Below are 56,473 nucleotides of genomic sequence, written 5' to 3' on the forward strand. Positions count from 1 at the left end.
TACACGGTCCAGAGCACCGACAACAATGCAGCCTCGGACACCCAGACCGTGACGGTGACCGTGAATGGCACCAACGATGCGCCGGATATTCATCTTGTGGGAACGGGGACGCCGGACACTGCATCGGCGACCCTGACGGAAACCAACGCCGGCCTCTCGACCACGGGCACGCTGACGGTGACCGATGCCGATCTCTCCGACACGGTGAGTTCTTCGGTCACGACTGTCGTGGCTTCGGGAACGACGGCTGGCCTTGGTCTGACCAACACCCAGCTCCTAGCCATGCTGGCTGTTACACCGACGTCGGGTCTGGCAGCCAATCCGACGGACACCCACAACCTCGGCTGGACCTTCAATTCCGGCACGCAGGCCTTCGACTACCTTGCCGTCGGCCAGTCGCTGACGCTCACCTACACGGTCCAGAGCACCGACAACAATGCAGCCTCGGACACCCAGACCGTGACGGTGACCGTGAATGGCACCAACGACGTCAGCCCGACTCTGATTTCCTCGGTGGTGGATGGCAAACAGGGGAGCAACGCAGAGCCAAGTACCGTAACCATTACGTTCAGCACGGCAGTGAACGAAAATTTCGCCAATCTGTCGGACGTGATGCATGTCTCCGGCCTGCCGAATGTAAGTGTGATCAGCGGGTCGGGAAGCTTCAATGCAACCCACACCCAATACACCTTCCAGGTCGACAAAGGCGCGGGAAGCAGCAACGGATCCTCCTACACTCTTACGATCGACAGTGGAGCATTCTTGGATGCAGGTGGGCAAACCAATGCCGCGAAAATTACAACCGGTCTCAAGCCCGCCGGCACCTCCGGCGAGCCAATCAACCTTGCTCTCACCGACCCATCACATGAGGGCGCGCTCATCACCGTCACGGTGAAGGATGTGCCTTCGGGCTGGACCATCGACGGCGCGATCCACAACGCCGACGGAAGCTGGACGATCCAGACCAACGACCTGCACGGGCTGACCGTTACCACGCCGGCCAGTTTCACCGGGGCAGCCGTGCTCGATGTCGAGATGACCTGGATCAATGCCGACGGCACCACGGGCACAGCGTCGATCGCCGACAATGTCGAGGCCTACGCACCGGGTTCGCCGATCTTTGCCTGGTCCGGCGACGACGTGCTGACCGGCTCGCACGGCAACGATCTCTTCGTCTTCTCGCAACCGATCGGCGCCGACACGGTGCACAATTTCGATGCCGCGGCCGACCAGATCGATCTCATCGGCTATACCGGATTGGCGGACTTCGCCGACCTCCAGACGCATATCGCCGACGATGCCAACGGCAATGCGGTGATCGCACTCGGCGACGGACAGTCGATCACGCTGGACGGCGTGCATTCGGGCGCACTCACAGCCAGCAATTTCGTGTTCGACCAGACGCCGGTGGTCAACAATTCAGGCACCATGACGATCGGCGACGGCGCGTTGCTGCCGCTCAGCGGCATTCTCAACAACAGCGGCCTCATCTCGCTCGACTCGACCGGCGGCGATACGCTGCTGCAGGTCATCCAGCACGGCGTGACCTTGCAGGGGGGCGGGCAGATCCTGCTGTCCGACAGCGCCGCCAACATGATTTCCGGCACAGGGCCGGACGTCACTCTGGTCAACGTCGACAACACGATCTCGGGCTCCGGCCAGCTGGGCGGCGGCATGCTCAGCCTCGACAACCAGGGCACCATTATCGCCACCGGCTCGCACGCGCTGGTCATCGATACCGGTGGCAGCGTCGTCACCAACTCCGGAACGCTCGAGGCAACGGGTTCTGGCGGCTTGACGGTCGCCGGCGGCCTGGCGAATTCAGGCATGCTCTGGGCCAATGGCGGCGACATCGTGATCCACGGCCAGGTTACCGGCGACGGCGATGCCACCATCGGCAATTTGTCGAAGCTGGAATTCGGCGGCGCCTCGTCGACGGACGTCACCTTCGGACACGACGCTGCCGGCACGCTGCAACTCGACGATTCCTTCGACTACAGCGGACGGATCGGCGGCATCACCAATGACGACAGGCTGGACCTCGGCGATATCCTGTTCGGCGTGGGGACTACGGCCGTCTATCAGGCAAACCAGGATGGCAGCGGCGGAACGCTGACCGTTTCGGACGGCACCCACGGCGCCGCGCTGCATCTGGTCGGCAATTATGATGCGAACGCCTTCAAGCTTGCCGATGACGGCCAGGGTCATACCGTCGTTTCGTACAATCCGGCGGAATTCACGCTGACCGGCATCGGCAATGGAGCGATTTCAAGCGACTTCGTGGTGTGAGCGAAAAGGGCCGCCGGCTATGGCGGCTCCCTGACCTGACGTGTATCGAGTGGGGTTCTGGAAGTGGATAGCAAGTCTCGAATTGTGAAGGATGCGCTTCGGGCATGCCGCCGCTATTTCCTGGTTGCGGCGGCATTCAGCCTGGCGATCAACCTGCTCTACCTCGCTTCCCCCCTCTACATGCTGCAGATCTATGACCGGGTTGTCACCAGCGGCAGCGAAACCACGCTGGTGATGCTGACCCTGGTGTTGCTGGCAGCCTTCCTTTCGCTGGCGGGTCTCGACCTGGTCCGCGCCTGGATCCTGACGCGTGCCAGCGCCCGGCTCGACCGTCTGCTTTCGGCAAAGATCCTCGCCGCGTCCGTCGAGGCCCCATCGCCCGGTTCCTCGCCGAGCCAGCCGATCCGCGACTTCGATACGTTCAGGCAGGTCATCACCGGCAGTGGCATCCACGCTTTGTTCGATCTGCCATGGTCGCCCATCTACATCGGCATCATCTTCCTGCTGCATCCGTGGCTCGGCTTCTTCGCACTGGGCTGCTCGCTGCTCCTGATCGGCATGGCCGTGCTCAACGAGTATCTCGTGCGCTCGCCGCTGAAGCAGGCCAACGAGCTGGCGACGAACAACTATAACTTCACCGAGATGAGCCTCAGGAACTCCGAAGTCGTTCGCGCCATGGGGATGATCGACGGTCTCATCCGCCGCTGGGGGCGCGACCGCAACCTCGCGCTGCGGCGCCAGGCGGAGGCAAGCGACCGTGCCGCCTTGATGTCGGGCCTCATCCGGTTCCTGCGGCTCACCATGCAATCGCTGATCCTCGGCCTCGGCGCCTATCTGGTCATCGAACGGCAGATTACCGGCGGCACCATGTTCGCGGCGAGCCTCCTGCTGGGCAGGGGGTTGCAGCCTGTCGAGCAGATCGTCGGCCTCTGGCGCAGCCTGATCCTGGCGCGGGCAGCGTTGGCAAGGGTCGAGAGGCTGGTCGACGGGGGCGCGCGCAACGAAAGAGCGTTCAACCTGCCGAAGCCCAGCGGCATGATTTCCGTCGAGCAGGTAAGCTTTGCAATTCAAAGCCAGCAGAAAGTGCTTCTGCGCGACGTGTCGTTTCGGTTGGAAGCAGGCGAGGCGCTCGGAATCGTTGGCCCCTCCGGCGCCGGCAAGTCGACCCTGGCGCGCCACCTTGCCGGCGTCATGCAACCCAGTCGCGGCACAGTCAGGCTGGATGGCGCCGACCTGTCGCAATGGGGGCACGACGCATTAGGTGATCACATCGGCTACCTGCCGCAAGATATCGAACTCTTCTCCGATACCGTCGCCGCCAACATTGGGCGCTTCAAGACCAATGTCGACCACGAGGTGATCGAGGCCGCGCGGCTCGCCGGCGTACACGAGATGATTATCCGCCTGCCGCAGGGCTACGAGACGCAGATCGGGGAGGGCGGCGCCGTGCTGTCGGGAGGATATCGGCAACGGATTGCTCTTGCCCGGGCGGTGTTTGGAACGCCGAAACTGATCATTCTCGACGAGCCGAGTTCCAATCTCGACGCCGATGGCGATCGCGCGCTGAGCGACTGCGCGATCGAGCTCAAGCGCCGCGGCAGCACTGTTATCATCGTCTCGCACCGGCCCTCGACCTTGGCGAATGTCGACAAGATCCTGCTGTTGCGCGATGGCGCCGTCGAGGCGTTCGGCATGAGAAACGAGATCGTGGCGCTGCTCAACCAGCGCGCGGCTCCAATGGCGGTGGCGACCCAATGAGCTGTGGTCGGAGAGATCGATGAGCGACAGTGCCCTCACTTACCATAGCCTGCCTGGCGGGTCGGGCATCCTGGCTCCGGATTCCATCCGGGTGCCGGCCTATATTGGCCTGCTGATCATAATGGCCTTTTTCGGCATTTTCGGCGGCTGGGCGGCCTTTGCCCCTCTGAACGGTGCCGTGCTCGCCGATGCCATCGTCAAGGTGGAAGGCAATCGCAAGAGCGTCCAGCACTTCGACGGCGGTACGGTGAAGGAGATCCGCGTTAAGGATGGCGACGTCGTCAGGAGGGGCGACATAATGCTGAAGCTGGACGACACCAGGATTCGGTCCGAGTTCAATCTCTATGCCCAGCAATATGCACTGTTGCGCGCCACCGATGCCAGGATCCGCGCCGAATTGGACGGCAGCCAGGCGGTTGCCTTTCCCAAGGACATCCTCAAGGAGCACCAGGACTACCTCAAGGACGCAATGGCAAACCAGATCGCCGACCTGGAAAGCCAACGCGCCTCGATGGCCGGCGCAAGGCAGATCCTCGAGCGGCGCATTGCCGAGCTCGAGGAGCAGATACGGGGCAAGCAGTCTCGGGTCGAATCCTACCGGGCCCAGCTCAAATCGACGATCGGCGAGAAGGCCAGCCTGTCGAAGCTGCTCAAGGCCGGTTTGACGACCCGCCCACGCATCCTGGAGCTGGAAAGGTCGGCTTCGGATTTGCAGGGCTTGATCGACGATAATCTCGGCGCCATCGGCGGCACCCTACAGAGCAAAGCCGAACTCGAGAGCCAGATCGCACAATTGACGAATGAGCGCCGGACCAAGTTGTCGGCCATGCTGATCGATACGCAATCGAACCTGTCCGATCTCATACCCAAGATGTTCGCCGCCCAGGCCGCCATGGACCGGGCCGAAGTGCGTGCGCCCTATGATGGCCAAGTGATGGATCTCAGCGTTTTCTCGATCGGTGCGATCGTGGCGCCGGGCCAGACCATCCTTGACATCGTGCCGACCGAGAATTCACTGATCGTCCAGGCACAGGTTCGCGTCGAGGATATATCGAACCTGCGTCCCGACATGGCCGCCGAAGTTCGTTTCACATCATACAAGCAGCGTTCGATACCCATAATTCATGGACGCGTCGCCCGCATTTCGGCGGATCGCATTACCGACACCAAGACAGGCTTTCCCTATTACCTCGCGGACGTAGCGGTCGATCCCGTGGAATTGGCCGCAGCCCCACAGATTGCGCTTTATCCGGGCATGCCGGCGTCAGTCATGATCGTTACCGAGCAACGCACGGCGCTCGACTACATTCTAGGCCCGCTGGTTGTGTCGTTCCACTCAGCGTTTCGCCAGAAATGACGGATCAGTCCATCACCGCACGCGGCGAGAACTCCCGTTAAACAAGTCGCGAAGAATGCGTGTCTCCGCGTTACGGCGCGCCTGCCATCTTGTGAAAAATCGAGGAGACAGTCGGATATAAGTGCGGCGTAGTGCGCGCTGAATTCGTTCAGCCGCTTGCCAAGCTCACTATCGAAGGCCCTATGCTGTCTCGAGTGATTGTCGACCGTCGCAAGGGTGACAGGCAGCTTAAACCGTCGCGGGCCAGCGCTGCCCGGATTCAAATAAAGCACGCCATCCACTGTCTCCATCCCCGGCACATGCGAGTGACCGGACACGATCAAGTCGATGCCGTGGGCAACCGGGTCGATCTGCAGCGTCTTGAGATCATGAAGCACGTAGATTGCTCGCCCGGCAAGACGTACGAGCTCGGTTTCCGCGTATGGCAGCGCCCAGCCACTGGTGTCCACGTTTCCTCTGATCGCGGTAACCGGCGCGATACAGCGAAGCGCCGTAATGATCTCAGGGCGACCGATGTCTCCTCCATGAATGATGTGGTCGACCCCGGCCAGGCAACGCGCCGCCTCCGGCCTCAGCAAGCCGTGCGTGTCCGAGATGACGCCAATTCTGAATGTCATGGCCCTGCCCTAAACGGTGAGGGTGGTGAAATCCGTTGCGATAAGGCTGTTCGCAAACGCCTGAACGGCTTCCGCGAGAATTTCTTCGTCGTAATAGCGGCCGGAGATGTGCGTAAGAACGAGCTGCTTTACATCGCTGGTCGCTGCCAGCGATGCTGCCTCCGCGGCTGTCAGATGTCCGTAGTCGCGCGCCATCGCTGCATCTCGTTGCAGGAATGTGGCTTCGATGACAAGCAGGTCGGCGCCGCTCACCTTGTCGACCAATCCATCAGTGGTTTCGGTGTCGCCTACAATGACCAGCTTCTTGCCAGCCTCGGGTGGTCCGAGGACTGCTTCGGGAGCAATCGTTCGGCCGTCGGGGAGAGAAATTGAGCGGCCTTCGGCCAAATCCTTCCGGATCGGACCGTCTGGCACACCGAGAGCTGCCAAGCGGTCCGAACGGAGGTGACGACGCGCCGGCGTCTCGAAGACGAAGCCATAGCTGTCGGTGTCGCGATGGCGAACTTGAAAGCAATCGACGGTGAACTCATCCACCTCGAACACGCGTCCGGGGGCAAGCGGCACGAGTTGCAGCGGGATCGGCGCGCGTCCCTTACCCCAAAGGCCAGCGAGCATGCGGGCGACGACGCCAAGAGTGTCTGCGCTGCCATGAATGGTCACATGGTTCTTGCTCTGCCGGAGCCGAAGCGTCGAGAACAAGCCTGGAATCCCGAGCACGTGGTCGAAATGCGCGTGCGTGAGGAGCAGGCGATCAAGTCGCCTGAATCCGGCGCCGCTGCGCAGAAGCTGACGCTGGGTGCCTTCCCCGCAATCGACCAGCACCCGTTGACTGCCGGCTTCAACGAGCAGCGCCGGGTGATTGCGCCCGGCCGAGGGCACGCTGGCCGAGGTCCCGAGGAAGATAAGCCTGAAGGTCATGCGAGCAGTCTACCTCGCGGGCAACGAGACCTCAAAGCGGGCGAAGGAGCGGTCCTAGATAGACTTCGCGTAACCGGCTTGGAGCGACAAAAGAGTGAGCGTGAGCGCATTCGGCATCGCGTGTCGCGTATCGCGCCAGATTATAGGCAGTGAGATAGCTCACAATCTTCTCCGATCCCTCTTCAAGAGGGCTGCGTTACACCAGCACCTTTGCTCAAGAGAACGGACAGCCAAAGCCCTTCCGTGTGGAAACGGCAACGCTTTCACGCTTGCGGGAGCCGAGCCCACTTGAGGCGGATCACTCACTGTCAGGGCCTCAGGAACCGATAGGCGAAGCGATCGGTCTTGCCCTTGATCGAAGGATCGAACACCTTGCTCGAGTGCGGATCGTCCTTGTTCGCCAGCGTGGTGCTTTCCGCGTCCAGGACGAAACCGGCCGCCTCCACCTCCTCGCGAACGGATGCAGGCTCGATCCGATGCAGCGACTGTGCCTCGCTCGTGCCGGCCCCGACGGCGGCGGCGTGGTCCACGATAACGTAGGAACCACCGGGCTTCAGCCGCTCATAGACGGCTCGATTGAAGTCGGCTGCCGTCGCGCTCCTGGCCTGAATCAAAGCGGTGTGGAGATCGTGGTAGAACAGATGCAGCCATATAACATCCGCTGGCTGCGTGACCTCCGGCATCGCCACAAGGTCCGCCGAGACGGCTTCGATGTTCTCTCGGCCCGGCTCCTTCGCGAGCGTCCGCATGCGGCCGACCGGATCGTCCTTGAAGTGGGCGACTTCGGCCGGCACGAAGCTGTAGACACGTCCTTGGGGTCCCACGATGTCTGAGAAGACGCGGGTCCAGTCGCCGTTGCCCGGGTAGACGTCGATGACGGTGAAGCCCGCATCTGCGCGTGCGAACCGGATCAACTCGGATAGCTTGGATTGGTCGTACATCGAGATCTCCTTTCGATTGAGCATTCGACGAGCGCCAGCGTGCGAGGGGGCGATCCACGGCTGATCCGCCGTCTACCCCATTCGATGGCCGCAGACGGCAAGCGCTACGCCGATCCGGACGCGTCCATCTGCGAGGCGCGTGCCAGTGCTTGTGTGTCGACGTATTCCCGGATGTTGGTCAATCTGCCGTCCCGGACCGTGATGGCGAAGATCCAGTCGTCCTCGAACGTCTTGTTCGTGGCTTTGATCCTTCCCCTCCCGGAGCCGACGACCAAAACCCGGCCGATCGCGGCGAAGAAGTCCCTCACGGTCTGGATGGTCTTCTCGACAGTCATGGGAATTTCCTATTTCGCACGGACCGGATCACGCTCGGTCCGGTCCGTGCATCGTGACCCTGCCGGTGGGCACGTCGTGTTCATCGGTCGAACTTGACCAGGTCCTTGAAGATCAGATGACCCCAGCTATTTCCGCGCGCCTGGACCAGCAGCCCACCTTCCGAAAGCCCGCCAAGTTTGATCGGCGAGAAGTCGAGATTTTCCGCGAGCGTACCAATCTCCGCTGCGGCAGCGTCATCGTCGCTCGCCAGGAACACGACTCTCCTGCCGCCATGCACTGCTGGATCTTGGTCAAGGGTGGCAGCGCCCAAATGGTTGAAGCCCTTGACCAGTCGTCCACCGGGGAAAGCCTGCGCGATGAACTTGGAAGAAGGCTGTCCTCCCAGCGTCTCAGGGGGCACGCCGTAGGCATTGGTCACATCGACGATTGTCTTCCCCTTCCAGGTGGACAGCGCCTTCGCGACATCGGGATGCGACTCGAAACGGACTGCCAAAAAGATGATGTCCGCCTTGACCGCGTCCGCCAGCTTTTTGGGGATGATCGTAGGCCCGATCGCGGCCGCGTCCGCGGCAAAGCTTTCCGGGTCGCGCGTGGTTGCGACGGATACCTCGATGCCCTTGCGAGCAAATGCCTTGGCGAGGGCTCGGCCGATATTGCCGAAGCCGATAATTGTGTAGCTCATGATGTTTCTCCGATCTTGTGTGATGCCGAGGTCAGACCTGGGCCATGCCTCCATCAACGGCGAAATCTACGCCGGTAATGTAAGAGCTTTCGTCAGAAGCAAGGAAAGTGACGGCAGCCGCGATTTCCTCTGGCTTGCCCCTGCGACCCATTGGGATCTGTGAAGCAAATTGGGCGGCCGCTTGCTCGGCTTGCTCGGGGGTAAGGCCTGTCGTTGTCTCCAACGCCGGGGTCTCGGTTGGTCCGGGACTCATTGAATTCACGCGAATTTTGCGATCTTTCAGCTCCAGTGTCCAAGCGCGAGCGAAGTTTCGCACCGCCGCCTTACTCGCAGCGTAGGCGCTGAACCCTGGCAGCCCCAACACGTTGGAGACCGAAGAGGTCAGAATGATCGAACCGCCGTCACTGAATAGTGGAAGCGCCTTCTGTACCGTGAAAAACAACCCCTTCACATTCACATCGAAGGTCTGGTCAAAATGGGCCTCAGTCGCTGCCGCGAGCGGTGCGATTGTCCCTGCGCCTGCGTTCGCGAAGAGAATGTCGATGTGGCCGTGTTTCTCTTTCACGACGGCATAGACCCGGTCCAGATCCTCCAAGCGCGACACGTCGCCTGCGACCGTCGTAACGTTTCTCTCGATGAAGGCCGCGGCCTCCTTCAGCTCTTTCTCTCGTCGCCCGGTGATCACGACGTGCGCGCCTTCTTCAACGAAGCGCTTGGCTGTCGCCAAGCCGATCCCGCTGCTTCCGCCGGTGATGACGGCGACCTTATTTTCTAACTTTTTCATGATCTTCTATCCTTCGTTGTGTGAGCCAGGCGCGGGAACGCGCCGGCGTCAGAGTTGCGCCAGGCCGCCATCAACGGCGACCTCGCTGGCGGTCATGAAGCTGCTGTCCGACGACGCGAGAAAGGCAGCCACCGCCCCAATTTCCGCCGGATCGGCCATGCGCTGGAGCGGAGTCATCGAGGCGAAGACCTTCTGTCCTTCCTCGCCCAGCGCTTCCTTTGCGAGGTCGGTCGCGGTCGCCCCGGGCGACAGCACGTTTACGCGGATGCCGGTGCCCTTCAGGTCCTCCGCCCAGGTCCGCGCGAGGTTGCGCACTGCCGCCTTGCTCGCGCTGTAGGCAGTGAACCCCGGTGCGCCCGTGGTGCCGGCGCTCGATCCGGTAACGATGATCGAACCGCCCGGGCCCATCAGCGGCAGCGCCTTCTGGACCGTGAAGATCGTACCTTTCACGTTGGTGCCGAAGGTTTCGTCAATGTGCTCGGCGGTGATCTGGCCGAGCGGAAGCGGGCCTCCAGCCCCGGCATTGGCGAAGACGATGTCGAGGCTTCCGCGTTCGGCCTTCACCGCAGCGTAGAGCCGGTCGAGGTCGGCCTCATCCGAGACCGAGCCTTTCACCGCGCGGGCATTGGGCCCGAGGTCCGCCACAGCGGCGTCGAGCGCTTGCTGCCGGCGGCCGAAGATGAAGACGAAGGCGCCTTCCTCGATGAAGCGCTTTGCAGCGGCGCGGCCGATGCCGGTAGCGCCGCCGGTGATCACGGCGGTCTTTCCATTCAGTCTGTTCATGTCGTGCGTCCTTCGTTTCGCCATCTCGGGTCTTTGGCTGTACGGTGGGTCAACCCGAGAGCCTGAACATGGGATCGCCGAAGTCGGGCGGTGAGTGCGGGTTCGCGCACATCGGTGGTGCGAAAACGATCCACCCTGACGATTGAACGCCGCAACAGTCGCGCGCATTACAGCTCGGCGTGCTAGAACGGGCTTCGGAAGGCGCAGCTGGCGGCGCGGGAATGCACCATGATTGACTGGGATGACGTTCGCTACTTTCTTGCCGCCGCGCGCGGCGGCTCGGTGCGGGCTGCCGCCGAGCGCCTCGGCGTGTATCACTCGACCGTGCTGCGACGCATCGCTCAACTTGAGGAACGCCTCGGGACGCGGATGTTCGAAAAGCTGCCTTCGGGCTACCGCCTGACGGCTGCGGGCGAGGAGGTCCTCGAGCTCGCGAACCAGATGGAAGCGTCGTCGCACCAGCTGGAGACGCGTGTCTTCGGTCGCGACCAGAGCGCGCGCGGGCTTTTGCGGGTGACAGTTCCACCGTTCCTCGCCACACACCTGCTCATGCCGGATCTCGCCGACTTCGCGCGTATGCATCCGGACATCGAGATGGAAATCTTGACCACTGGCGAGGTGGCGAATCTGACTAACCGAGAGGCCGACGTCGCGATCCGCATTATCGCCGACCGCAAGACCCTGCCGCTCAATCTTCACGGCCTGAAGGGACCGGAGGTGTTCAGCGGCGTCTACATGTCTCGCGATCGACTACCCGCGTTGCGTGCGGGCACGCCTGATCCCCTCCGGTGGATCGCAATAGACAATCATGGAATTCCGGACTGGGCGCGCGAGGGAGAAGTTCACATCACGGGAGCTCCGTTCAGGACTCCGGATGCCGAGACGCAGATCATCGCGGCGCAGCAAGGGATCGGGATGACGAAACTGCCGTGCTTTGTCGGAGATGCCGACCCCCTGCTCGTGAGGGTGCCGGGCACCAACCCGCCCATGCATGGGACACTCTGGATTCTCACGCAGGGGGAGGCACGCAAGACGAAGCGCGTTCGGCTTTTCACGGAGTTCGTATCCCGCAGGCTCGCCGCGTACGCTCCGCTTATCGCGGGACTGTCCGTAACGCGTGACTAACGCCCGTCTGGGACTTGGCGGTTCGCCTGCCCTCCATGAAACATTTCGGGATCTCGATCGTCCATCAAAATTTTGGGTTGGTTGCCCGCCAGGCTTGGTACTCTTCGGTCGCACTTGGGTGCAGCGGATAATAGCGTTGCAACGACCCGCCCTCCATGAGCTTCATGCGTGAGAACTCCTCCCAGTCGTGATGTTTCTGGGATTCTTCGATCACCTTCGCGGCCATCGCAACGGGTAGCACCACCACCCCATCATCGTCGGCGACGATGATGTCGCCGGGGATCACGGTGACACCGCCGCAGGCAATCGGAACGTTGACGGCATTGGGATAAATGCTGGTTTGCACATGGTAGTTGGGCGTCCAGCCGCGCAGCCATAGGGCCAGATCGAGCTTTTCGACATTGGGCCGGTCGCGCATGCAGCCGTCGATGACGATGCCCGCGCCGCCTCTGCCCTTGAAATACGTCGACATCATATCGCCGAAGACGCCCGAACTCATGTCGCCGCGCGCATCGACCACGACCACATCCCCTTCCTGTGCGTGGTACAGCACATGCCGGTGCAGCTGTGTTTCCGGATCGGCATATTCTCCCTCGTTGAAAAGATCGGGCCGCTGCGGCAGGAACTGCAGCGTCAGCGCCGGCCCGACGATCGATCTCCCGTGGTTCTGCGCCACCGGGCCGACCATATGCGGATTGCGGAAGCCCATATGGCCAAGCGTGCCGGCAACCGTCGCGGCGCCGATCTCCTTTAGCGCGTCGATCAGATCCTTCGGCGGCCGCGTGATGTCGGAAGTATGCGTCATTGTGGACTCCGATTGAAAGGGAACTACCAGTTCGTGACAGAACCATCGCGGCGCTTGAGGTGGGGCGCTTCCCAGAAACGGAAGCTCTGCGCCTGGACGGCCTCTTCGTTGACCTCGACGCCGAGCCCCGGCAGATCGCCCACCGGGTAGTCGGGGCCGTCGAGCCGTGGTTGCACCGGGAAAAATTCGGAATTGTCGAAGCCGAGCCTTGCTTCGGGAGCCCTGGTCTCGAGCCATGCGAAGTTGGGGACCGCGGCGGCCAGATGCACGGTCGCGGCCGTGCACACTGGACCAAGCGGATTGTGCGGCATCAGGTCCACATAGTGCGCCTCGCTCCAGCCGGCGATTTTCATTGCCTCGGTGAACCCGCCGACATTGCAGATATCGAGCCGGTTGAACTGGTGGATGCCGCGCTCGATATAGGGCAGGAACTGCCACTTGCTGGCAAATTCCTCGCCAATGGCGAAGGGGATGTCGGTCATCGTGCGCAGGGATTCGTAGGCTTCCGGCGTCTCGTCGCGTATCGGCTCCTCAAGAAAATCGAGCACGCCGCGGTCGAGCTTGTTGCAGAAGCTCGCCGCCTCCGCCACCGACAGCCGATGATGATAGTCGATGCCGAGGACGACATCGTTACCCAGCGCCCGGCGCGCCTTGTTCAGCATGGTCGCGGTAGCGCCGATCGACTCGCGTGGCTCGAAAACATCCCTGCTGTTTTGCCCGACGGGAAAGAAGCGGATCGCCTGCCAGCCTTGTGCGCGCAGTTCGCGGGCCCGCTCGATGGCAACATCGCCCTCGGCCTCGTCTCCGGTCGAGGCGAAGGTGGGGATCCGGTCGCGCTGCTTGCCGCCCAGCAATTCGTAGACCGGCACCCCCAGCGCCTTGCCCTTGATATCGTGAAGGGCGATATCGATGGCCGAAATAGCTGCCTGCAGAACCCGACCGCCTTCGAAATACTGGCTGCGATAAACCTCCTGCCAGATCCGCCCGATCTGCATGGGATCGCGGCCGATGAGAAACTCGCGATAGTGCTCGACCGCGCCGGCCACGGCCTTCTCGCGGCCGCTCAGGCCGCTCTCGCCCCAGCCGAAGATGCCCTGGTCGGTCTCGACCTTGACCAGCATCTGATTGCGCGTTCCCACCCATGCCGGATAGGGTTTGATCGCCGTGATCTTAAGTTTCGTAGTCATCCACGCCCGCGTCCCACACGCATCCGCCCTGTCTCAGTCGACCTCGAGAGCCATCTCGGTCTCACCGTCGAACAGATGCATCCGCTCCTGGTCGAACTCGAGCCAGATCCGCTCGTCGGGCGCGACGGCAATGTTGGGCGGCACGCTGACGTTGACGATGGCACCGGACAGGAAGGCCTGCACGAAGGTGACGTCTCCGGTTGGTTCCACCGTGTAGACCTTGGCCGGGATGCCGCCTTGCACCGCGCTCTTGTGCAGCTTGATCGTCGAGTGGCGTGCGCCGAGCACGATTTTCCTGGTCGTTGCCCCCGTGACCTTCTGGACGTTGCGCGGCGAGAGCCCGAGGCTCCAGCCCTCCGCGCTGGTCAGCACGGTGTTGCCGTTCGCCGTCAATGTCTCCAGCGGAATGAGGCTCATTGCCGGGCTGCCGATGAAGCTGGCGACGAACATGTTCACCGGATGGGCAAAGACCTGCGCCGGTGAATCGTATTGCTGCAGGAAGCCGCCGTTCATCACCGCCATCTTGTCGGCCATGGTGACGGCTTCGAGCTGGTCGTGCGTCACATAGATGATCGTCGCCTTGAGGTCCTGGTGGAAGCGCTTGATCTCCGACCGCATCTGTACGCGCAGTTTCGCGTCGAGGTTGGAGAGCGGCTCGTCCATGAGAAACACCGCGGGATCGCGCACGAGAGCACGGCCCAGCGCCACACGCTGCTGCTGCCCGCCCGAAAGTTCGCGCGGCTTGCGCTCGAGCAGGTGCGTCATGTCGAGCACGCGCGCCGCTTCCTTAACCTTCTTGTCGATCTCGTCCCTGGGCAGTTTGCGCATCTGTAGCGGGAACGCGAGGTTCATGTAGACCGACTTTTGCGGATAGAGCGCGTAGTTCTGGAACACCATTGCGATGTCCCGGTCCTTGGGGTCGAGATCGTTGACCACCTGGTCGCCAATGAGGATGTCGCCCGATGTGATCGGGGTCAGCCCGGCAACGAGATTGAGCGTGGTCGTCTTTCCGCAGCCTGAAGGGCCGACAAGCGCAACGAACTCGCCGTCGTTGACCGTCAGTGAAACGTCGTTGACGGCCTTGAAGCCGCCGTAGGTCTTGACGAGATCTTTGAGGACCACGTGGGCCATCGGCAACTCCCTAATGCTTGACTGCGCCTTCTGTCAGGGCGCGTACGAAGTATCGCTGCAGGACGAGGAACAGCACCACGACAGGCACGCTCATCATGAAGCTCGCCGCCATCAGTCCCGGAAAGTCCGTCGTGTTTTCCGAGAAGAAGCGCTGGATGCCGACAGGCAGGGTCAACTGTTCATTTTTGGAGAGGAACGTGTAGGCGTAGATGTACTCGTTCCACGCGCCGATGAAGGAATAGATCGCGGTGGCGATGATCCCCGGCGTCGAGAGCGGCATCACGATCATGATGAAGGCCTGGAACCGTGTTGCCCCATCGATACGCGCCGCCTGCTCGAGCTGCACCGGGATGTTGTCGTAAAAACCCTTGAGCAGCCAGATCGCCAGGGGCAGGCCGAAGGTGAGATAGGTCAGGATCAGCGAGCCATGCGTGTTCACCAGCCCGATCGCACGCATCAGGATGAAGAGCGGCACGAGAAAGATCACCGCTGGGAACATGTTGCGCAGCAGCACGGCGAAGAACAGGAAGTTCCGGCCGGGGAAGGTGAAGCGCGAAAACGCGTAGGCCGCGGGGACGGCAACAATCACCGAAAGGATTGTCGTGACGGTCGACACGAACAGGCTGTTCCAGAAGAAGCGCAGGAAGTCCTGGCCGACGCTGTTCTGCGGATCGAGCAGCTTCTTGTAGCTGGCAAGCGTAGGCTCGTTTGGCCACCATTGCGGCGGGAATTGCGTCGCCGCGAAGCCGGACTTGATCGAGGTGATCAGCATCCAGATCATCGGCACCGCGGTGTAAATCAGCATGAACAAGAGGAAGATGCGCCCGGCCCAGCGCCATCCGTCGACGCGCATGCGGCGATGGGGCCGGCCTCGGGAGGCTGTCTCTGCAAGCGTGCTCATGTGCTCCCCTCTTTCCGCTCATTGCCGCTTAGCGCCCGGACGTAGAAATAGCCCAGCGTCATCAGGATGAGGAACAGGAGCACCGAATAAGCCGATGCCACGCCCCAGCGCTGGCGGCCGAAGGCGAGCTCATAGATGTGGGTTATCCAGATATGCGATGCGTTCGACGGCCCGCCTGCGGTCATGATCCAGGGGATGATGAAGGAATTGAAGTTGGCCACCGCGAGCAGCAGGATCGTCACCACCGAGACGTTGCGCAAGTGCGGGAAAGTAACGTGCCAGAAGCGCTGCCATGCATTGGCCCCGTCGACCTTGGCGGCCCGCAACAATTGCTCGGGGACTGTCTGCAGGCCGGCCATCATCATGATCATGGCAAACGGAAACTCGCGCCAGATATTGACGACGATCAGGGAGGGCAGCACCGTGCTGACGTTGTCGATGAAATTGGGTGGCCGGTCAGTCAATCCGAGGCCGACCAGCACCGCGCCGATGATGCCGAAATCCGAATGGTAGATCCACTTCCAGATATAGGAGGCGGCAACGGCGCTGATCACCCAGGGAATGATCAGGATGGCGCGCAGGACGCCGCGGCCGACAAAGTCTCGGTGCAGCGCCAGCGCCGTGGCAAACCCCAGGACAAAGGAGATGAAAGTGGATCCGAATGTCCAGATCAGGGTGTTCCAGGTTACTTTCCAGAACACATCGCTGGTGAGGATGGTGGTGTAATTGTCGAAGCCGATGAAGGTCTTGTCGCGGAGCTGCAGACCGGGCGGCGTCTTATAGAACGACAGCTCGATCGTGTAGTAGATCGGATAGGCGATGACGACGAGCATCACGGCGATCGCCGGGAGCACGTATGCGTAGTCGGCGCGATGGGCCCAGATGTTCCGCAATGCGCCTGACCCGCCGGGTTGCGATTTTCGGCGAGCCTCGGCCTTGCCGGTCACGATCGTCACTGTGGCGTGCCCTTGTTTTTCGAAAAGAACCGGCTGCGCTCTTGGCGCAGCCGGTTCGCAGGTCAGGTTGGGACTAGAGCCCGCCCATTAGGTCTTTCACCTTCTTGGCCGCATCGTCCGCTGCCTGGTCGACGGTCATCGCGCCGGTCAGCGCATTCTGCAGCATGTCCGGGACGATGATGTTCATGATCTCGGGGGATTCCGGCAGCGCCGGGAAGGGGATGCCATAGGGCAGCATCGAAGTCGTGACATCGAGGAACTTGATATGGTCCAGACGTTCCTTCATCCATTTGGTCTTGAAGCCGTTAAGATTGCCCGGGTTCGAGCCGGCATAGGCCATCTTCAGCGACCATTCGGGGCTCGCCCACATGCAGATCATCGCTTTCGCGGCCGGCTCGTCCACCTTGCCACCCTCTACATACTCGGGCTTCAGGATGTGAATGTTCGAGCCGCCGAACACGACGGCGCGCTTGCCGTCAGGACCGGTCGGGATCAGGCCGTAGCGCATATTGTCGATGACGGTCTGCGCCTTGTCCTTGTCGGTCCCGGTCGCCTTGGCCTGCAGGTCGAGCATGACGTTGTAGTCGGACGGGTGGGAAACCATCATGCCCAACTGGCCGGCGACGAACAGAGGCTGGTTGTCGGCCTGCTGGTTGGTAAGTGCCGAAACCGGAACCGACTTGTCGCGGACATACATGTCGTATGAGGCTTGCAGCGCCGCCTTGCTCTGCGGGCTGTCGAGCTCCACCTCCTTGTAAGTCGGGTTCGCGGTGGCTTCGTCGAAGACGCCGCCGCCATAGGCCCACAGCTGTGGCATGAAGCGATAGGGCGTATTGCCGGCATTCTTGCGAGCCACGAGGCCGTAACCGGCAATGCCGAGCTTGTCGTGGATCTGCTTGGAATATTTGACGACGTCGTCCCAGGTTGCGGGAGCCTTGTCCGGATCGAGACCCGCACGCTTGAAGATGTCGGCATTCCAGATGAACGCCATCGTCTCGTTGTTCGTTGGAACGCCGTATGTGACCCCTTCCCAGGTCACGGCCTTCATGGCGCCGGGCCAGAAATCCTCGGTCGAATAGCCCACATCCTCCGGCTTGAGCGGCTGCAGATAGCCTTTCGAGGCAAATTCGGTACCGCCCAGGATTTGCAGGCGCACCGCCATCGGCGCGGCATTGCCCAGGAGCGCGGTGCGGAACTTGTCGAGAAGGTCGTTATAGGTGAGGGCCTGTTCCTCGAGCTTGATGTTTGGATAGGTCTTGCGGAAAGTCTCGAAGAAATCCTTGTAGTACTGGCGCAGCAGGTCGGGATCGCCCTCGAACACGCCCTGATACCAGAAAGTCAGTCGCCCCTTGTAATCCAGCGGCGTGACCTTGGCGCAATCGCCGGCCGTGTCGAAATCCTGTGTTCCCGCGATGGAGCGCACATATTCGGGCGACCATTTGCTGAGGTCGACCGGTGGCGCACCCAACGCCGATGTGGACATAAGTGATGCCGTCAAAATACCGACGACAGTGCCGCGCAGGACCGCACTGCCGAGCATGATCCTCGTCATAGGTATCCTCCCTGGTTCTCCGCCCTGCGATCGCGAGGATGGTTATTGCAGTACGGTGTATCCTCTCGACCACTTGGTACGTTTTCAGAACATGGATTGCCTGTCAACGCACGAGATCGTACATTGTTTATGGGAACCGTGCGTGATATCGGACAGACTGTGTATTAATTTGGGGAGCCGGCCCTTGGCCGAAACAGACGATTTCAAAGCAAAGCCACCCCCGGTGATCGACGCCACCGGAGCCTCCAGCGAGGGTGCCTCGCTTTACGAACTGATCAGGGAAGACATCATCGAGGGACGGCTCGCCGCCAACGAACGGCTTGTTGTGACCGATCTCGCCCGCCGCCACGGCACGTCGACCAATCCCGTGCGCGAGGCCCTGCAACTGTTGCGGGGCGAGGGGTTCGTCATCTTTTCTCCCAACCGCGGGGCGCGTGTAAGGCCCATCGATCAGGATTTCGTCCGCGATATCTACGAGATCGGAGTTCTGATCGAGCCAGCCCTGACGCGATGGTTTGTAGGTATGGCCACCGGCGAGGACATCGCCGAACTCGAACGCATCCAAGGCCTGATCGAAGAGAACAATTTCGCCGACACGTTCAGGCACAGTGAACTGGATACCGCATTTCACACGGTGATGTACCAGCGGCACTATAACCGCCATGCCGCCGAGCTCTGGTGGAAGCATCGCGAAGTGCTGCGAGCGGTGAGCCGGCGTTTCAATTTCACGCTCGCGCGGCGTGCCGCGATCATTCGTGAGCATCGCGAACTCATTGCGCTCATCAAGACCGGGGAGGCCGACAAGGCAGCCGAACTCATCTCCCGCCACGTCGAGGGTTCCGGCCGGCATGTTCTCGAACAGATGCGTGCACGCAACGCCGCTCGGGCCGGATAGGACGAGGGGTCAGGTCTGGAACAGCGTGGTTGACCACTAGTGAAAAGGCAGTTGAAATGAAAATCACGAGCGTTCGGCCGTGGCTGATCAAGTCTGGTGCTTCCTATTGGGGGGAATTCCTGTTCGTCGAGGTAACGACAGACGAGGGAGTGAGCGGCTGGGGAGAGATCACCACCACCACGAAGCTCGCCAACCGCGCCCTCTGCACGATCCTTCGACAGATCGGAGCCGCCGTGACAGGCGAAGATCCGGCGCGTATCGAATGCCTCTGGCACAAGATCTTCCGCGGCTTCACCTATATGGGTAGCCGTGGCGCCGCGGTCGAATGCGTGAGCGCGATCGACATAGCCCTCTGGGACATCAGGGGCAAAGTCCTCGGCAAGCCGATCTACGAGCTGTTGGGCGGGCCGGTCCGCGATGAGATCGCGCTCTACACCCATCCCAACCAGGCCAAATTCACCAGCAAGGACGCTGTGGTGCGCGAAATCCTGGACATCGTCGAGTCCGGACATACTGCTCTAAAGTTCGACCCCTTCCCCCACCAGGGTCGCGATGCCGACGGTGTGTCGCGCGAACAGCGGGACGGCTATCTCGACGGCGGCATGACCCGCAAGGACGAGCGCGAGGCTGCCGAACTCACGGCTCTGATCCGAGAAACGGCAGGCCCCGACATCGACATCCTCATCGATGCGCACGGCCGCTTCGATGTTCCGACCGCCATTCGCCTCTGTCGCAGCCTCGAGGAAGCCGGCCAGATCGACTGGTTCGAGGAGCCATGCCCGCCCGAGAGCCTTAACGCCCTCAAGCAGGTTCGCGAGAAGGTCAGTGCCGCTATCTCTTGGGGCGAGCGTGGCCACACAAAGTGGGATTTCGTGCCGGTTCTCGAGAACAAGCTCGCCGACTACATCATGCCTGACGTCACCTGGACCGGCGGAATTACCGAACTCAAGAAGATTTCCGCCCTGTGCGAAGCCTACTACATCCCAGTCTCGCCGCATGACGCCGCGGGACCGATCAACGTGGTTGCGGGAGCGCAGGTGATGATGACCGTTCCGAACTTCTACAAGCTCGAAACGTCGGAGTGGAATTTGGGCAAGTACGATCATCTTATCGACGAGCCGCTCGATGTTTCGAACGGTAGCCTCAAGCTCTCGTTGAGGCCGGGTCTCGGCATCGAGATGAACCGCGATTACCTGCAAGCCCATGAGATCGAACTGGGCTAGCAACGCAATCGGCAGCATGCGGGCGACAACCCGCAAATCAGAACGGGGATAAGTCATGCCAAAGACGGATGGAGCCGACGAGGCCCTCAACCGGGTCAACACCAACTCGAAGCCGTCCGAGCTTCGCATCACCGACATGCGGGTGGCCGAGATCGTCGGTGCACCGTTCACCTCGGCGCTGCTCAAGATCTATACCAATCAAGGCATCGTCGGGCTTGGCGAGGTGCGCGACGGCGCCAGCGCCACCTACGCACTGATGCTGAAGAGCCGGCTGCTTGGCGAGAACCCCTGCGACATCGATCGCCTGTTTCGCGGCATCAAGCAATTCGGCGGGCACGGTCGGCAGGGCGGCGGCGTCTCGGCGGTCGAGATCGCGCTCTGGGATCTCGCCGGCAAGGCCTATGGCGTTCCCATCTACCAGATGCTCGGCGGCAAGTTCCGCGATCAGGTGCGCGTCTATTGCGATACCGATGCCGAGAAACCAAGCGGCACCGAAACCGGAAAGCGCCTCAAGCAGCGCATGGACCGTGGTTTCACCTTCCTCAAGATGGACCTGGGCTTGATGCAGATCGCCCATGTCCCGGGCGCCGTATCCGCGCCCGCCGGCGCGCTCGAAGGGTTTCATGCCAATCCGCGCGGCCGTGGCGGCACGCTTGAGGAGCGCAAGGCCCGCAATCTTGCCTACGACGCGCAGAACGTGCAGCACCCGTTCACCGGCCTGCATTTCACCGAGAAGGGGATCGACCTGCTCGAGCAGTACATCCACGAGGTTCGCGAGGTGATCGGATACGAGATCCCGCTCGCCATCGACCATGTCGGCCACATCTCGCTGCAGGACGGCATACGCCTGTCGCGTCGCATCGAGAAATACGCCCCGGCCTGGCTGGAGGATGTGATCCCCTGGCAACACACCGAGCAGTACCGACAATTGCAGGGGGCCACCACGGTGCCGATGTGCACCGGCGAAGACATCTACCTCAAGGAAGGCTTCGAGCCGCTGCTCAAGAGCGGCGGCCTCTCCGTCATCCACCCGGACCTGCTCACCAGTGGGGGTATTCTCGAGACCAAGAAGATCGGCGACATGGCGCAGGATCACGGTGTCGCCATGGCCATCCATATGGCCGAAAGCCCGATCGCCGCGATGGCCGCCGCGCATGTCGCGACCGCTACCGAAAATTTCATGGCGCTCGAATACCACTCTGCCGATGTCGACTGGTGGGACGATATCGTCACAGGCCTTCCCAAGCCGCTCGTCAAGGACGGCTTCATCACCGTGCCCGACAAGCCGGGGTTGGGCATAGACGATGTGGTCGACGAGGTGATCAGCCAGCACCTGCAGCCCGGTGTCACCGGGATATGGCAATCCACCGAGCATTGGGACAATGAATATAGCTGGGACCGGACCTGGAGTTAGCCCAGACTCCTGCCCTCACTCTCCTTGGCTCACAGGGCCGACGACTGACCATTCGTGTCGACCTCTCCCAAGGGAGAGGCGAAGAAGGAAACGGACGAAACCATGATCTACGAACTGCGCATCTATGACTGCCTGCCGGGCAGGCTGCCGGCTTTGCTCAAGCGCTTTTCCGACCAAACGCTGGCCATCTGGGAGAGGCATGGCATCCGCCAAGCCGGGTTTTTCACCACGGCAATCGGCGAAAACAGCAACCGCCTCACCTATTTCCTAGCCTGGGAATCACTGGCCGAGCGTGAGGCGAAATGGACGGCTTTCGTCACCGATCCGGCATGGCACAGGGCCCGGGACGAGTCCGAGCGCGACGGGCAGATCGTTGCCAATATCAGCAGCCAGCTGCTCACGCCGACAGCTTTCTCGTCCGTGAGATAGGACCGCACGATGAAGATCACCGACCTTCGCTGTGCCGTTATCGGCAAGCACCCCATCGTTCGCGTCGTGACCGACGAGGGCCTCTATGGACTGGGAGAAGTCGAGTTCACCAAGACCTACCTCAAGCCCTTTGTGCTGCATTTCCGCGAGGCGCTGATCGGCGAGGATCCGACCGATGTCGAGCGGGTCATGTTGAAGATCCGCCAACGCGGTTCTTTCAAGCCCTACGGCGCGGCGGTCAGCGCTATCGAACATGCGCTTTGGGACATTGCCGGCAAGGCCTATAAGCTGCTCGGCGGCAAGGTGCGCGACAAGGTACGCGTCTATAACGGCTCGATCCGCCAGAAGCGCACAGGCGACCGGCCGGAGGACTATGCCGCAGACGTCAAATGGATGATGGAGCAGCCGCAGAACTTCTTCATGGTTAAGCAAGGAATCTCGTTCCATTCCAACATGAAGGACACCATCGAGGACTTCCATTACGGCGTGACGCAGAAGAAGGCCGGCTATCACGGCGCCATGGATCAGGGCGTGATCAGCGAACGCGGTTTCAACCACATGCTCGACTGCGTGATCGCGATGAAGGAAGTGCTGGGCGACAAGGTCAGCCTGGCACTCGACTGCGGCCCGGGCTGGATGCTGCCCGATGCGATCAAGTTTGCCCGCGCGGTCGAGAGGTACAATTTGATGTGGCTGGAGGACATGCTGACCGGCGACTATGTGCCGTGGGTCAATCCGCAGGCCTACCGGGAACTGACCACCTCCACCTCGACGCCGATCCATACCGGCGAGCAGATTTACCTCAGGCACAATTTCAAGGAGCTGATCGAGACACAGGCGGTGCGCGTCATCGGCCCCGATCCTGCCGACATCGGCGGCATTGCCGAGCTCAAATGGGTCGCCGAGCACGCCTATATGCACTCGATCCTGATGGCGCCGCATGGCACGGCGAATGGCCTGCTGGGCCTCGGCGCGCTGATCAACGTCTGCGCCACCTTGCCCGCCAATTACGTGGCGTTCGAATACCCCAGTGCCTCGGACCCCTGGTGGAACGACATCGTCATCGGCCTGCCCAAGCAGATCGTGAGGGACAGCATGGTGGATCTGCTGGAAGCACCGGGGCTAGGCCTCGATATCGACGCCGAAAGCGCCAGGAAGTATTTGCTGGCGGAGGATGCCGGATTCTTCGATTGACCGGCGACGGTGGCCCTCGATCTCACCGACCGAGGGCCCGCTTCAAAGACACGTGGATGCACATCCCATCACAACAGAAGCCGGCGCATTGTTGACGCGCGCCGACCTTGCTTAATTATGGCGAATCTCGGTCCCGAGCACCTTCAGGCATTCGCGGATGAAGGCAGCGAGGGCTGTCCATCCCTTGGCCGACACCATGGTTCCGTCGACATACGCCTCCGTCGGCGAGAGGTCGATGTAGGTGCCGCCGGCCAGCGTCACTTCCGGTTCGCAAGCGGCGAGCGCGCCGACCTTCTTGCCGCGCACGACACCGTCCACGGCAATCAGAATCTGGACCCCATGGCAGATCGTGAAGATCGGCTTCTGGGTATCGTGGAAGTGGCGCACCATGGCTTGCACCCGTTTGTCGGTGCGGATGTATTCCGGGCCGCGGCCGCCGGCGCAATATACGGCATGGTATTGATCGAGCTGCTTTTCCGCCTCGGCAAACGTCTTGTTGATCACCTGAAAATGGCCGAGCTTTTCGGTGTAGGTCTGGTCGCCCTCGAAGTCGTGCAGGGAGGTCTTGATGAGGTCTCCTGCCTTCTTGTCCGGGCAGACCACGTGGACCGTGTGACCGACGGCTTCCATTGCTTGCTGGTAGACGAAGATCTCGTACTCCTCGGTGAACTCGCCGGTGAGCATCAATATTTTCTTGCCTGACATGATCATGTCCTCTGTCGTGTGAAAGGGGCGGGGCGAGTCATGCTGCGCCCCGCATTGATTGCGTTCTTCAGAACGGAGAGTCGGGGAAGAAGTATTCCTTGGCGTTGTCCTTGGTGATCAGCGGCGCGTCCAGCTTGACGGCGCCGCGAACCGGGGCCTGGCCAGCCAAATTGGCCATGGTCATGTAGATGGCCGTCTTGATCATGGACGGCGGGTAGGGAGTCTCGACGGGGGTCATGGTGTCGCCGTCGATGACCTTCTTGACGATGTCCTTCATGCCATTGCCGCCAAGCGCCAGCTTGATATCGGTGCGGCCCGACTGCTTGACCGCCTCGAGCACCCCCAGCAGCATGTCGTCGTCGTTCGCCCACACCGCGTCGATATGCGGATATTTGGCGAGGTAGTCCTGCATCAGCTTGAAGGCTTCGTCGCTGTTCCAATGAGCGTACTGAATGTCGAGAACCTTGAGGCCGGTCCCGGCGATGGCGTCCTGGAAGCCCTTGATGCGCTCGTCGTCGATCACCGTTGGGATGCCGCGCAGGACAACCAGGTCGCCCCTGCCGCCAAGCTTGTCGATCATGTATTTCGCGGTGTTGCGCCCGACGGCGATGTTGTCGCCGGCGACGTAGAGGCCCTGGATGGTCGGGTCGGTCAGGCCGCGGTCGACGACGGTGATGAAGGTGCCCTTCTCCTTGATGGCCTTGACCGGTTCGGTCAATTCTTCCGAGGAGTAAGGCAGGATCACCAGCGCACTGATCTTGCGTGAGGCGGAGAGGTCCTCGATCGCCGACACCTGATCGGCCGCTGACGGCGACGTCTTTACGATGACCTCGACACCGGGGAAAGCCGCGTTGATTTCCTTGGCCGCCGTCTGCGCGTGATAGACGACGCCGGCGGTCCAGCCGTGGTCGGCGGCCGGTATCGAAACGGCGATGACTTTCTTGTCCTCGGCCATGGCATGGCCCGTCAGCAGCAGCGAGCCGACCGCGGCCGCAGCCATCCATTTTTTACTGAACATTTTCTTCTCCCAGATTGGACCTGCAAAGACGCACCCGTGTGGTCCGGACACGGGGCTATTTCGAATTCGAGAACCTCTGAATGAGCATCGCGATGATGATGATGACGCCCTGAACCGCGGCAACCAGGTACTCGGAGACGAAGTCCGACAGCACCATGAGATTGGCGATCAGCTCCAGAATGACGGCGCCGGCGACGGTTCCCCAGACATGACCCTTGCCGCCACGCAGCGCCGTGCCGCCGATCACCACGGCGGTGATCACCTGCAGTTCCCAGAGCTGCCCGGTGGTCGGCGTTGCGGCACCTAGTCGCGGTACGTAGCAGATCGCGGCGATGGCTACGCAGACGCCTTGGACGATGTAAGCAATGGTGCGCGTCTTGATGACGGAGATGCCGGAATAGCGCGCGACGTCCTCGTTTGCGCCCACCGCCGCACATTTGCGCCCATACTTCATCTTGTAGAGGACGAACGATGCGACCGCGGCGACGGCGACGGATATCAGGATCGGGATCGGGACACCGCCGACGGTGCCGAAATAGACCGGCCGATACGCTTCGCGCAGCGACCGGTCTATCGGTATCGTGCCGCCGTCGGTCAGATAGGTGATCAACGCGCGGAAAATGCCCATTGTGCCGAGCGTCGCAATGAACGGTTCGATCCGGCCTATGGTGACGATCAGGCCGTTGGCGAGGCCACACATAAGACCGACCAGGGTCGCCACGAGCATTCCAGCCGGTATCGCCCACAGGCCGGCGTGCGGCGCCACCGCGTTCATGAACATGATGGTGATGCCGGTGACGAAGGCGGCCATCGAGCCGACGGAAAGATCGAGCCCTCCCGACGAGATAACGAACGTCGCGCCGACAGCGATGATGGCGATGAAGGCGCTGCGGGTGATGACGTTGGCAAGGTTGGTCGCGGAGAGGAAGTCTGGATTGATGAGGAAGCCGACCACCAGCAGGGAGGCCAATGCCAGGAAGGGACCCACGTCGGTCCAGGTGATGTTCAAATCACCGACGCGATGTGTGGATGGGGATCCGGTCATGACAGCCATTCTGTTCCTCCCTCGGCCTTCGGCCTCGGTTTCGGGCCGCTTGTCGCCAGCAGCGCCACATTGCTTTCGGTCATCTCGGCGCCTTGGACCTCGCCCGTCAGGCGGCCTTCCCGCATGACGAGGATGCGGTCGCAGATGCCGATCAGCTCCTGCATTTCCGACGAGATGACAATGCAGGCCTTGCCGCTGCCGACGATGGCGTGGATGAAGGCGTAGATCTGAGCCTTGTTGGCGATATCGATGCCACGGGTCGGTTCATCGATGACGACCAAAGAGGGGTTGGTGAGCAGCACCTTGGCGAGCAGCAGCTTCTGCTGATTGCCGCCGGAAAGCTGTCCCGCCTTCACGCCAGGGCTCTTGAGCCGGATATCGTAGCTCCGGACGGCCTCTGTCAGCGCGGCCGACTCGCGGCGTCTGCTCAGAGCCAATGCGGGATGGAACCGTTCAAGTGCGGAAAGCGTGAGGTTGGGCGCCAGCCGTTCCTCGAGGAGCAGGCCCTTGCTCTTTCGGTCCTCTGTCAGGTAGCCGATGCCTGCGTCGATCGCTTCGCGTTGCGAGCGGATCCGGACGGGTCGTCCCTCGAGTTCGATCACGGCGTGGGCCGGACGCAGGCCCACCAGCCCTTCGAACAATTCCGTGCGGCCCGCGCCGATCATGCCGGCAAAGCCAAGAATTTCGCCCCTGTGAACGGTGAAAGAGACGTCTTCGGCGTAGCCCGGGACGGTGGCGCTTTTCACGCTCAGCATCGGCTCAGCGGACGGTGCACTCTTCTGCGGGTAGAGCGTTGCAAGCTCGCGGCCGACCATCAGGCGTGCCATGTCCATCTGCGTCAGCGCCGTGCCCGGATAGGTGCCGATCATCCTGCCGTCGCGCAGCACGGTCACCTTGTCGGCAAGCTGCTGCACCTCATCCAGCCGATGGCTGATATAGAGGACGGCCGTGCCATGACCTTTTAGCTGCCGGACGATTTCGAGGAGCCGATCCACTTCCTCGCCGGTCAGCACGGCGGTCGGTTCGTCGAAGATCACGACCTTGTAGTCGTCGAGCAGCGCGCGGGCGATCTGGACCAGCTGGCGGTCGGCCAGCGAGATGTCGCGCACCAGCGCGGTCGGCGAGACCGCGCAGCCGATCCGTGCCAGCTTCTCGGCTGCCAGGCGCCGCATGGCGCGGTCGTCCATCACATGGCGGCGCGAAAGCTCGCGGCCGAGAAATAGGTTGTCCGTCACCGTAAGCGCTTCGGCGAGCAGGATCTCCTGGTGGACGAGGGCGATGCCGGCTTTCTGGGCCTGGTCCGGCTTGGCGAACGTCACCGCCCGACCGGCCATGGACAAGGTGCCGCGGGTTGGCTCGGCATAGCCGGACAGCAGCCGCATCAAAGTGGATTTTCCGGCACCGTTCTCGCCGATGATGGCGTGGATTTCGCCCGGCAGGATGTCGAGCGTGACGTCGGAGAGCACGGTCACCGGCCCATATTGCTTCGAGAGACCCTGAGCGCGCAGCACCGGCTCCACGGCCCCGGGCGCACTGCCGCCGGGCAGCGCACTTCCTCCCTCTCCGGCAATATTGGCGGTAACAGACATTCGTTCAGGCCTCAATCGAAGGCCGGCAGCAGGCGATCGCGCGAGTGCTCGATGTGGGCGCGCATTGCTTTCGCGGCGGCATCCGGATCGGCAGAGCCGAACGCGGCGAGGATCGCCTCATGCTCGTCCAGCGCCTCCTCGGTCACGCGGGAATGGTACATCAGGCGGAAAATGTGGAAGTGGGTGTGTTGAAAACCCAGCGTCTCGCGGATGAGCTCGTTTTCAGCGTATTCCATGATCTTGTCGTGGAAGATCGCGTCCTGCCGGGCGAAGTTCGAATAGCGCAGGCGCTCGTCCTTGCCCTCGCGGCGCGACATCACGCCTGCGGCCTCCAGCAGCGTGCCGAGTTTGGCCTCGTCCATCGTGGCAGCGGCTTTCGCCGCGCCGTGCGGTTCGAGCAGGAGACGCATTTCGTACAATTCGTCGAAACGACGCCGCGTGATCTGCGGCGCGGCGCGATATCCGATCAGGTGCGTCTTCAGAACCAGTCCTTCGCCTTCGAGACGCCCCAGCGCCTCGCGGATCGGCGTATGGGAAACGTCGAATTCCTTAACCAGATTGTCGACGGTGATGCGCGAACCGGGCGCGATCTTCAGCGACATCAGCTGGGCGAAGATGGCCTCGTAGACGTCCTCGGCCAGGCTGCCGGCCCGCTGAATGCGGCCCGCTCCCGTGGGCGCTTCACCATTATTGCTCAAACTGACAGGTTGCATTTTCGCCTCTCGACTGGGGAGACTGCTAACACGAGGGTTTGACCGATGCAATACGATATCCTATACGATTTTATCGGCGCCGCTCAATTGAGGATTTTCGGTGCGGATTTTTGCAATGCGTTTCTCCGAAACTCCCCAAGGATGCAGCCTGTCATGAGCCTTCTCACAGCCCTCCGGCTCCCACGCGAAATTCTGTTCGGGAAGGGACAGCGTCATGCGCTGCCAGCCGTGGCCGGCCGCCACGGCCGCCGCGCCCTGGTCTGCACCGACGAACGTTTCGCCGGCACCGGCGTGTTCGCCGAAATGATGGAATCCCTGCGGTCGGCGTCGATCGACGTGCTGGTTCACGACGGTGTCCTTCCGGACGTGCCGCGCGATTCGGTGGCGGTCTGCGTCGAGGAAGCGAGGGGCTTCCGGCCAGATATGGTGATCGGCATCGGCGGCGGCAGCTGTCTCGATTTCGCCAAATGTGCCGCCTTGCTGATCAGCCACGGTGGCGAGCTGCGGGACTACTACGGCGAGTTCAAGGTCCCGGGGCCGATGCTGCCGCTGATCGCCGTGCCGACCACGGCTGGCACAGGATCGGAGGTGACGCCCGTTGCAGTGATATCGGATCCGGACCGGACGCTCAAAGTCGGCATATCGAGCCCCTATCTCATTGCTGCCGTTGCCGTCTGCGACCCCGAACTGACAATGACTTGTCCGCCGGGCCTGACCGCGGTTGCCGGTGCCGACGCGCTCACGCATGCGATCGAGGCCTTTACGGCCATGCGCCGGGACGGGGACTTCAGCCTGCCGCAGCGCCACGTGTTCATCGGCAAGACGCCGCTGACCGACCATTTCGCGCTGCTGGCCGTCAAACTTCTCGGCCGCAGCCTGGAGAAGGCGTGCATTGACGGCGGCGACGCCGAGGCGCGCTCCGACGTGATGATGGGAGCGCTGGCTGCGGGTTGCGCGTTCGGCACCGCCGGCACGGCGGCAGCGCACGCGGTGCAATACCCGGCCGGCGCGCTCACACATACGCCGCATGGGCTGGGAGTGGCGACAATGATGCCTTACGTCATGAGCTACAACAGCCGCGTGGCCGCGGCTGAGATCGCCGAGATAGGGATTGCTCTTGGCCTCGAGCCGAACGGTCGTGGCGTCGACGAAATGGCAGGCTCGACCATCGAGGAGATCAGGCGCTTGTTTGCGGCGATCGGCATCACCCCGACGCTGGCCGGTCTGGGGCTCCCGGCCGACAAGCTCGACTGGACCGCCGAGCAGGCGCTCGGCATCGATCGCCTGATCAAGAACAACCCGCGCCCATTCGACCTCGCCGCCATGCGCCGCCTTGTCCAGGCGGCCTATGACGGCGATCTCACCGCCTGCGCCATGTGAACGTCAGGAACAAGACGATGAACCTTCCCTACAATGCCTTCCCTCTCGATCAGGATCCGTACGACGTTCGGGGCTTTCCGCACCGGCTCTACATTGGCGGACAATGGCTGCCGTCGTCCGACGGCGGGCTCATCGAGGTCACCGATCCATCCTCCGGCGCGGTGATCGCGGCAGTCCCCGATGCGACCCTGGAGGATGCCGCCGCCGCGGTCGAAGCGGCAGCCAAGGCCGCCAAGGGGTGGCGCGAGACAGCGCCGCGCAAGCGCTCGGAGATTCTCAGGCGCTGTTTCGAGCTGATGGTCGAGCGGTCGGAGACGCTTGCCATGCTGATCTCGCTGGAGAACGGCAAGGCCCTGCGCGACGCGCGCGGCGAGGTCGCCTATGCAGCCGAATTCTTCCGCTGGAACGCCGAGGAAGCGGTTCGTATCACCGGCGAGTTCGGCACCGCCCCGTCCGGCGCCAACCGCATCGTCGTCGATTACCAGCCGATCGGCATCTGCGTCCTCATCACGCCGTGGAATTTCCCCGCCGCGATGGCGACGCGCAAGATCGCACCGGCACTGGCGGCAGGCTGCACGGTCATTCTGAAACCGGCCAGCGAGACGCCGCTGACCGCCTATGCGCTGGCCGCGCTCTACAGCGAAGCCGGCGTACCGGACGGTGTCGTGAACGTGCTGACGACGTCGACACCCGGCCCCCTGACGTCGGCTATGCTGGCCGATCCGCGCGTCAGGAAGCTCTCCTTCACCGGTTCGACCGGGATCGGCCGGGCGTTGCTCGCCGAGGCCGCCAAACATGTGATTTCCTGTTCCATGGAGCTTGGCGGCAATGCGCCCTTCATCGTCTTCGATGATGCCGATCTCGACGCGGCCCTCGACGGCGCCATGATCGCCAAAATGCGCAATGCCGGCGAAGCCTGCACGGCGGCCAACCGCATCTACGTCCAGTCGGGTATCCACGATGCGTTCGCCGACGGTCTTGCGCAGCGCATGGCTGCGCTCAAGATCGGCGCCGGCACCAAGGCGGACACCGAATGTGGACCCATGATCACCAAGAAGGCGGTCGACAAGATCGACCGGCTGGTCAAGGACGCGGTCAGCCGGGGGGCCAAGGTACTGTGCGGCGGCTCGGTGCCTGAAGGGGATGGCTTTTTCTATCCGCCGACCGTCCTGTCCGAAGTCTCGCCGGACGCCGACATGGCGCATGAGGAGATCTTCGGCCCGGTAGCGCCCATCACCCGCTTCGAGAGCGAGGCGCAGGCCATCCTCCACGCCAACAACACCGAATACGGCCTCGCCGCCTATCTCTACACCCGCGATGTGGCACGCGGCATGCGGGTGGCCGCCGAGATCGAGGCCGGCATGATCGGCCTCAACCGCGGCCTGATGTCGGATCCCGCCGCGCCCTTCGGCGGAGTCAAGCAGAGCGGCCTCGGGCGGGAAGGGGGCCAGCATCACGGCATCGCCGAGTTCATGGAGGCCAAATACATCGCTGTAACCTTCTGAGCCGTCGCCATGTCGAAGGACCCTTTTCGCACCCGCGACCACGTTGCCGATTTCGATGACATCGTGGCCGACATCGTCGCCCGCAGCACCGCGACGCGGGCTTCGCTGCCGATGCTGGCAGACATCGCCTATGGCCCGCACGAGGCCGAACGCCTCGACCTATTCTTTCCGGAGGGACCGCGCAGGGACCTCCCGGTGCACATCTTCATCCATGGCGGCTATTGGCGCATGTTCGCCAAGAGCGACTATTCCTACATCGCCGAAACGGTGACGAGCGCCGGGGCAATCGCGGTCGTGATCGACTACGCGCTGATGCCCGCCGTCAGGATGGCGGCAATCGTCGACCAGGTCCGGCGCGCGAGGCAATGGGTGCTGGATAATATCGCCAGCCATGGCGGCGATGCCGGTCGCCTAAGCGTCAGCGGCCATTCCGCCGGGGCGCATCTGGCGACCTTTTTATTCGACGAGGGGTCGGCACATCCGCCCTCGGCGGCACTCCTGCTCGGCGGGCTCTACGATTTGAAGCCCCTCCAGCAATCCTTCCTTGAGCCCTTGATAGGCCTGACCGACACGGAAGTCGGGGCGTATTCGCCGATGAGCAAATCCCACTCGTCGCGGACAAAGGTCACGCTGCTGGTCGGTGAGCGGGAAACGGAACCGTTTCACCTGCAGGCCAAATTGTTTGCCGATCGCCTGACGGAGCAGCGCCTGACGGCTTCGAGCGGCATCGTCGAGGGGCGCAATCACATGGACAGCGTCCGGGATTTGGGTGTCAGGCATACAAAAGCGGGCACTTGGCTGTACGACATGATCCGAGCCGCTTGATCGGTCCTGTCTCAGCCGAACCTTTCCCCGTTAAGCCTTGCGCAACCTACGGCGCGTAATCTGCCTGCCAGATTGCGAGGCACCATGAAGCGCCAACCACTATTGCTTTTCGCCTTTCCTGCCTGTGTCCTGCTGATCCTCGCGGCGGAGCGAATGGCCACGCTCCTGCTCGGAGCCTACCCCGCAAGCCCCGACATGTGGAAGATCTGGCTCGCCTTGCATCCCTCGTCGGGCATGGTCTGGCAGCAGGTCGATGTCTATCTGGGAGGGTCGATGGTCCTGGATTTCGCTCTGCTGGGCGCGGCCCTGGTGGTCTGCTGGATGGCAAGTCGGGCCAGAAGGTCGGCCGCATTCTTTCTTGCCAACCACGGCATCTTGGTCCTCGCGGCGTCGATGATCTTCATCGGCGGCCGTTCGCAGACCGCCAGCACCATTGCCGCGTTCACGGCGCCGAGTGGCTTTCGGTTCTCGCTGATGATGGACTTCACCTGGCTGAACTGCCTGCTGGCGGTCATCGGGGTCACGGCCTGCGCCTATTGTCACCTTGCCTATATCCGTGAACTCGGCATGTGCGTTGAATCGCGGCGTGTCCGGATCATGGCACTGCAGCGGGATTTCTAGACCAGCGCAGCGCTACGGGCCGCGCGCAGGTCCCGACCTAGTTTATCTTGTGATAGGTGACCTTGCCTTCCGGGGATACGCTCCGCTGGTAGTTGGAGCTTGGCGCGGGAGGCGCTGCCGGAGCCGACCGCCTTCGCGTTACCCGCGGCATGTCCCCGATGGCAGGCTCCGCGTCGGCGGCGCTGGCGACCGCCGCCATGTCTTCGGCGGGCGAGGGGAGTTCCACGACGCGCGGCTCGTCGCCACCGTGATTTCCCGACATCTCCGGTGGCTGCCGGGCGATGTTGGCGTTGACTTCGCCGAAGCTCGCCCGCAGCCGGTCGTCCAGCGCCTCGAACCGGCTTTGAAATCCATTGTTGACGGTGTCGAGCCGCGCGCTCATGCGCTGCTCGAACTGGCCGAGGTCCTCCAGTCGCGCCTCAATCGCGCGCAGATCGTTGATGCCGCGGTAGAGATAGACGGCCGCGGTGGCGTTCAGCAGGGCAAACAGCGCCAGGCCGACAGAGACGGCAATGGCGAGCCTGGACCGGCTCTTCTCCCTGTCGAGCAACAGCGGTTCGACCGCTAGCACAAGGTCGTCGGGATCGCTGATCGTCGTCATTGGACCACCACCTTGGTGCCGACAGGCACGCGCCTGAAAAGATCGATGACATCGGTATTGGTCAGGCGAAAACAGCCCGACGTGCCGTCGAAACCCACGCCCGAAGGGTCATTGGTGCCATGGATGCGATAGAGCGTGTCGCGGCCATCCCGAAGCAGATAGAGCGCCCTTGCGCCGAGCGGATTGTACGGCCCCGAGGGCACCATGTCAGGCAATTCCGGCTGGCGGGCGCGCATTTCCCTGGGCGGCCGCCACGCCGGCCACTCGGTCTTGGCTCCCACCTGGACCGTACCCGTCCAGCCAAATCCATCGCGTCCGACACTGATCCGGTAGCGCAGGGCCTCGCCCTTGCCGGTCACCAGATAGAGTGCTTTTTCCTGCTTGCGGATGATGATGGTCCCGGTCTTCTCCTGGGTGGAAAACGCCACCGTCTTGCGCAGGCTGGGACCCATGGCCGGCAGAGGCGGACGGCTGTCCGCCAACGCGATCTGCCCGGCCGCGGGCGCCAGCGCCAGGCCAAGCAGGCAGGCGGCTGTCAGCCGCAAGCGATGGCTGCTAGCGGGCCGCATCGTCGAGCCGCTCGCGGAACATCTTCTTCAGGTCCTTGTTGAAGCGCGCCCGCCCATCCACTTCGGACGGCAGCATGGCGCGGTTCAGCGCGTCGGCCAGCAGGGCGTTGTCGAGGCCGACCGACTTGATGTGCGGCGCCTTGAAGATCTTCTCCAGCTCGCTGCGCGAGAAGTGGTTGCCGAACCATTTGCGCTTGTGCTTGTTGGCGACCAGCGTGATCGAGACGGCATTGCCGCGCAGCTCGCGGATCTTCTTGTAGAGCCGTTTGCCTTGCCGCAGCGAGGCGACATTGAGTTCGAAGACGATGAAGATCTCGTCGCTCGTCGACAGCACGGAATTGTGCCAGGGCGTTTCGATGTTCGGCAGGTCGATGACGATGTCGTCGAAACGGTAGGCGACGAGATCGAGCAGCCGGAAGACGAAATCGGCGCCCTGCGGCTCGAACGGCAGCTGCGGCCGCTCGAAGGCGTAGAGCGTCAGGCCGGAAGGCCGCGACAGCTTGATGACATCCATCAATTCGACGTCGAGCCGTTCCGGCTGGCCGATGATGCCGGCAAGGTCGAACTGGTTGAACAGGTTGAGATAGGCGCCGCAATTGGCGCTCTGGAAGTCGAGGTCGACCAGGCAGGTCGAGGCGGCGCGCTCGGTCGATTTGGAGGCCAGGAATTCGGCCGCCGACAGCGCCAGCGTCGTGGCGCCGGCGCCGCCGCTGGCGCTGATGAAGGTGATGATGCGGCTCTTGGCGCCCTGGTTGCCGCTGTCGTGGAAGGTGACGGCGTTGAGCAGTTCCTTGCCGTCGAGCGGCTTGTGCAGCCAGTCCGAGGCATTCATGCGCACCAGAACGCGTGTCTGCTCCGACGTCAGCTCGTCCGAAACCGCGATCAGCGGCACACCAGCCCACAGCGCGCGCCCCTCGACAATGCCTGGATTGCCAAGCAATTCGCCATTGCCGAGATCGAGGATGACGATGCCCGGGCGCGTGTCGGCCGGCGGCCCCTTGAGAAAATCGCCCGTCTCGGCAACCCGCACATCATAGATCGCCAGCGCATCGAGCCGCGTCGCCACATCGCGCTTGAAATTCGGATCGGAGGAAAACAGCGCGACCTGCTTGCGCTTGGTCGGCAAAACCTTGGTGTTGATGGCGTTCATGACGCGGTACTCTTCAAATCTTCGCCCGTGACCGTGCTCAGCATGGAGGGCATTGTCATGGTTCCGAATCCGTACAGTCCGCCCAGAAAGAAGAACCGGTAGGTCATGTTCTGCAGGTTGACGGTGATCGTCGGCACCGGACCGCCCAGCCGGGTCTGGTAGCCGAGTCCAGTGGCGGAATAGGTGATGACAACATTATTGCGTCGCAGGCCGGGGAAATAGTGGCACATGCCTCGCCGTATAGTGGGCGCCTGGGCCGCGGTGATAGTCGGACAGACATCGTTGTTGCTAACAGCCGTGTCTCCCCGGAATATGCGGCTGAAATTGGCAGCGTTGAACGTGCCGCCATTGCTGCAAGCGCCTGTGGTTCCGGTGTAAGTGCAGACGAAAGGTCCATATGCGCCAGCGACGACCGGCGCGCCGGGCAATGCGGTCGGCGCGGCAGCCGTCAGATTGGTCGGGATCGGATCGGAGATGGATGCCAGCCGCGCCCCAACCTGCACTGCCTTGGTCGCGGCATTCCATTGGTAGAGCGCGTAGCCGAAATCGACGAACCCAAGCGTCAGCGCAAACAGCAGCGTCGAAACAATGGCCATTTCCACCATCGCTGTCCCATCTTCCAATTTCGCGAAACGCTTCATCATCATCAGAACCGGATGTACCGCTCCTCATGAAAACCGTTCAAAGTGATCGGACCGATGCGCAGCAAGGACAGCATGCCGATGCCGCTATAGGCAAAAGTGCCCGCCGCTCTTACGATGCAGACCTGTGTCGTGGTAGAACGGTATTGTGTGGCGCCGGCAACAACGGCGTCATGGCAGGAGGCGGGGGCGGCTATGGTCACCGTCACATTCGCTTTTACCCAGCCTTTGACGCGTGCACTGCCCGTACCTGCCACGTTACCGAACACCGCCATATTGGTTGCGATGCTGGCGCAGTCGATCGCCGCAAGACCATTGTCGGTGTACATCTGGCTATTGCAACGGGCTGCAAAACGGGCGCCATCCGAAAGCCCGGCCTCCATCAGCAGCTTGTCGTGGATCAGATTGCCGAATTCAAAAACGCCCGCCGACAGGGGCACCATCAGCGGTAATATCAGGGCAGTCTCAACGAGCGTGGTGCCCCGATGGTCGCGTCGAAATCTCTGGAGGTGGCGGAACAGGGTGCTCATCATCGCCATCACCGGTAAAGCTGGGCTTCGTCGCGAAGGAAGTTGTCGAGCGTGCCCCGGCCGCCCTTGCCTGTGATGTCGACGAGTTCGACGTAAATCTCCTTGCCGCTCTTGATCGGCTCGGTAATGAAGAAACTGCCGAATGCACGCACCGGGACATCGTTCTGGTTGCCATTGAGCGCCAACTCATCGCAGTCGAGGATAGCGCCGTAGAGGATGCGCCGATCCGGTATCGAGATAGGGGCCTCGCCGCAAAGCGGGGTTCCAGTATCTCCAGATGTCGATTTGTCAGCGATCATGCCATGATCGATCTCGTAGCGATAGATTTCATATCGCGTCGCCGCGTTGACGCCGGAAGCGGTCCAAGGAATATCGGGGCCTGAGGGGAACGGTCGGGCGACAGGAGGGCTGCTGCCGGGTAAGATATGATTGGCTGCCCAATAGGCGCCAGGGTTCCAATTCCCGTCGCCGAGCGATCCCGCGTCGGTAGGATGAGTTGGGTCGAGCGGCGTGCAATTGTTTGGGTAACAGCTATCGCGCGTAAGCCCTGTTGTCCCTTCAGCAGCCGTATTGAAGCCAAGGGACTTCACGGCGCCGCTTTTACAAACCACGTCCTTGGCGCCCATGCGGACATTCTGTGACGGCGGGTCAGACGGGATATAGGTGGAGGTCAGCCCGAAGCGGGCGTTCAGACCGTCAAGCACAGGTCCGGCGTTCTGGCCCGGCTTCGTGTTGACGCCGTTTTGCCCAAAGCATGCAGCGGGCTTTACCCTAGCCATGGCTTGCTCAAGCGCCTTTGCACCAGTGCCAAGCGGCGAATCCAGGAAGGAGAAGTTGCCGGGGCCGTAGAACTTGTCACCCCGCAGGATGAGTTGCCGCCGCCGCTGGTCGCGGTTAGTGGCCGCCTGTTCGAGGGTGAGGCCTCCAGCCTCTTCGGTTTTCTCATAAGGGTTGCAGATAAAGACAGGGGTATAGTCGCAGACCGACGTGGAGAACCCGGCGACAGCTATAGCGCCGATGGTCCATGCGTTGTTGGCGCCGCCGGGCAATAGCGAGACAGGAAAGATAGTCGAAAACCCGACAGGCGTGACCCTGATCTCGACAAAGCGAGCAAGTTTGGCGTCCGCGACTTCGTTGGTGATGACATCGGCGGCGGAGATTGCTCGCGCATCGCCAGGAACGCCATTCACTGTCGTCGGAATGGATCGAAGATAGCGTCTTGTCACGCCGGCAGCCGCCAAGCCCTGCGGACCCGGTGTCGTCGTGAAGTTATACTGATTGCTCACCAATGTCGCCAGCGCCCGGTCGCCCCGTGTGATGCTATCGGAACGGCCGTCTAGCTCTGCTGCCGTCGCTAGCGCAAAGGAATCGGCGCCTTTCTGCAAATCGCTTTGCAGATTGTTGGCCCGGCTCATGTCGATCACCAGCAGGGAAAAGCCGATGATCGCCGGCAACATGATAGCCACTAGAACGAGGGCGATACCCCTTTGATCGTGCCAGAACGCGCGAATGGTTCGCAACATGGCGTTACTCTTAGCTCCCCTGACGCCAGGTTCCCTCGTATGGGCTGGCGCACTGAAACCGCATCCTTCTGTTCAACTCACTGCGTCGTTACACCCGACCCGCCGACGTTTACCGTGATCGCTGGCGGCGGCGGTGGTGGCGGTGGAAATTTGTAGTTATGCGCAACAAGTGCGGCACGCGTGCCGTCGCCTTCGATATGCGTATTCCTCGAGGCCGGATTGAGCGGATCGACCGTCTGCAGCATCGAGTTGAATTTCTGCGTGTCGCCGGCGGCCAGGGTCACTGAATCGTAGTGGTTCAGATAGTCCGCGGCGCAGCCCGAAAGCGACCCGGCGCACAGGATGAGGATCAAGGCGCTATTTCTTAACATAAAGCATCTTGTCCTTCGATTTGAAGTTCAGCATGTGGCCATAGGGGCCGGTGACGCCGTCGCCCGTTTCGTATTTGCGGATCATGTCCTTGTTCACCTCGAGCTGGCCGAGCAGGAAGAATTCCGGGTCGTTGGCGGGCCGCGTCTTGTCGAACGGCGTCGCCAGCTGTTCGCCGGGCTTCACCGGCCGCACCAGATGCGGCGTGACGACGACGACCAGCTCGGTCTCCTCCTTCTGGCTGCTCGAATTGCGGAACAGCGTCCCGATGACCGGCACCTGGCCGAGCCACGGCACCTGGTTCTGCAGCTTGGTGGTCTTGCTGGACAGAAGCCCGCCGACCGCGAAGCTCTGGCCGTCGCGCAATTCGACGACGGTTTCCAGTTTGCGGTTGGTGAAGATCGGGTCGCCGGCGGTGGTGAAGCCGGTCAGGTCGCTGACTTCCGGCGCCAGCTGGATGTGGATCTTGTCGTCGGCAAGCACGACCGGCGTGAACAGAAGATTGACGCCGAATTGCTTGTACTCGATCTGGACCTCGCCGTTCTTGTCGACGCTGCGGATCGGCACCTGCCCGCCCGCGTTGAAGCTGGCGGGTTCGCCGGAAAGCGTGGTGAGGTTTGGCTCGGCAAGCGTGCGCACCACGCCCTTCGCTTCCAGTGCTTCGATGATCAGGTCGACCTTGATGTTGCTGTCGATGACGCGGGTGATCAGCGCTGCGAACGGATTGGTGTTCGACAGCAAGCCACTGACGAGGTCGCCCGCCCCGAGCTCCGCCCCGTCCTTGTCCACGGTGGCAATACCAGTTCCGACCCGAGTCGTGCCTCTGCTGTTCGTGCTCTTGATCGACACGCCGAGGTCGCGGCCCGCGTTGCGCTTGGCTTCCAGCACGCGCACTTCGAGATTGACCTGCTGGCTGTCGTCGACGGTGACGGAATTGATGATGGCGTCGGGTCCATATTGCTGCGCCACTTCCATGATGGCCGCCAGCGTCGCGCCGTCCTTGACATGGCCCCCAAGCCGCACCCTGCCATTCACCGAGCCGATCTCGATACGCGCCCTTGGCGCCACCTGCCGGATCGCCGCCGCCATGTCGCTGACATCGACGCCGACCTCGATCTGGAGGGCGCCGAGCGAGCGCTTGTCGGGTGAGAACAGGTTGACCGTGGTAGTGCCCGCGCCCTTGCCGATGACGTAGAGCGTGCGATCGGTCATCGGCTGGGCATCGGCGATCTTCTCGTCACCGACGACGATATCACCCAGATTGGCGCTCACCTGGATCGTGACCGATTGCGACATTGGCAGGAAAATCTTGTGAACGCCGGGGTTCGACACGTCGATGAAGCGGTCGGCAGCGTCAGCTACGAAGCTCAACGACAGCAACGCACAAAGAAATGCCAGAACAGCCGTCAGTGATCCCCGAAATACGCGCATCTACGCTACCCCCTCGCTGGCTGATTCGGACGCCAGATATCTTGATATCCCGGTGTTATTCTTGTCGCGGCACATCATACGTTTCGAGCTTTATACCTCGAAAGACACCGACTGTCGCCCGCGACGGTGCTTCCGGCTGCACATATTTGACCACTTCCTTGACAACTTCCTTCACTTGCGGCGCAGATGCCACAACTGGGGCCGGCTTGGCCTTGCTCAACTGGTCAATCTGGCTTCCCACCCGGTCGACTGCCTTGGCCAACCCTGCGATCTTGTCGTCGGCGCGCTTGCGCTCGTCCTCCGCGCGCTGACGTTCGGCAGCGGCAGCAGCATCGGCTGCAGCCTGCTTTTCCAGTTCGGCTTGCCTTTTGGCGACGTCAGCTGGCGTTTCTCCGGTCAGGTCGGAAAGCGTTACGCGCTCGGTCGTCTCGCCCTTGCTGGCAGCGGCCTGGCGAAGCGCCAGGGATAACTGGCCTGCGCCGGCGGCCAAGGTCAGCTTCTGCGCATCCTTGGTGCTGGCCTCGAGCGTTACCGATTTGACGACCGTAGGGCTGTCCTTGCTTTCATCCGCAACCTGGTCGACGGCAAGCACCTTCATGCTCTGTAGCAGCACGTCGACAAAACTCTGGTCCGCACCATCGTTGCTTCGCACAGTACGCGTCAGCAGCACATCGACCCGGTCACCCGGGAAAACGAAGCCGGCGACGCCCAGCACGTCGTTGACTCTTATGGACACTGCCTTCATGCCCTCGCCAAGCACCGCCGACAGCGTGGCGCGCTGGCCGGGGCCGGTGATCTTTGTGGCGAGAACCGGCTCGTTGGCGCCGATCGACTGCAGCGCCTGTTTTGCGTCGCCTGTCAGGAGTTCCTTGGTCGTCTTGAACGCGCCGGCCGGAACCGCGCCAGATGGCCATGCGACTTCACGCAATTTGTCGGCCGACAGGGTGTCGCCGAACTTCAGCCCTATTGCGGCGACGACGACCGTATCGGCCTGGACACCGTTCGCTTCGGCCATGGCGCTGCGTTGGCTGGCCAGCCAGATATTGATGAGAACCACTGCAAGTACGCCGAACACGCCGGCGAGTACGATCATGATGAGTGTATTGGCGCGCATAGCCCAAGCCCCAAGGGCGGGAATTCGCCCGCCGCGATTGAATTCGGGCCCGGATAAATCCGGGCCCGAAGCATTAGATTAGCTGCCGACGCCGCTGCCGCAGGTGCCGATATTGCTGGCAGCCATGTCGGCGCACAGGCCTACAAAGCGGCCGTTCACCCACAGACCGATGCCGACGATGATGAGAATCGCGGCGCCAGCGATGATGCCGACCAGGATGGAATATTCGACCATGGCAGCGCCGTTTTCGTCGTTGCGGAACTGCCGGGCCATCGTCATGAGCTTCTTCATGCCAATTTCTCCCTTTGGAGGTTAGAACCCGACGAGACAGAGCCAAGGATGAACTCCATACCCAAGCATCCCCCGTCATCTCGATCCTAGGTCCCGAGAAATTGCGGAGTCAAACGGGATTAACGGTTCCTTAACTTTCCAATACACCAAATTCGGAGTCGAGCGCGGCTTTAAAATTTAGCAAGAGCTTGATTCGTCTAATTTTTCAAGCCTTCTTAACCATTCGTTCACAATTATGCATTCAGCCTAATTCAGTATCAGTTAATTTAGCTGCATGGCATATCCCTTTATATCTAAGGGGTTATAGCCAGATATGGAGTGTATGCCGATGCCGGAGCACGCAAGGGCACAGGACGCTACAAAGCTTAGTGGATCGCTCATGTTTGGCAGCGCAGGGGGACAATAAATAAAAACGATATTTTTGCGGCGCGCTCCTTAACTATGTTGAAAGTATTGGTGGCGCGTGAAGCGCCCCGCCGCTTGTGCGTCGCTTGGTTAACGTTTAGTTTCCGCTAATATGCCGGAGGGAGTATAGGGGATCATGCTAGGGCGGTTCATAAAGGGCGAGGCGCGGCTCGAACCAAGAGTGGAGTCGACAACGGTTGTCTCTGCCGTGCCGGCCATATCGCCTGTTGCTGACGTCGACTCGCAACGCGACGCTTTCCTGACCCTCAAGGTCGATTTGCATCGTCATATTATCGACAGGTTCAACCTGACCGCGCTCGAAAGCGCGTCCAAGGATGAGATCCTCAACGAGATCCGCCCCATCGTGCGCGAGTTCGTTCGCAGCCTAAATGTGCCGCTGAATGCCCGCGAACTCGATCAGCTGACCAGCGATACGGCCGACGAGATGCTTGGGCTGGGGCCGATCGAACCGCTGCTCAAGGATGACTCGATTGCCGACATATTGATCAACACCCACAATCGCGTCTTCGTCGAGCGGCGCGGCGTGCTTGAGGAGACGGCGATTCGTTTTCGCGACGAGGCGCACCTTCTGCGCGTCATCAACAAGATCGTCTCGGCGATCGGCCGGCGCGTCGATGAATCGGCGCCGATGGTCGACGCGCGCCTGCCAGACGGCTCGCGTGTCAACATCGCGGTGCGGCCGATCTCCGTCGATGGTCCACTGGTGTCGATCCGCAAATTCTCCAAGAACCCCTATTCGCTCGAGCGTTTGATGGCGTTCAATTCGATCCGGCCGCCGATGATCGAGCTGCTGCGGATCGCCGTCCAGGCGCGCAAATCGATCCTGGTTTCGGGCGGCACCGGCAGCGGCAAGACGACCTTGCTCAATGCGCTGTCGAGCTACATACCGTCCACGGAGCGCCTAATCACCATCGAGGACGCGGCCGAACTTCAATTGCAGCAACCACACGTCGGCCGGCTCGAAACGCGCCCGCCCAATGTCGAGGGGAGGGGGGAGGTACGGCAGCGCGAATTGCTGAAGAACGCGTTGCGCATGCGGCCGGACCGCATCATCGTCGGCGAAGTGCGTGGCGAGGAGGCTTTCGACATGCTGCAGGCCATGAACACCGGCCACGAAGGCTCGATGACCACCATCCATGCCAACACACCGCGCGACGCGATCTCGCGCCTCGAACAGATGGTCGGCATGGCAGGGATGCCGATGAGCCATGACTCCATCCGCGCGCAGATTGCGTCCGCGATCGATATCATCGTCCAGACGCAGCGCCTTTCCGATGGAGGAAGGCGGGTTGTCTCCATCTCGGAACTGACCGGCATGGAAGGCAACGTCATCCAGATCCAGGAAATCTATCATTTCGTCCGCCGCGACGTGACAGTCGAGGGCCACATCGTCGGCGACTTTCGCGCCACCGGTGTGCGTCCGCGCTTTGCCCAGGAAGCGGCAACGCTCGGCCACCACTTCGCCAAGGATGCCTTCAATCCGCAGGTGCCGCTCTGATGCCCACTGGTCAGACGCTGCTCTATTTCATCTATGTGCTTGCAGCCGCATCGATGATCCTTGCCGCCGAATCCCTGTATGTATCCTACGCCGCGCGGCGCGTACGAGCCGGTACTATCAACCGACGTCTGACGCGCCTCGCGGAGGAGGCACCTGCCGAACAGACTCTGCAAGGCTTGCTGCGTGAACGCGGGTTGACGAATTCAGGCGACTACATCTTTGGCGTGGTCGGCTTAAACCGGCTCTACACACAATCCGGCATCACCGGGAATCCGCTGGCTTTCGCAGCGATGTTCCTCTTGGCCGGGCTGGTGCTAGCGTTGGTGCTGCCTCTGCTTCTTGGCTTTTCCACTGTCGTGGCGCTGATCGCTTTTCTATTTGTGGGGTTTGCGCTGCCGCTTCTCCTTCTTCGGCGCGCACGCAAGAAGCGCATCCTGAAATTCGCTGCCCAACTTCCCGATGCGCTCGACATGATTGTGCGCTCATTGCGTGCAGGTCACCCGACAACAGTGGCTATGGCGCTTGTCGCGCGTGAAATGCCTGACCCGCTGGGCACCGAATTCGGCATTGTCTCCGACGAAATCACCTTCGGCCTCAGTCTTGAAAACGCCGTACGGAAACTTTCACAACGCGTGGGGTTTGAGGGTCTCCATCTGCTTTCGGTGTCACTCTCCATCCAGGCCAAGACCGGCGGAAATCTCACCGAGATATTGTCGAATCTCTCATCAGTACTGCGTGAGAGGGAGAAATTGCGGATGAAAATCAAGGCACTCTCGGCCGAGGGCCGGATGTCGGCATGGATCATTTCCCTGTTTCCGCTCGTCATGTTAGGCCTGCTCATGGTCATCGCACCGAGCTATTATGGCGACATATGGAACAACCCACTCGTCATGCCGGTATTCGTCATCTTCGGACTATGGGCTCTACTTGGCGACTATATCATGTATCGCATGGTCAACTTCGATTTCTGACAGGAGCATGGTAGACACTTGTTCTCCATCAACCCGGACGTAAGCCTGCTAGTTTCGATGGCTGTTTTCCTGGCGGCGACGGCCCTTTTTCTGTTCGGCGCCCTCGTCTTCATGCCGGCGCTGCAGACACGGAAGCTGGTGACGGAAAGCCTAAAATCCGAAGGCATAGCCAATCGCCGATCCCTCGCTGGGCAAGAACAGCTTGCCAAGATTGCGGCACAGCGCCCCGTCGACGCCTATTTCCGATCGGTCGAAAAGGAGCGAGGCGAGCCCAATGCTCTTGAGGCGAAGCTGTTTCGCGCCGGATTCTATCAATCCGGCGCCCCTCTCTTTTACACCTTGTCGCGTTTTGGCGCTGTCACCGTCGGCTTTCTCGGGTGCTATACAGGGTTGGTCGCAGTGGTGCCGCCGCAAATACCAGGGTTCCTGACCTTCGGGATTGCCGCTTTGTTCGGCCTCGCTTGCCTCGTCGTTCCTAGTGTCGCCCTCGATCGCTTCGAAAATGCCCAGAAGGAAACTTACCGTCGCGGGTTCCCGGATTTCATGGACATGATGATCACCTGCGCAGATGCGGGCATGAGCCTGGAGGCGGCGGTCGAACGGGTTAGCCAGGAGCTGGCCGGTACCCACAAATGGCTTGGCATCCAGCTTGCGATCATGAATCTACAGTTGCGCGCCGGCAAACCCCTGCGAGACGGTCTTCGAGACCTCTCCGACCGTCTTGGCCTAGAGGAGGCGCGGGCGCTGTCGGTATTGTTCCGGCAATCGGAAGAACTTGGCACCAGTCTGACGGACGCCCTGCGCGTTTACAGCGACGAAATGCGCGGTAAGAGAATTCTTCGCGCCGAAGAGCGCGGCAACGCTTTGCCGGTCAAAATGATGATCCCGCTGGGAGTCTGCGTTTTCCCTGTTGTCTTGATGATTGTGCTGCTGCCGATTATCGTCCGGATGAGGGGCGTTTTCTTCTAAATGGGTATATGCTTTGATTCTAAAATAGAGTCGCAGGACTCTTGGGGGACAAAATGACAGGGCCAACGCGCCTCGCAACCGTCGTCGCAGCCAGTCTGCTGTTGTTGGCGCTTGCCGGCTGCCAGACAAACGGTGTGGACACCACCGGCGGTGTCGTGCGCACCAACGAACCCTCGAAAGGCGATGTGACGTCCTTTGGCGACGCCTTCGACGGATTGAAGACCGTCGGCGACGTCGAATATTATGCCTCGGACCAGGCCGTGGCGGAGGCCAAGAACCAGTTCCGCGCCGAGAACTACGGCAATTCCGGCGCCTTGTTCTTCAAGGCGACGCAGTTGGCGCCGAATGACGGCGGCGCCTGGATGGGTTTGGCGGCTTCCTGCGACCGCATCCACCGCTTCGACCTTGCCGACCGCGCCTATGGCCGCGCTTTCAAGCTGATGGGGCCGTCGCCCGAATATTACAACAATGTCGGCTACTCCTATCTGCTGCGCGGCAAGCTGCAGGACGCGCGCGGCAATTTCCTCAAGGCCTATGAACTGGCGCCCAACGATCCGACCGTGGCCAACAATCTGAAGCTGCTCTCGTCCAGCGTGCAGAACATCGAGCGCTGAACGTGCTGCTGACCGAAGCGATAGTGCTCAAGATCCTGGCCGCGGGCCTGCTCGCACGGATCGCCTGGCTCGACTTCACCACCCAGAAAATATCCAACCGCGACGTGCTGTTGCTGCTGTGCCTGGGACTTGGATCGCTCCTGCTTTTGTCGCTCCACTCCCGGTCCTGGTGGGATATGGGCTTGAGCGCGATGGCCGGCTTGTTGCTGTTTCTGGCGCTCTTCCCATTCTGGTTGCTGCGCAAGATCGGTGCCGGCGACGTCAAGCTGCTGGCGGTCGTGCCGCTTTTGATCGGCGGTAGTGGCCTGACGGTATTTTCGCTGCTGCTGCTGGTCTTCGCGCTCGCCACGGCCCTGGTCGTGAAAAACCCGCTCCTGCTGCCTCAAAGTGCATTCCGCGTCTACGTCCAGCATCTCGATCAGAGGGGTGTGGTGCCTTTCGGCGTGCCGATTTCCTTGGCCGCGATCTGCACGATAGCGCTCCAGATCTACTGGAGTTTTGTCCTGGCCAACAGCTCTGGTATCCTCGGCCAGCTCAACTAATCCATCGTCGCCATGTGCATGGGAAGATCGTTTGGGGCTGGTGATCCCGTCCGAACGGACCCTGCCGTTCCCGTCAGCTGACAGATCCACCGCCGCCCCCTGCAAGCAAACCCAGGCGTGCCGAAAGCGTTCGCATCGGCACAAGAACCCATCCATGAGAATTTGGCTGAAGAGCGTTTCACTCGGAACATATCCGGGAAAGACAGGTTTGGTGGAAGCAGTACACAACCAAAGGAGATGCTCCAATGATCACCAAACTTCTCTCCGCCACCGTGCTTACGGTCGCTCTGGCCACGTCGGCCATGGCACAGTCGAACGGAACCGGTTCAGGCTCGACGTCCGGCGCCACCAGTGGTGGCAATGGGACCACGACCGGCACTGGCGTCGGCACAGGTTCCGGTGCGACGACCACACCCGCCGACCCGAGCACGACAAATTCGACAACCAAGTCGAACGGCATGACCGACCGCTGCAAGGATGCCGCGGGCAACGACATCGACAACAACACCGCCAGCGGCAACACCACGTCGAACATGCAGAACTGCAACAAATGAGCCACCGGCTCCGCGCGCCGCCCGAAGTCGTTCTTCTCCCTGGGGGCGACTGATCGGGCGGTGTTCTTGCTGCCAGTGCGCCGATGACCCGACAGGCCGTCAGGCAAGCGCCGTCCGCTCGATCGGGTTGGCGGGCGCGTGCCGGACCTGCATCCTTCATCACAAGAAATCGTGACATGTTGGAAAGCGGCCGCCGGCGCCTTGCGGGAGAACCGGCTCATCAAGACCAGTCACGCAAGATTATGGACGGTTCCGGAGGCCGGCAAGCTGGTTCCGGTAGGTCGCTGGACATGAAGTATGTTCAGGCGTGGTGGAACATCGGCGATCAACTGTCGTTGACACGCTCGTGAGAGAAAGGACACCGTCCATGTCAAAATTCCAGGCTGCCACTCCGGATCGTCTGCGGCAACTCAGGCTTGAAGCGTCGGCTTACTTCACCCCGATGATGCTGCACGAGGCATTGCTGCGCCTTTCCCATGCCTGCGGCGGTGAAAGCCTTGGGCGGTTCGAGAAGGCCATGGTCGATCAGATAGAGGCGACGAAGGACGATCGGCCCGATTTCGAAACGATCAAGGAATTCGCGATCGAGCAGCTTTATGCCTTGATCCGCGAAGCCAATGAGTCACCAAAGAAGAAACAGTCGCTGGAGAAGATGGATACACGCAGGACGCCCGGCCGCTCCGAAGAACCGCAGACGCTCGAGGATCAACTGCAGGCCGGGTTGGAGGATTCTTTTCCGGCAAGCGACCCGCCCGCGGTGGTGTCCACGGCAATTCCAGGCGGAGCAAAGAAGCTGGTCGGGACCGACGAGCTCCTGAAACAGCAGCGAGAACAGGCCGCTAGAGAGGCCCGCCAACCATAGGGCCTAGGCATGGCTGCATACCGGGCCTTGCAGCCATGCGCCGGTGTGACAGCGCATGGCTCTCCGCATCAAAGCTTGACGGCGGTCTCCCGTGCCCACAGCCGCAGTTTGCGGCACGCCTCTATAAACGTCTTCACGGAACCTGCGGTATCAAGCCCGATCAGCCCCTCATCGGCATCGGGCGCCACGCCCGCCTTGGCCAGGAGAGGTTGGGCCGCCGCTGTGAAGCCGATGAATTTGCAATGGGCGAAGGCATCTGACACGAAGTCCCTCGCGGCCGCCTCGTCGAGCAGCATCTCGGCACCCTCCTCGGAAAGGAGCAGCACCACGGCGTCGAACAACACAGACGGGCCGCCGTCGATCATGTGTCTGGCCTCGATGTGGGTGCCGTCGGCCGCATCGACGCCGCCCACCTTGGGCGCGATCACCTCCATCACGGCCCCTTCCGTTTCGATGGCGGAACGGAGCTCTTCGAACAGCCCTGTGTCGGTTCCATTGCTAAGCAGGACGCCGACCTTGCGGCCCTTGAAACTGTCAGGCCCGTTCTCGATGATGCTGAGCGCCGGCGAAGGCGGCAGGTCGTCGCGCGTCGGAACGGCTGCCTCCGCAGGGTCGGGCATATTCCGAATGCCGAGCTTGTCGGCGACGGTGGTCGCCAGGGTTTCGTCGATGTTCAGCAGATGCGAAACCATGCGTTCGCGGATCGCCGGTGCCTGGACCTTGCTCAATTCGAAGGTCAGCGCCATGGCGATGTGGCGCTGCTCCGGCGGTGTCTGGCTGTTGAAGAATTGCCGGGCCTGGCTGTAGTGATCGGCGAAGCTTTCCGCGCGCAGACGCACCTTCTGCCCGTCTTCGGCATCGGCGAAGGAACGAAAGCCGCGTTGCGGATCCTCGCGCGGTCCCAGCCCCCATGAATTCGGTTCATAGTTGGCGCGACCGACAGGATTGCGCATAGCCATGTGTCCGTCCTGTTGGAAATGGGCGAACGGGCACTTCGGCGCATTGATCGGGAGATGGGTAAAGTTCGGGCTGCCCAGCCGTTTCAACTGGGTATCGAGATAGGAGAAGTTGCGGCCCTGCAGAAGCGGATCGTTGGAGAAGTCAATTCCGGGCGGCACATTCTGCGTCATGAAGGCAACCTGCTCGGTCTCCGCGAAGAAATTATCCGGCATCCGGTCAAGCACCAGCCGCCCGACCGGGATCGGTTCGAGCACCTCTTCAGGAATGATCTTGGTTGCGTCCAGAATGTCGAAGTCGAAGCTGTCGGCAAACGCCTGATCGAACAATTGCACCGTCAACTCCCATTCCGGGAAATTGCCGGACTGGATGGCGTCCCATAGATCGCGACGGTGAAAGTCTGGATCGGCGCCATTGATCTTGACCGCCTCATTCCAGACCACCGATTGCATGCCGAGCTTTGGCTTCCAGATGAATTTGACGAAGGTGGATTCGTCTTTCGCGTTGACCAGGCGAAACGTGTGCACGCCAAAACCCTGCATGAAGCGGAAGGAGCGCGGGATCGCGCGATCCGACATGATCCACATCACCATGTGCATCGATTCCGGCATCAGGCTGATGAAGTCCCAGAAATTATCGTGAGCGGTCTGGGCTTGAGGAAAGGCCCGGTCCGGCTCCTGTTTGGCGGCATGGATCAGGTCGGGAAACTTGATCGCGTCCTGGATGAAGAAGACCGGGATATTGTTGCCGACCAGATCCCAATTGCCTTCCCTGGTGTAGAGCTTGACCGCGAAGCCGCGGACGTCGCGGGCGAGATCGAACGAGCCCTTGTTACCGGCAACCGTCGAGAAGCGCACGAAAGCCGGTGTCTTTTCGCCGGCCCTCTGGAAAATATCGGCACGCGTGTATTTGGCCAGAGACTCGTAGGTTTCGAAGTAACCATGCGCGCCGTAGCCGCGGGCATGGACGACCCTCTCGGGAATGCGTTCGTGGTCGAAGTGGAAAATCTTCTCCCGAAAATGAGAGTCCTCGATCAGCGCTGGTCCGCGTTCGCCGATCCGCAATGTGTTTTGATCGTCGGAGACGGGTGTTCCGAGCGCCGTGGTCAGAGTGGGCGTCTCACCCCCGGCGATCTGGTGCAATTCCCCGCCGTTTCCGCGAGCGCTATCCGGTTCCTGTCCACTTGCCGATTGGCGAGCGGAGCGACGGGCGGATTTGGCCATGACATACCTCGTTTTGATGCCGGAGGGGGGTGGAAGTACTCAGGAGGTCAAACTGCCGGTGCGCGGCTTTGTTCCCGTGAAAGAACCGCTGCGCGCGCGTGCATCGCCCAAGGCGCCATCCCTATCGCGGCGACGGCATGGGCCGATTGGGTAAGATGCCCCCGCTGCGCGGAATTTCTGAAGAGTTGTCTTCAGCGCGAGGAACGAACCAAACTTCCATGCATTTAGCAGGGGCTGCGTTCATACACTCTTCTTCTGGGAGCTGGACCATTGTCATCCGGAGGCTACATTTTGGCCGACCAAGAAACCAATGAAGTTTCCATCGTTGAGCTCATACCCGCCATGCGGGCTTTCGCGCGCACCTTCTGCCGCGTCCCCGACGATGCCGACGATCTGGTACAGGAGACACTGACCAAGGGTCTCGCCAACATCGACAAGTTCGAACCCGGCACACGCATGAAGTCGTGGCTCTTCACCATCATGCGCAACACGTACTACACCCGGGTCAAGATCGCTGCCCGGGAAGCGCCAGGCCTGCTCGACTGCGCGTCGTCCCGACCGATTTCGGAAGCCACCCAGGAATGGAGCGTTCAAAGCAAGGAAGTCCACGCCGCCATACAAAAGTTACCGGAACACCAACGCGAGGTTCTGATGCTGATTGGCGTTCTGGGGGTGAGTTATGAAGAAACGGCTGAGATATGCGGCTGCGCGGTGGGGACGGTAAAAAGTCGGCTGAACCGTGCCCGCGCCAATATTCTCGAGTTGCTTGGGGAGAGTTCGTTGCAGACACTGATCGAAAGACGAAATCATCTATCGGATGGTCAACTCGATATGGAGGGCGACAGCCGCAGATAGTCAGTTCTGCACGTCACGTCGACGTTTCTCAACCAGCGCGTTTTGCAACTCCATGGCCAGCCTGGTTAGCCGGTCTGGAATTTTTTCCTGCTCTATGGCGTCCAGGAGAGAAGTGATCTCCTGATCCATGGCCAGACCGAATTGCGGGTCCGCGGTATCGTCGCTCGAATGAGACATCCATATTCTCTTGATAACCAGCAGTCCCTGACTTTAGTGTGGTGACAAACGCCGGACATTACAAGGCGATGTCCGCCGCCGGCAGGGTTGCCGCCAATCCTTGCACAGCTTTATTTCCTTGGCCTTACGCTGCAGGCAAAGGACATGGGGTGACGGCGTTCTTCGGCGCCTGGCCGGCGGCATGATCCTGATATTGATCGGACTTGACGAGATTGCGGTCCAGCCCACGTTCATCGCCGTGCTGCTTCCCGCAGCCGATCTTTCTTGCCGCGGGTGCCATGATTTCCTCCTTCGGGTCGGTGCCGATCTTCGGCGCCTCTGGTTCGACGTCCGAACTGGCGGCGCGCAGTAATGTTCCGCCGCCACGAGCAAGTAGGAAAGCCTCGCCATCCCATGACCGAAACGGCTTCTCGCCATTGATGACGACCCGCATTTGGTGAGCTTCCGCCAGGCGGCCGATGTCGGCGCGGTCCCACGAAAGCGATCCGCGATAGGAATAGTTCAGCAAGGCGAGCCAGCCAGGCCGTTTCAGAACGCGTGCGATCTCATCGAAATGCCGCTCGGCCATGCCCGCCAGAACCAGATAAGGAAAGCTGTCAACCGCCAGCACGCAATCGAAACTGCCGTCGTCGAATTCGCTCAAATCGAGACCGGAGGTTTGCCGCAACTCGACATTGCCCAGCGCGGCGCACCGCTCGGAGGCGATGGAGATCATCCGCGAGGATATGTCGATGCCGATCATGCGGTTGAAGGACTTGGAAAGCGCATGCTCGAAACGGCCGATGCCACAACCAATGTCCAGAATATCCCGGCGGGTTCCGGAGAAGTCCTGCTGCTTGAGCCAGGCGACGACTTCGTCGGTCGTGGCCGAGAGCCTTTCCTCATCCCCTAGGGATGCGAGCTGGACACTTGCTGTCTCCGAAATCGCTGCCGCCGCATCGAAGCTCGAGGCCAGCCGCGTGACGACGGCGGCACCGGTCTCCCCGTCGTCGCGTGTGTGCCGAACGGCCGCTCCCGTCGCTCGCAACGTTGCAAAAACATCTGGCTTGCGGCGAAGCAACCCGGCTATCTCTTGCAGCCTTTCCGCGTCTCGCGCATTCGACGGAACGATATCCAGCACGATCTTTGCCAGTTCCGCCGCCCTGATCCCCGTCTGCAGGTGAAGCGCCAGCCTGGCGACGACTGCTTCGGCGCAGACACTATCCGCCATGCAGTCTTCAACAGCCGATCTGATCGTAGTGCGGCGCGGAGCGGATTTTGGCTTGGTTGCAGGCATGGTATCAACTCCGCGTCCAGACCCGGCGCATCGTCCACCTGTCGATGGCGCCCCAGCCGTATTTGTAGGCTTCCTGGCCGCGCAGGAAATCGAACTCGCGCGCACCTTCGCGGATCGATTCCGCGATCGCGTGGCCGATCAGGATCGCCCCTGGGCTCTCTTCGGCATAGGCGGGGTCGAAGCCCCCGAGATAGGCATAGGCACGACCGCGATGGTGGAAGCCGTAATAGGCCCCGACCGTCCTGCCATCGATTGCCAAAAGCCAGCATCGGACCAGGCCGCGAGTGTCGAGCAAGGGAAGTGAGCGCCTGTGGAATTCCTTTGCAGCCGCGTCGGCCAACACGCCACCTCCGTGTCCGGCCCAGCGCGCGTCGTGCAGGCGGATCAACTGATCGAGGAAGGTTTGGGGATCGCCCCGTGCCGACGACAACGCGATCCGGCCGCGTCTGGATGCGGCCTGCCGCGCCCGTCGCAACTGGCGCCGGCGCCGGGAGGGTACACAGCCTGCAAGGGTATCGTCTCCGGCGATGGCGAGCACGGGGCAAGCACCATGAGCGGCTGGCCGCCCCGCCTTCAGATCGGGATGCGCAATCGCAAGACCGGCGCCGCCTTCAGGCAAATCCGACAGGATCCACTGCGACCAGCCGACCGAGAGGATCTTTTCGGCAACAATGGCCGCGACCTGGTCTTCGGTGCCGGGAACACACAGGATATCCAGATAGTCGCTGAGCGAAATGCCGACCGGAAGCAGTTTCGAGCCGGCGGTTCGGTGCTCTAGATAAAGCGGCGCTAGCCCTATCAGGTCGCTTCCGCGCCAGACCGCGACCGTCGCCAGGTCGCCGGGCCCGAATGTGCGCCACCATGGCACCAGCCACGCAGGAGATTGAAACGGCGTCGCCGAGGAACTCTGCTCCCACAGTCCCCACCAATCCGTCGCAAGCGCATCGAATTGCGCCGGATCATCGATGATCTGACCGCGCAACACAGGCTCGCTCACGGCGTGACGGCGAGGCGCCCGGCATCGGTGCCAAGTCGCGCCAGCGCCTGATAGGCATCCATGTAAGACGAGATCATTCGCTCCAGCGAGAACCGCCGTCGCGCCTCGGCGCGGCATGTCTCGGCGTCCAGGCTTGACGCCGCAACGATGGCTTGTGCCATCTCGTCGATCGTATTGACGAGAAAACCGGTCTTGCCGTGCTCGATCACGTCCGGAAGCGCACCATTCGGAAAGGCGATCACCGGTGTGCCGCAGGCCAGCGCCTCCATGGCGACAAGGGAGCTGGTCTCGGCGGCAAGGCTCGGGATGACCAGACAGCGTGCTGCGTTGAGAAAGCGCCGCTTGGCGGTGAAACCGAGCGGACCAAGAAAGCGGCGGCGGCCATCGAGGCGAGGTTGGACCTCGTCGTGAAAGTAACGCGTGTGCGTTTCATAGGGATAGACCTTACCGCCGACAACCAGCGGTACACCTGCCTGCTTGGCCGCGTCCAGCGCCAGGTGGATGCCCTTTTCCGGGCAGATGCGGCTCAGGACCAGTGCGAAGTCGCGCTTCGGCTGCGGCAGGCTGAGCGCCTCTATGTCTACTCCATTCGGAATTGGCGGGGCCAGTTTGGCGCCGGGTGGCGCGGTTTTCTGCTGGGCGGCCGAGACTGCATGAAGCCACAGGTCGTCGCGCGTCGGCTGCAAGGCCCCGGCCGGATACCAGTCCAGCGGCAGGTGAAGGGTCACCAAGGTCGGGCCATCGTCGGGCAGATAGGCATCGAAATCGATGCCATGCAGATGAACCACATCGATCGGCCACCTGGCGCGGGCAGCGGCGATCGCGGTTCGATGAGCCTGCTGCGCGCGGCTCTTCGCCACCTCGTCGAGTACGCCGCCTTCCGCCGGAATTTCCACAAGCGTGCCGCTCGCGCTGGAGCCCCGGCAGCCGACGACGATAGACCGATGACCCGCGCCGACCAGTGCCCGATCGAGCATCGACAGGACCTGTTCGGCACCCCCGACCGCATCCGGTCCGACAGGCGCGAGGGGATAGGCGACGTTGAGGACGGTGAGCGTCATGGCCGGCCGAGCCATGGTGCGGGATGGGCGCAGGCGGTTGCGCACGACCTGGTGCCGATCTCGAAGGGGCCGAGAGCCTTGACTTCGGTCAGTGCCTCCGATGATCGCGGACCGGGTCGCATGAGAGCCTCACGCAGCCGAGGCCCGCTGCGTCGGGAGCGAGGCGGACGTCATGCCGGGCGCGTAGCGGCGGATCATCGTTGCACAGAACTCGGCGAATTCCTCGGGTACCAGCGGAGGGCTGGTGTGGTGAGGCATCATTCCGCGATGCTCGGGCGTGAAGCAGAAGGTGACCGTGACGTCGAAAGCGGCGAGTGCTTCCATCTGTCGGTCGAACCAGTCCAACGCATTCGGCCTGAAGCTATCGGCCCAGGAAAGCCCCGTGCGCATATTGGTCACGCCGAGCCGCTTCATCCAGGCGACGGCATCGTCCAGCCGCGGGTCCTCGAAATGAAACCACTGCACCAGGCCCATTGCGGGTGTGTAGCGTAGGAATTCTTCCAACGCCGGTTTTGGCGTACCGTCCTGGCGCAGCAGCCCCATGTGGAAATGGCGGTAATAGGAAGATCCCTCCGCCTCGCGATGCCGCGTCGTTGCTTCCCATTCGCGCGGAAGGTCATAGAGGCTGTACCACTGGATTCGCGGTGCGTTGCCGAGCAGCAATTCGGCGGTGCGCTTGAGCCCCCAGACCTGTATTTCCTCGGCCCCGAAGGTCGATACGCCGACCTCGCTGACCCAGATGGGGAGGTCGGTGACGGTCGCGATCTCACCGATCTTCTGCGGCCATTCCTGAATTTGCCACAGGTTCCAGTCGAGGGGAAAGCCGTGAACAGCGACGGCGTCGACATGGTCCAGCACGCCGAATTCCTTCATGCGCGTGATAAAGCCGGGGTCTATCGGCGAGATGCCGCCAAGCACTTTTGTCAGAGCCGGGTTCTCGGATGCGATCGCGTCCGCCGACAGGACTGCCATCCTGGCAAAGCGGCTCCAATCGGGGTCGAGCTCGGGGTCCCAATGCGATTTGTTGTTGGGCTCGTTCCAGATCATCGCGGCTTCAATCATGGAGCTTTCCTTTCGACGGATATATCGCGCCGCCGCCGGCCGGATCGCCGGCAGCGCGGCAGAAATAGACCTCCTGCTCGGGATGCAGAACGATCTCGAAACCGGCGCTGCGCAGCATCGCTTCGGTGCAGGCCCGGTTCGGTATCCACCAGTTGGTCGGATCGTCGGCATAGCGGTGTTCGATGAAATGCAGCTTGGGAAATTCCGGCTGGTCGAACAGATCATGCGTCCAGAAATGATAGTTTTCTTCCAACGCGGGCAGGTCCTTGCTGCCGCGCTGCATGGACTGAAAGATCAACAGGTCGCCGGCGACGTGCTCACGGATCAGGTCGAGTGCGAGCAAGGGGTGGCGCAGATGGTAAAGCACCCCCATGAACAGCACGACATCGAATGTCTCGCGCAGGGCACCGACGTCGTAGACCGACAACTTCTGGAATTCGATATCACAGTCCGCGATCTCGGCGGCAAAGCGGGCCTGCGCCAGATAGGCCTCGTCGAAATCGATCCCGAGGACACGGGCGGCGCCCCGCCGTTTCATCTCGATCGAGTAGAAGCCGGCATTGCAGCCAATATCCAGCACGGTCTTGCCGGTCAGATCAGCGGGTATGGCATCGGCGAATTTGCGCCATTTGATCAGCGGGTAGTTGCCGAGAAAGTGGTCGGGCGCGGTTTCGACGCCGGCCAGGTCCATATTGTGGAACCACGGGCCGAGCGCGTCGATGCGCCGGCGGATTTCGGCATGGGAATGCAACATGGTCAGGCTCCTTCACCCGGAACGACAGGCACATGCGAATGCGCGCCGGGCATGATCGTTGCGGGCTGCTGATGAGCTGACGGGACGCCGTTTTCAAGCAACCGCAGAGCTGTGCGATACCCATTGAAAGTACCGACATCGACATAAGCGGACCCTGCCTTGACACCATAGGCCACCCCCCCGCCCGCAAGGTAGGCGTTGATCAGCGTGCCGATATATTCGTCACGACCATCCCGCTCGCGCCAGAGCGCCGCAAGCCGATGCAGGATATGGCCGGGCATCTTGAACGCGCCCCAAACCCAGTTCGTGGCGGCGTCCTGCCGCTTGACCTGGATTTCGATCACCCGCTCCTCATCATCGGTAACGACGGCGTCGAAGAATTCCGGGCTATCCACCGGGAAGAGCAGAAAAGAAAGCTGATCGTCAGGCAAGCGACAGAAGCCGTCCTCGGGAAACCAGATCGTATCTGGAAGCCCGACGAGGACGACCTCGTCGGGCGCGACGAGGGGCGCTGCCCGGAAAATCGCATCGCAGAGACCGACGGGTTGAGGCTGCACCACGAAGAGCGCTGCCGCCTCACCGTAGCCGGCGGCATAATATTCGAGGATGTCGGATTTGCCCGATCCGATGATGAAGCAAATCTTGTCGACGCCGGCCTGGACCATTCGCCGTACCAGATACTCGCTCACGGCGCAGGGACGTTCGGTCTGTCCGTCGATCCTGCTGCCGACCGGCAGCAGCTCCTTCGAGAAGCCGAGCGGTTGAATGCGGCTGCCGC

Annotated in this window: 55 protein-coding genes and 2 pseudogenes (1 of these 57 cut by a window edge); 21 read left to right on the forward strand and 36 right to left on the reverse strand. The window is 61.7% G+C overall.

Annotated features, from left to right (window positions below; translation table 11 throughout):
• The 3 genes from LB571_RS14105 to LB571_RS14115 form a co-directional block, all read left to right on the forward strand.
• Nucleotides 1-2,289: beta strand repeat-containing protein (locus tag LB571_RS14105; RefSeq protein ID WP_224595238.1), on the forward strand; the 2,289-nt coding region annotated here is incomplete at its 5' end.
• 63 nt (nt 2,290-2,352) lie between these two features.
• Complete coding sequence (locus tag LB571_RS14110; RefSeq protein WP_224595241.1) at nt 2,353-4,047, forward strand: type I secretion system permease/ATPase; 1,695 nt, start codon at nt 2,353-2,355, stop codon at nt 4,045-4,047.
• A 19-nt stretch (nt 4,048-4,066) separates the two neighbouring features.
• On the forward strand, nt 4,067-5,404 hold the full coding sequence (locus tag LB571_RS14115) for an HlyD family type I secretion periplasmic adaptor subunit (RefSeq protein ID WP_224595243.1): 1,338 nt from the start codon (nt 4,067-4,069) through the stop codon (nt 5,402-5,404).
• Nucleotides 5,405-5,552: 148 nt separating this feature from the next.
• Here the strand turns inward: LB571_RS14115 and LB571_RS14120 are convergent.
• The 7 genes and pseudogenes from LB571_RS14120 to LB571_RS14150 form a co-directional block, all read right to left on the reverse strand.
• Nucleotides 5,553-6,021: pseudogene (locus LB571_RS14120) on the reverse strand (metallophosphoesterase family protein).
• Between the two features lie 9 nt (nt 6,022-6,030).
• Complete coding sequence (locus LB571_RS14125) at nt 6,031-6,939, reverse strand: MBL fold metallo-hydrolase (RefSeq protein ID WP_224595245.1); 909 nt, start codon at nt 6,937-6,939, stop codon at nt 6,031-6,033.
• A 308-nt stretch (nt 6,940-7,247) separates the two neighbouring features.
• Nucleotides 7,248-7,880, reverse strand: coding sequence for a class I SAM-dependent methyltransferase (locus LB571_RS14130; protein WP_224595247.1), 633 nt, complete (start codon nt 7,878-7,880; stop codon nt 7,248-7,250).
• A gap of 104 nt (nt 7,881-7,984) precedes the next feature.
• Nucleotides 7,985-8,173: pseudogene (locus LB571_RS14135) on the reverse strand (nuclear transport factor 2 family protein); the annotation flags it as partial.
• Between the two features lie 122 nt (nt 8,174-8,295).
• Nucleotides 8,296-8,898: an NADPH-dependent F420 reductase gene (locus LB571_RS14140; protein ID WP_224595249.1), complete on the reverse strand. Its 603-nt coding sequence runs from the start codon at nt 8,896-8,898 to the stop codon at nt 8,296-8,298.
• Nucleotides 8,899-8,929: 31 nt separating this feature from the next.
• The gene (locus LB571_RS14145; protein ID WP_224595251.1) at nt 8,930-9,682 is read right to left on the reverse strand and encodes an SDR family NAD(P)-dependent oxidoreductase; all 753 of its coding nucleotides are present in this window, start codon (nt 9,680-9,682) and stop codon (nt 8,930-8,932) included.
• 48 nt (nt 9,683-9,730) lie between these two features.
• Nucleotides 9,731-10,465 (reverse strand): SDR family NAD(P)-dependent oxidoreductase, encoded by a 735-nt coding sequence (locus tag LB571_RS14150; protein ID WP_140665595.1) that lies wholly within the window; start codon nt 10,463-10,465, stop codon nt 9,731-9,733.
• 228 nt (nt 10,466-10,693) lie between these two features.
• Between LB571_RS14150 and LB571_RS14155 the strand changes: the two genes are divergently transcribed.
• The gene (locus LB571_RS14155) at nt 10,694-11,590 is read left to right on the forward strand and encodes a LysR family transcriptional regulator (protein WP_224595253.1); all 897 of its coding nucleotides are present in this window, start codon (nt 10,694-10,696) and stop codon (nt 11,588-11,590) included.
• A gap of 64 nt (nt 11,591-11,654) precedes the next feature.
• On the opposite strand, the gene LB571_RS14160 is transcribed toward LB571_RS14155, so the two are convergent.
• The 6 genes from LB571_RS14160 to LB571_RS14185 form a co-directional block, all read right to left on the reverse strand.
• Complete coding sequence (locus LB571_RS14160) at nt 11,655-12,395, reverse strand: ribonuclease activity regulator RraA (RefSeq protein WP_224595257.1); 741 nt, start codon at nt 12,393-12,395, stop codon at nt 11,655-11,657.
• Nucleotides 12,396-12,418: 23 nt separating this feature from the next.
• Nucleotides 12,419-13,582: a mandelate racemase/muconate lactonizing enzyme family protein gene (locus LB571_RS14165; RefSeq protein ID WP_140617576.1), complete on the reverse strand. Its 1,164-nt coding sequence runs from the start codon at nt 13,580-13,582 to the stop codon at nt 12,419-12,421.
• Nucleotides 13,583-13,615: 33 nt separating this feature from the next.
• A complete protein-coding gene (locus LB571_RS14170; protein WP_140665604.1) occupies nt 13,616-14,713 on the reverse strand; it encodes an ABC transporter ATP-binding protein in 1,098 nt (365 codons plus the stop codon).
• 10 nt (nt 14,714-14,723) lie between these two features.
• A complete protein-coding gene (locus LB571_RS14175) occupies nt 14,724-15,614 on the reverse strand; it encodes a carbohydrate ABC transporter permease (protein WP_015319199.1) in 891 nt (296 codons plus the stop codon).
• Nucleotides 15,611-16,570, reverse strand: coding sequence for a carbohydrate ABC transporter permease (locus LB571_RS14180; protein ID WP_015319198.1), 960 nt, complete (start codon nt 16,568-16,570; stop codon nt 15,611-15,613). Before LB571_RS14180 ends, LB571_RS14175 begins: the two co-directional genes overlap by 4 nt.
• Nucleotides 16,571-16,643: 73 nt before the next feature.
• Nucleotides 16,644-18,122: an ABC transporter substrate-binding protein gene (locus tag LB571_RS14185; RefSeq protein WP_224595260.1), complete on the reverse strand. Its 1,479-nt coding sequence runs from the start codon at nt 18,120-18,122 to the stop codon at nt 16,644-16,646.
• 184 nt (nt 18,123-18,306) lie between these two features.
• Here LB571_RS14185 and LB571_RS14190 point away from each other — a divergent pair, with 184 nt between their 5' ends.
• The 5 genes from LB571_RS14190 (at nt 18,307) to LB571_RS14210 (ending at nt 23,277) form a co-directional block, all read left to right on the forward strand.
• Complete coding sequence (locus LB571_RS14190; protein ID WP_224595262.1) at nt 18,307-19,017, forward strand: GntR family transcriptional regulator; 711 nt, start codon at nt 18,307-18,309, stop codon at nt 19,015-19,017.
• 56 nt (nt 19,018-19,073) lie between these two features.
• Nucleotides 19,074-20,240, forward strand: a complete 1,167-nt coding sequence (locus LB571_RS14195) for a mandelate racemase/muconate lactonizing enzyme family protein (protein ID WP_140877765.1) — start codon at nt 19,074-19,076, stop codon at nt 20,238-20,240.
• A 55-nt stretch (nt 20,241-20,295) separates the two neighbouring features.
• Nucleotides 20,296-21,654, forward strand: a complete 1,359-nt coding sequence (locus LB571_RS14200; protein ID WP_224595267.1) for a mandelate racemase/muconate lactonizing enzyme family protein — start codon at nt 20,296-20,298, stop codon at nt 21,652-21,654.
• 102 nt (nt 21,655-21,756) lie between these two features.
• Nucleotides 21,757-22,083, forward strand: coding sequence for an NIPSNAP family protein (locus LB571_RS14205; RefSeq protein ID WP_140617572.1), 327 nt, complete (start codon nt 21,757-21,759; stop codon nt 22,081-22,083).
• 9 nt (nt 22,084-22,092) lie between these two features.
• The gene (locus tag LB571_RS14210; RefSeq protein ID WP_224595269.1) at nt 22,093-23,277 is read left to right on the forward strand and encodes a mandelate racemase/muconate lactonizing enzyme family protein; all 1,185 of its coding nucleotides are present in this window, start codon (nt 22,093-22,095) and stop codon (nt 23,275-23,277) included.
• 111 nt (nt 23,278-23,388) lie between these two features.
• Here LB571_RS14210 and LB571_RS14215 read toward each other — a convergent pair whose 3' ends face one another.
• The 5 genes from LB571_RS14215 to LB571_RS14235 form a co-directional block, all read right to left on the reverse strand.
• A complete protein-coding gene (locus tag LB571_RS14215; RefSeq protein ID WP_015319191.1) occupies nt 23,389-23,982 on the reverse strand; it encodes a DJ-1/PfpI family protein in 594 nt (197 codons plus the stop codon).
• A gap of 67 nt (nt 23,983-24,049) precedes the next feature.
• Nucleotides 24,050-25,000 (reverse strand): substrate-binding domain-containing protein, encoded by a 951-nt coding sequence (locus LB571_RS14220; RefSeq protein ID WP_224595273.1) that lies wholly within the window; start codon nt 24,998-25,000, stop codon nt 24,050-24,052.
• Between the two features lie 55 nt (nt 25,001-25,055).
• Nucleotides 25,056-26,054, reverse strand: coding sequence for an ABC transporter permease (locus LB571_RS14225; protein WP_140727205.1), 999 nt, complete (start codon nt 26,052-26,054; stop codon nt 25,056-25,058).
• The gene (locus LB571_RS14230; protein WP_224595285.1) at nt 26,042-27,634 is read right to left on the reverse strand and encodes a sugar ABC transporter ATP-binding protein; all 1,593 of its coding nucleotides are present in this window, start codon (nt 27,632-27,634) and stop codon (nt 26,042-26,044) included. Before LB571_RS14230 ends, LB571_RS14225 begins: the two co-directional genes overlap by 13 nt.
• Nucleotides 27,635-27,645: 11 nt before the next feature.
• On the reverse strand, nt 27,646-28,347 hold the full coding sequence (locus LB571_RS14235) for a GntR family transcriptional regulator (protein ID WP_224595941.1): 702 nt from the start codon (nt 28,345-28,347) through the stop codon (nt 27,646-27,648).
• Between the two features lie 153 nt (nt 28,348-28,500).
• Here LB571_RS14235 and LB571_RS14240 point away from each other — a divergent pair, with 153 nt between their 5' ends.
• The 4 genes from LB571_RS14240 (at nt 28,501) to LB571_RS14255 (ending at nt 32,678) form a co-directional block, all read left to right on the forward strand.
• Nucleotides 28,501-29,727, forward strand: coding sequence for an iron-containing alcohol dehydrogenase (locus LB571_RS14240; protein WP_015319186.1), 1,227 nt, complete (start codon nt 28,501-28,503; stop codon nt 29,725-29,727).
• A 17-nt stretch (nt 29,728-29,744) separates the two neighbouring features.
• On the forward strand, nt 29,745-31,232 hold the full coding sequence (locus LB571_RS14245) for an NAD-dependent succinate-semialdehyde dehydrogenase (RefSeq protein WP_224595287.1): 1,488 nt from the start codon (nt 29,745-29,747) through the stop codon (nt 31,230-31,232).
• Between the two features lie 9 nt (nt 31,233-31,241).
• Nucleotides 31,242-32,057 (forward strand): alpha/beta hydrolase, encoded by an 816-nt coding sequence (locus LB571_RS14250; protein WP_224595289.1) that lies wholly within the window; start codon nt 31,242-31,244, stop codon nt 32,055-32,057.
• Nucleotides 32,058-32,141: 84 nt separating this feature from the next.
• Entirely contained in the window at nt 32,142-32,678 is a 537-nt protein-coding gene (locus LB571_RS14255) for a hypothetical protein (RefSeq protein ID WP_224595291.1), read from the forward strand.
• Between the two features lie 37 nt (nt 32,679-32,715).
• Here LB571_RS14255 and LB571_RS14260 read toward each other — a convergent pair whose 3' ends face one another.
• From LB571_RS14260 to LB571_RS14305, 10 genes are all read right to left on the reverse strand, one after another.
• A complete protein-coding gene (locus tag LB571_RS14260; protein WP_224595296.1) occupies nt 32,716-33,279 on the reverse strand; it encodes a hypothetical protein in 564 nt (187 codons plus the stop codon).
• Nucleotides 33,276-33,848 (reverse strand): L,D-transpeptidase, encoded by a 573-nt coding sequence (locus tag LB571_RS14265; RefSeq protein ID WP_140715429.1) that lies wholly within the window; start codon nt 33,846-33,848, stop codon nt 33,276-33,278. Before LB571_RS14265 ends, LB571_RS14260 begins: the two co-directional genes overlap by 4 nt.
• Entirely contained in the window at nt 33,835-34,998 is a 1,164-nt protein-coding gene (locus tag LB571_RS14270) for an AAA family ATPase (RefSeq protein WP_140715427.1), read from the reverse strand. The genes LB571_RS14265 and LB571_RS14270 overlap by 14 nt, the downstream gene beginning before the upstream one ends.
• A complete protein-coding gene (locus LB571_RS14275) occupies nt 34,995-35,642 on the reverse strand; it encodes a TadE/TadG family type IV pilus assembly protein (protein WP_140715425.1) in 648 nt (215 codons plus the stop codon). Before LB571_RS14275 ends, LB571_RS14270 begins: the two co-directional genes overlap by 4 nt.
• Before the next feature lie 2 nt (nt 35,643-35,644).
• Nucleotides 35,645-36,169 carry a TadE/TadG family type IV pilus assembly protein gene (locus LB571_RS14280; protein WP_224595298.1) on the reverse strand — a complete coding sequence of 175 codons (525 nt, stop codon included), beginning with the start codon at nt 36,167-36,169 and terminating at the stop codon, nt 35,645-35,647.
• A gap of 8 nt (nt 36,170-36,177) precedes the next feature.
• A complete protein-coding gene (locus tag LB571_RS14285) occupies nt 36,178-37,692 on the reverse strand; it encodes a TadE/TadG family type IV pilus assembly protein (RefSeq protein WP_140715421.1) in 1,515 nt (504 codons plus the stop codon).
• A 77-nt stretch (nt 37,693-37,769) separates the two neighbouring features.
• Nucleotides 37,770-38,045: a hypothetical protein gene (locus tag LB571_RS14290; RefSeq protein WP_224595309.1), complete on the reverse strand. Its 276-nt coding sequence runs from the start codon at nt 38,043-38,045 to the stop codon at nt 37,770-37,772.
• A gap of 4 nt (nt 38,046-38,049) precedes the next feature.
• Nucleotides 38,050-39,432 (reverse strand): type II and III secretion system protein family protein, encoded by a 1,383-nt coding sequence (locus LB571_RS14295; protein WP_224595312.1) that lies wholly within the window; start codon nt 39,430-39,432, stop codon nt 38,050-38,052.
• Nucleotides 39,433-39,547: 115 nt separating this feature from the next.
• The gene (gene cpaB, locus LB571_RS14300; protein WP_140715415.1) at nt 39,548-40,606 is read right to left on the reverse strand and encodes a Flp pilus assembly protein CpaB; all 1,059 of its coding nucleotides are present in this window, start codon (nt 40,604-40,606) and stop codon (nt 39,548-39,550) included.
• A gap of 78 nt (nt 40,607-40,684) precedes the next feature.
• Nucleotides 40,685-40,897 carry a Flp family type IVb pilin gene (locus tag LB571_RS14305; RefSeq protein ID WP_140715413.1) on the reverse strand — a complete coding sequence of 71 codons (213 nt, stop codon included), beginning with the start codon at nt 40,895-40,897 and terminating at the stop codon, nt 40,685-40,687.
• 541 nt (nt 40,898-41,438) lie between these two features.
• Here LB571_RS14305 and LB571_RS14310 point away from each other — a divergent pair.
• The 7 genes from LB571_RS14310 (at nt 41,439) to LB571_RS14340 (ending at nt 47,333) form a co-directional block, all read left to right on the forward strand.
• On the forward strand, nt 41,439-42,821 hold the full coding sequence (locus LB571_RS14310) for a CpaF family protein (RefSeq protein ID WP_140715411.1): 1,383 nt from the start codon (nt 41,439-41,441) through the stop codon (nt 42,819-42,821).
• A complete protein-coding gene (locus LB571_RS14315) occupies nt 42,821-43,792 on the forward strand; it encodes a type II secretion system F family protein (protein WP_224595317.1) in 972 nt (323 codons plus the stop codon). Before LB571_RS14310 ends, LB571_RS14315 begins: the two co-directional genes overlap by 1 nt.
• 57 nt (nt 43,793-43,849) lie before the next feature.
• Nucleotides 43,850-44,761 (forward strand): type II secretion system F family protein, encoded by a 912-nt coding sequence (locus LB571_RS14320; RefSeq protein WP_411961400.1) that lies wholly within the window; start codon nt 43,850-43,852, stop codon nt 44,759-44,761.
• 53 nt (nt 44,762-44,814) lie between these two features.
• On the forward strand, nt 44,815-45,375 hold the full coding sequence (locus LB571_RS14325; protein ID WP_140715405.1) for a tetratricopeptide repeat protein: 561 nt from the start codon (nt 44,815-44,817) through the stop codon (nt 45,373-45,375).
• 2 nt (nt 45,376-45,377) lie between these two features.
• Entirely contained in the window at nt 45,378-45,917 is a 540-nt protein-coding gene (locus LB571_RS14330) for a prepilin peptidase (RefSeq protein ID WP_140715403.1), read from the forward strand.
• A 245-nt stretch (nt 45,918-46,162) separates the two neighbouring features.
• Nucleotides 46,163-46,471 carry a hypothetical protein gene (locus LB571_RS14335; protein WP_140617552.1) on the forward strand — a complete coding sequence of 103 codons (309 nt, stop codon included), beginning with the start codon at nt 46,163-46,165 and terminating at the stop codon, nt 46,469-46,471.
• Nucleotides 46,472-46,838: 367 nt separating this feature from the next.
• Entirely contained in the window at nt 46,839-47,333 is a 495-nt protein-coding gene (locus LB571_RS14340) for a hypothetical protein (RefSeq protein WP_224595320.1), read from the forward strand.
• Between the two features lie 68 nt (nt 47,334-47,401).
• Here LB571_RS14340 and LB571_RS14345 read toward each other — a convergent pair whose 3' ends face one another.
• Nucleotides 47,402-49,513: a catalase gene (locus tag LB571_RS14345; protein ID WP_140724249.1), complete on the reverse strand. Its 2,112-nt coding sequence runs from the start codon at nt 49,511-49,513 to the stop codon at nt 47,402-47,404.
• A 291-nt stretch (nt 49,514-49,804) separates the two neighbouring features.
• Here LB571_RS14345 and LB571_RS14350 point away from each other — a divergent pair, with 291 nt between their 5' ends.
• On the forward strand, nt 49,805-50,368 hold the full coding sequence (locus LB571_RS14350; protein ID WP_015319164.1) for a sigma-70 family RNA polymerase sigma factor: 564 nt from the start codon (nt 49,805-49,807) through the stop codon (nt 50,366-50,368).
• Here LB571_RS14350 and LB571_RS14355 read toward each other — a convergent pair whose 3' ends face one another.
• The 7 genes from LB571_RS14355 to LB571_RS14385 all read right to left on the reverse strand — a co-directional run.
• On the reverse strand, nt 50,369-50,545 hold the full coding sequence (locus tag LB571_RS14355) for a hypothetical protein (protein WP_015319163.1): 177 nt from the start codon (nt 50,543-50,545) through the stop codon (nt 50,369-50,371).
• Nucleotides 50,546-50,669: 124 nt separating this feature from the next.
• The gene (locus tag LB571_RS14360) at nt 50,670-51,755 is read right to left on the reverse strand and encodes a class I SAM-dependent methyltransferase (RefSeq protein WP_224595322.1); all 1,086 of its coding nucleotides are present in this window, start codon (nt 51,753-51,755) and stop codon (nt 50,670-50,672) included.
• A gap of 70 nt (nt 51,756-51,825) precedes the next feature.
• Entirely contained in the window at nt 51,826-52,818 is a 993-nt protein-coding gene (locus LB571_RS14365; protein WP_224595325.1) for a GNAT family N-acetyltransferase, read from the reverse strand.
• Entirely contained in the window at nt 52,815-53,879 is a 1,065-nt protein-coding gene (locus tag LB571_RS14370) for a glycosyltransferase family 4 protein (protein ID WP_224595328.1), read from the reverse strand. Before LB571_RS14370 ends, LB571_RS14365 begins: the two co-directional genes overlap by 4 nt.
• Before the next feature lie 129 nt (nt 53,880-54,008).
• Complete coding sequence (locus LB571_RS14375; RefSeq protein ID WP_140724257.1) at nt 54,009-54,941, reverse strand: beta-xylosidase; 933 nt, start codon at nt 54,939-54,941, stop codon at nt 54,009-54,011.
• Nucleotides 54,934-55,695: a TIGR04290 family methyltransferase gene (locus LB571_RS14380; protein ID WP_015319158.1), complete on the reverse strand. Its 762-nt coding sequence runs from the start codon at nt 55,693-55,695 to the stop codon at nt 54,934-54,936. Before LB571_RS14380 ends, LB571_RS14375 begins: the two co-directional genes overlap by 8 nt.
• Nucleotides 55,696-55,697: 2 nt before the next feature.
• A protein-coding gene (locus LB571_RS14385; RefSeq protein ID WP_140724260.1) for a sugar phosphate nucleotidyltransferase crosses the window boundary here: on the reverse strand, nt 55,698-56,473 show its 3' portion. It continues 28 nt past the right edge of the window; the window shows 776 of its 804 coding nt (coding positions 29-804); its start codon lies off the right edge, out of view; it ends in the stop codon at nt 55,698-55,700.

Source organism: Mesorhizobium sp. BR1-1-4, from assembly GCF_020165375.1.
In the GTDB taxonomy this organism is placed as follows: Bacteria; Pseudomonadota; Alphaproteobacteria; order Rhizobiales; family Rhizobiaceae; genus Mesorhizobium; species Mesorhizobium australicum.

What these genes read in the sequence shown, in the direction of transcription:
- LB571_RS14115 (WP_224595243.1), top strand. Translation starts at nt 4,067, where the DNA reads ATGAGCGACAGTGCCCTCACTTACCATAGCCTGCCTGGCGGGTCGGGC.
- LB571_RS14125 (WP_224595245.1), bottom strand. Translation starts at nt 6,939, where the DNA reads ATGACCTTCAGGCTTATCTTCCTCGGGACCTCGGCCAGCGTGCCCTCG.
- LB571_RS14130 (WP_224595247.1), bottom strand. Translation starts at nt 7,880, where the DNA reads ATGTACGACCAATCCAAGCTATCCGAGTTGATCCGGTTCGCACGCGCA.
- LB571_RS14140 (WP_224595249.1), bottom strand. Translation starts at nt 8,898, where the DNA reads ATGAGCTACACAATTATCGGCTTCGGCAATATCGGCCGAGCCCTCGCC.
- LB571_RS14145 (WP_224595251.1), bottom strand. Translation starts at nt 9,682, where the DNA reads ATGAAAAAGTTAGAAAATAAGGTCGCCGTCATCACCGGCGGAAGCAGC.
- LB571_RS14150 (WP_140665595.1), bottom strand. Translation starts at nt 10,465, where the DNA reads ATGAACAGACTGAATGGAAAGACCGCCGTGATCACCGGCGGCGCTACC.
- LB571_RS14155 (WP_224595253.1), top strand. Translation starts at nt 10,694, where the DNA reads ATGATTGACTGGGATGACGTTCGCTACTTTCTTGCCGCCGCGCGCGGC.
- LB571_RS14160 (WP_224595257.1), bottom strand. Translation starts at nt 12,395, where the DNA reads ATGACGCATACTTCCGACATCACGCGGCCGCCGAAGGATCTGATCGAC.
- LB571_RS14165 (WP_140617576.1), bottom strand. Translation starts at nt 13,582, where the DNA reads ATGACTACGAAACTTAAGATCACGGCGATCAAACCCTATCCGGCATGG.
- LB571_RS14170 (WP_140665604.1), bottom strand. Translation starts at nt 14,713, where the DNA reads ATGGCCCACGTGGTCCTCAAAGATCTCGTCAAGACCTACGGCGGCTTC.
- LB571_RS14175 (WP_015319199.1), bottom strand. Translation starts at nt 15,614, where the DNA reads ATGAGCACGCTTGCAGAGACAGCCTCCCGAGGCCGGCCCCATCGCCGC.
- LB571_RS14185 (WP_224595260.1), bottom strand. Translation starts at nt 18,122, where the DNA reads ATGACGAGGATCATGCTCGGCAGTGCGGTCCTGCGCGGCACTGTCGTC.
- LB571_RS14195 (WP_140877765.1), top strand. Translation starts at nt 19,074, where the DNA reads ATGAAAATCACGAGCGTTCGGCCGTGGCTGATCAAGTCTGGTGCTTCC.
- LB571_RS14200 (WP_224595267.1), top strand. Translation starts at nt 20,296, where the DNA reads ATGCCAAAGACGGATGGAGCCGACGAGGCCCTCAACCGGGTCAACACC.
- LB571_RS14205 (WP_140617572.1), top strand. Translation starts at nt 21,757, where the DNA reads ATGATCTACGAACTGCGCATCTATGACTGCCTGCCGGGCAGGCTGCCG.
- LB571_RS14210 (WP_224595269.1), top strand. Translation starts at nt 22,093, where the DNA reads ATGAAGATCACCGACCTTCGCTGTGCCGTTATCGGCAAGCACCCCATC.
- LB571_RS14215 (WP_015319191.1), bottom strand. Translation starts at nt 23,982, where the DNA reads ATGTCAGGCAAGAAAATATTGATGCTCACCGGCGAGTTCACCGAGGAG.
- LB571_RS14220 (WP_224595273.1), bottom strand. Translation starts at nt 25,000, where the DNA reads ATGTTCAGTAAAAAATGGATGGCTGCGGCCGCGGTCGGCTCGCTGCTG.
- LB571_RS14225 (WP_140727205.1), bottom strand. Translation starts at nt 26,054, where the DNA reads ATGGCTGTCATGACCGGATCCCCATCCACACATCGCGTCGGTGATTTG.
- LB571_RS14230 (WP_224595285.1), bottom strand. Translation starts at nt 27,634, where the DNA reads ATGTCTGTTACCGCCAATATTGCCGGAGAGGGAGGAAGTGCGCTGCCC.
- LB571_RS14235 (WP_224595941.1), bottom strand. Translation starts at nt 28,347, where the DNA reads ATGCAACCTGTCAGTTTGAGCAATAATGGTGAAGCGCCCACGGGAGCG.
- LB571_RS14240 (WP_015319186.1), top strand. Translation starts at nt 28,501, where the DNA reads ATGAGCCTTCTCACAGCCCTCCGGCTCCCACGCGAAATTCTGTTCGGG.
- LB571_RS14245 (WP_224595287.1), top strand. Translation starts at nt 29,745, where the DNA reads ATGAACCTTCCCTACAATGCCTTCCCTCTCGATCAGGATCCGTACGAC.
- LB571_RS14250 (WP_224595289.1), top strand. Translation starts at nt 31,242, where the DNA reads ATGTCGAAGGACCCTTTTCGCACCCGCGACCACGTTGCCGATTTCGAT.
- LB571_RS14255 (WP_224595291.1), top strand. Translation starts at nt 32,142, where the DNA reads ATGAAGCGCCAACCACTATTGCTTTTCGCCTTTCCTGCCTGTGTCCTG.
- LB571_RS14260 (WP_224595296.1), bottom strand. Translation starts at nt 33,279, where the DNA reads ATGACGACGATCAGCGATCCCGACGACCTTGTGCTAGCGGTCGAACCG.
- LB571_RS14265 (WP_140715429.1), bottom strand. Translation starts at nt 33,848, where the DNA reads ATGCGGCCCGCTAGCAGCCATCGCTTGCGGCTGACAGCCGCCTGCCTG.
- LB571_RS14270 (WP_140715427.1), bottom strand. Translation starts at nt 34,998, where the DNA reads ATGAACGCCATCAACACCAAGGTTTTGCCGACCAAGCGCAAGCAGGTC.
- LB571_RS14275 (WP_140715425.1), bottom strand. Translation starts at nt 35,642, where the DNA reads ATGATGAAGCGTTTCGCGAAATTGGAAGATGGGACAGCGATGGTGGAA.
- LB571_RS14280 (WP_224595298.1), bottom strand. Translation starts at nt 36,169, where the DNA reads ATGAGCACCCTGTTCCGCCACCTCCAGAGATTTCGACGCGACCATCGG.
- LB571_RS14285 (WP_140715421.1), bottom strand. Translation starts at nt 37,692, where the DNA reads ATGTTGCGAACCATTCGCGCGTTCTGGCACGATCAAAGGGGTATCGCC.
- cpaB (WP_140715415.1), bottom strand. Translation starts at nt 40,606, where the DNA reads ATGCGCGCCAATACACTCATCATGATCGTACTCGCCGGCGTGTTCGGC.
- LB571_RS14305 (WP_140715413.1), bottom strand. Translation starts at nt 40,897, where the DNA reads ATGAAGAAGCTCATGACGATGGCCCGGCAGTTCCGCAACGACGAAAAC.
- LB571_RS14310 (WP_140715411.1), top strand. Translation starts at nt 41,439, where the DNA reads ATGCTAGGGCGGTTCATAAAGGGCGAGGCGCGGCTCGAACCAAGAGTG.
- LB571_RS14315 (WP_224595317.1), top strand. Translation starts at nt 42,821, where the DNA reads ATGCCCACTGGTCAGACGCTGCTCTATTTCATCTATGTGCTTGCAGCC.
- LB571_RS14320 (WP_411961400.1), top strand. Translation starts at nt 43,850, where the DNA reads ATGGCTGTTTTCCTGGCGGCGACGGCCCTTTTTCTGTTCGGCGCCCTC.
- LB571_RS14325 (WP_140715405.1), top strand. Translation starts at nt 44,815, where the DNA reads ATGACAGGGCCAACGCGCCTCGCAACCGTCGTCGCAGCCAGTCTGCTG.
- LB571_RS14335 (WP_140617552.1), top strand. Translation starts at nt 46,163, where the DNA reads ATGATCACCAAACTTCTCTCCGCCACCGTGCTTACGGTCGCTCTGGCC.
- LB571_RS14340 (WP_224595320.1), top strand. Translation starts at nt 46,839, where the DNA reads ATGTCAAAATTCCAGGCTGCCACTCCGGATCGTCTGCGGCAACTCAGG.
- LB571_RS14345 (WP_140724249.1), bottom strand. Translation starts at nt 49,513, where the DNA reads ATGGCCAAATCCGCCCGTCGCTCCGCTCGCCAATCGGCAAGTGGACAG.
- LB571_RS14355 (WP_015319163.1), bottom strand. Translation starts at nt 50,545, where the DNA reads ATGTCTCATTCGAGCGACGATACCGCGGACCCGCAATTCGGTCTGGCC.
- LB571_RS14360 (WP_224595322.1), bottom strand. Translation starts at nt 51,755, where the DNA reads ATGGCGGATAGTGTCTGCGCCGAAGCAGTCGTCGCCAGGCTGGCGCTT.
- LB571_RS14370 (WP_224595328.1), bottom strand. Translation starts at nt 53,879, where the DNA reads ATGACGCTCACCGTCCTCAACGTCGCCTATCCCCTCGCGCCTGTCGGA.
- LB571_RS14375 (WP_140724257.1), bottom strand. Translation starts at nt 54,941, where the DNA reads ATGATTGAAGCCGCGATGATCTGGAACGAGCCCAACAACAAATCGCAT.
- LB571_RS14380 (WP_015319158.1), bottom strand. Translation starts at nt 55,695, where the DNA reads ATGTTGCATTCCCATGCCGAAATCCGCCGGCGCATCGACGCGCTCGGC.